59 protein-coding genes (2 of these 59 running past the window's edge) are annotated in these 57,671 nt (G+C 30.6%); 19 read left to right on the forward strand and 40 right to left on the reverse strand.

What is annotated here, in order from left to right; all coding sequences use genetic code 11:
• The 6 genes in view from N2251_RS04790 to N2251_RS04815 are tightly spaced (at most 56 nt apart) and all read left to right on the forward strand, a layout consistent with a single transcriptional unit that may run on beyond the window.
• Positions 1-1,606, forward strand: partial view of an ABC transporter ATP-binding protein gene (locus tag N2251_RS04790; RefSeq protein WP_260585576.1) — the 3' portion only. It extends 56 nt beyond the left edge of the window; only the last 1,606 of its 1,662 coding nucleotides appear in the window; the start codon falls outside the window, past its left edge; the stop codon is at positions 1,604-1,606.
• A 56-nt stretch (positions 1,607-1,662) separates the two neighbouring features.
• Positions 1,663-2,679 (forward strand): sugar phosphate nucleotidyltransferase, encoded by a 1,017-nt coding sequence (locus tag N2251_RS04795; protein ID WP_260585577.1) that lies wholly within the window; start codon positions 1,663-1,665, stop codon positions 2,677-2,679.
• Positions 2,657-3,637, forward strand: a complete 981-nt coding sequence (locus N2251_RS04800) for a tetratricopeptide repeat protein (RefSeq protein ID WP_260585578.1) — start codon at positions 2,657-2,659, stop codon at positions 3,635-3,637. Before N2251_RS04795 ends, N2251_RS04800 begins: the two co-directional genes overlap by 23 nt.
• A gap of 23 nt (positions 3,638-3,660) precedes the next feature.
• On the forward strand, positions 3,661-4,431 hold the full coding sequence (gene lolB1 / locus N2251_RS04805) for a lipoprotein insertase outer membrane protein LolB1 (protein WP_260585579.1): 771 nt from the start codon (positions 3,661-3,663) through the stop codon (positions 4,429-4,431).
• Positions 4,431-5,645 (forward strand): murein hydrolase activator EnvC family protein, encoded by a 1,215-nt coding sequence (locus tag N2251_RS04810; protein WP_260585580.1) that lies wholly within the window; start codon positions 4,431-4,433, stop codon positions 5,643-5,645. Before lolB1 ends, N2251_RS04810 begins: the two co-directional genes overlap by 1 nt.
• Positions 5,646-5,650: 5 nt before the next feature.
• The gene (locus N2251_RS04815) at positions 5,651-6,685 is read left to right on the forward strand and encodes an AI-2E family transporter (protein ID WP_260585581.1); all 1,035 of its coding nucleotides are present in this window, start codon (positions 5,651-5,653) and stop codon (positions 6,683-6,685) included.
• A 7-nt stretch (positions 6,686-6,692) separates the two neighbouring features.
• Here the strand turns inward: N2251_RS04815 and N2251_RS04820 are convergent, their stop codons facing one another.
• Positions 6,693-7,205: an acyl-CoA thioesterase gene (locus tag N2251_RS04820; protein WP_260585582.1), complete on the reverse strand. Its 513-nt coding sequence runs from the start codon at positions 7,203-7,205 to the stop codon at positions 6,693-6,695.
• Positions 7,206-7,265: 60 nt separating this feature from the next.
• On the reverse strand, positions 7,266-8,165 hold the full coding sequence (locus N2251_RS04825; RefSeq protein WP_260585583.1) for an HU domain-containing protein: 900 nt from the start codon (positions 8,163-8,165) through the stop codon (positions 7,266-7,268).
• Positions 8,166-8,260: 95 nt separating this feature from the next.
• Here N2251_RS04825 and dprA point away from each other — a divergent pair, with 95 nt between their 5' ends.
• Positions 8,261-9,364: a DNA-processing protein DprA gene (gene dprA / locus N2251_RS04830; RefSeq protein WP_260585584.1), complete on the forward strand. Its 1,104-nt coding sequence runs from the start codon at positions 8,261-8,263 to the stop codon at positions 9,362-9,364.
• A 12-nt stretch (positions 9,365-9,376) separates the two neighbouring features.
• Entirely contained in the window at positions 9,377-10,462 is a 1,086-nt protein-coding gene (locus N2251_RS04835; protein WP_260585585.1) for a hypothetical protein, read from the forward strand.
• A 140-nt stretch (positions 10,463-10,602) separates the two neighbouring features.
• On the opposite strand, the gene N2251_RS04840 is transcribed toward N2251_RS04835, so the two are convergent.
• The 3 genes from N2251_RS04840 to mfd form a co-directional block, all read right to left on the reverse strand.
• Positions 10,603-11,460 carry a DMT family transporter gene (locus N2251_RS04840; protein WP_260585586.1) on the reverse strand — a complete coding sequence of 286 codons (858 nt, stop codon included), beginning with the start codon at positions 11,458-11,460 and terminating at the stop codon, positions 10,603-10,605.
• 3 nt (positions 11,461-11,463) lie between these two features.
• Complete coding sequence (locus N2251_RS04845; RefSeq protein WP_260585587.1) at positions 11,464-12,000, reverse strand: metal-dependent hydrolase; 537 nt, start codon at positions 11,998-12,000, stop codon at positions 11,464-11,466.
• Between the two features lie 207 nt (positions 12,001-12,207).
• Entirely contained in the window at positions 12,208-15,579 is a 3,372-nt protein-coding gene (mfd, locus tag N2251_RS04850; protein WP_260585588.1) for a transcription-repair coupling factor, read from the reverse strand.
• A gap of 212 nt (positions 15,580-15,791) precedes the next feature.
• On the opposite strand from mfd, the gene N2251_RS04855 reads away from it, so the two are divergent.
• Positions 15,792-16,667: an ion transporter gene (locus N2251_RS04855; protein WP_260585589.1), complete on the forward strand. Its 876-nt coding sequence runs from the start codon at positions 15,792-15,794 to the stop codon at positions 16,665-16,667.
• Positions 16,668-16,724: 57 nt separating this feature from the next.
• On the opposite strand, the gene N2251_RS04860 is transcribed toward N2251_RS04855, so the two are convergent.
• Together N2251_RS04860 and N2251_RS04865 are read right to left on the reverse strand one after the other, a co-directional pair.
• On the reverse strand, positions 16,725-20,378 hold the full coding sequence (locus N2251_RS04860) for an AAA family ATPase (RefSeq protein WP_260585590.1): 3,654 nt from the start codon (positions 20,376-20,378) through the stop codon (positions 16,725-16,727).
• A 12-nt stretch (positions 20,379-20,390) separates the two neighbouring features.
• Positions 20,391-21,593, reverse strand: coding sequence for an exonuclease SbcCD subunit D C-terminal domain-containing protein (locus N2251_RS04865; protein WP_260585591.1), 1,203 nt, complete (start codon positions 21,591-21,593; stop codon positions 20,391-20,393).
• A gap of 461 nt (positions 21,594-22,054) precedes the next feature.
• On the opposite strand from N2251_RS04865, the gene N2251_RS04870 reads away from it, so the two are divergent.
• Together N2251_RS04870 and N2251_RS04875 are read left to right on the forward strand one after the other, a co-directional pair.
• Positions 22,055-22,489, forward strand: coding sequence for a tellurite resistance TerB family protein (locus N2251_RS04870; RefSeq protein WP_260585592.1), 435 nt, complete (start codon positions 22,055-22,057; stop codon positions 22,487-22,489).
• Positions 22,490-22,588: 99 nt separating this feature from the next.
• Complete coding sequence (locus N2251_RS04875) at positions 22,589-23,137, forward strand: hypothetical protein (RefSeq protein WP_260585593.1); 549 nt, start codon at positions 22,589-22,591, stop codon at positions 23,135-23,137.
• An 80-nt stretch (positions 23,138-23,217) separates the two neighbouring features.
• Here N2251_RS04875 and N2251_RS04880 read toward each other — a convergent pair whose 3' ends face one another.
• From N2251_RS04880 to N2251_RS04890, 3 genes are read right to left on the reverse strand one after another with little or no spacing between them, the layout of a single operon-like run.
• Positions 23,218-23,709 (reverse strand): hypothetical protein, encoded by a 492-nt coding sequence (locus tag N2251_RS04880; RefSeq protein WP_260585594.1) that lies wholly within the window; start codon positions 23,707-23,709, stop codon positions 23,218-23,220.
• A gap of 12 nt (positions 23,710-23,721) precedes the next feature.
• A complete protein-coding gene (locus N2251_RS04885; RefSeq protein ID WP_260585595.1) occupies positions 23,722-24,636 on the reverse strand; it encodes a hypothetical protein in 915 nt (304 codons plus the stop codon).
• Positions 24,636-25,724 carry a Clp protease ClpP gene (locus tag N2251_RS04890; protein WP_260585596.1) on the reverse strand — a complete coding sequence of 363 codons (1,089 nt, stop codon included), beginning with the start codon at positions 25,722-25,724 and terminating at the stop codon, positions 24,636-24,638. Before N2251_RS04890 ends, N2251_RS04885 begins: the two co-directional genes overlap by 1 nt.
• A 139-nt stretch (positions 25,725-25,863) precedes the next feature.
• Between N2251_RS04890 and N2251_RS04895 the strand changes: the two genes are divergently transcribed.
• The 7 genes from N2251_RS04895 to N2251_RS04925 all read left to right on the forward strand — a co-directional run bounded on the left by N2251_RS04895 (position 25,864) and on the right by N2251_RS04925 (position 34,036).
• Positions 25,864-26,310, forward strand: a complete 447-nt coding sequence (locus tag N2251_RS04895; protein ID WP_260585597.1) for a hypothetical protein — start codon at positions 25,864-25,866, stop codon at positions 26,308-26,310.
• Positions 26,311-27,894: a hypothetical protein gene (locus tag N2251_RS04900; protein ID WP_260585598.1), complete on the forward strand. Its 1,584-nt coding sequence runs from the start codon at positions 26,311-26,313 to the stop codon at positions 27,892-27,894.
• The gene (locus N2251_RS04905) at positions 27,894-28,316 is read left to right on the forward strand and encodes a phage protein Gp36 family protein (RefSeq protein ID WP_260585599.1); all 423 of its coding nucleotides are present in this window, start codon (positions 27,894-27,896) and stop codon (positions 28,314-28,316) included. Before N2251_RS04900 ends, N2251_RS04905 begins: the two co-directional genes overlap by 1 nt.
• A gap of 42 nt (positions 28,317-28,358) precedes the next feature.
• Positions 28,359-30,893, forward strand: a complete 2,535-nt coding sequence (locus N2251_RS04910) for a phage portal protein family protein (protein ID WP_260585600.1) — start codon at positions 28,359-28,361, stop codon at positions 30,891-30,893.
• 97 nt (positions 30,894-30,990) lie between these two features.
• Positions 30,991-33,006, forward strand: a complete 2,016-nt coding sequence (locus N2251_RS04915) for a phage tail tape measure protein (RefSeq protein WP_260585601.1) — start codon at positions 30,991-30,993, stop codon at positions 33,004-33,006.
• 2 nt (positions 33,007-33,008) lie between these two features.
• Positions 33,009-33,515 carry a phage virion morphogenesis family protein gene (locus N2251_RS04920; RefSeq protein ID WP_260585602.1) on the forward strand — a complete coding sequence of 169 codons (507 nt, stop codon included), beginning with the start codon at positions 33,009-33,011 and terminating at the stop codon, positions 33,513-33,515.
• Entirely contained in the window at positions 33,512-34,036 is a 525-nt protein-coding gene (locus N2251_RS04925; RefSeq protein ID WP_260585603.1) for a hypothetical protein, read from the forward strand. The genes N2251_RS04920 and N2251_RS04925 overlap by 4 nt, the downstream gene beginning before the upstream one ends.
• On the opposite strand, the gene N2251_RS04930 is transcribed toward N2251_RS04925, so the two are convergent.
• The 18 genes from N2251_RS04930 to N2251_RS05015 all read right to left on the reverse strand — a co-directional run bounded on the left by N2251_RS04930 (position 34,025) and on the right by N2251_RS05015 (position 44,705).
• A complete protein-coding gene (locus N2251_RS04930; RefSeq protein ID WP_260585604.1) occupies positions 34,025-34,339 on the reverse strand; it encodes a hypothetical protein in 315 nt (104 codons plus the stop codon). The two genes, N2251_RS04925 and N2251_RS04930, sit on opposite strands and share 12 nt — an antisense overlap.
• Entirely contained in the window at positions 34,340-34,747 is a 408-nt protein-coding gene (locus tag N2251_RS04935; RefSeq protein WP_260585605.1) for a DUF2511 domain-containing protein, read from the reverse strand.
• Positions 34,748-34,805: 58 nt separating this feature from the next.
• Positions 34,806-34,994 (reverse strand): hypothetical protein, encoded by a 189-nt coding sequence (locus tag N2251_RS04940; RefSeq protein ID WP_260585606.1) that lies wholly within the window; start codon positions 34,992-34,994, stop codon positions 34,806-34,808.
• Positions 34,981-36,036 carry a nucleoid-associated protein gene (locus tag N2251_RS04945; protein ID WP_260585607.1) on the reverse strand — a complete coding sequence of 352 codons (1,056 nt, stop codon included), beginning with the start codon at positions 36,034-36,036 and terminating at the stop codon, positions 34,981-34,983. The genes N2251_RS04940 and N2251_RS04945 overlap by 14 nt, the downstream gene beginning before the upstream one ends.
• Before the next feature lie 186 nt (positions 36,037-36,222).
• Complete coding sequence (locus tag N2251_RS04950; RefSeq protein ID WP_260585608.1) at positions 36,223-36,432, reverse strand: hypothetical protein; 210 nt, start codon at positions 36,430-36,432, stop codon at positions 36,223-36,225.
• Positions 36,433-36,491: 59 nt separating this feature from the next.
• Positions 36,492-36,752, reverse strand: coding sequence for a hypothetical protein (locus N2251_RS04955; RefSeq protein ID WP_260585609.1), 261 nt, complete (start codon positions 36,750-36,752; stop codon positions 36,492-36,494).
• 62 nt (positions 36,753-36,814) lie between these two features.
• Complete coding sequence (locus N2251_RS04960) at positions 36,815-37,510, reverse strand: hypothetical protein (RefSeq protein ID WP_260585610.1); 696 nt, start codon at positions 37,508-37,510, stop codon at positions 36,815-36,817.
• A 28-nt stretch (positions 37,511-37,538) separates the two neighbouring features.
• Positions 37,539-38,078 (reverse strand): hypothetical protein, encoded by a 540-nt coding sequence (locus N2251_RS04965; RefSeq protein WP_260585611.1) that lies wholly within the window; start codon positions 38,076-38,078, stop codon positions 37,539-37,541.
• 40 nt (positions 38,079-38,118) lie between these two features.
• Complete coding sequence (locus N2251_RS04970; RefSeq protein WP_260585612.1) at positions 38,119-38,253, reverse strand: hypothetical protein; 135 nt, start codon at positions 38,251-38,253, stop codon at positions 38,119-38,121.
• Positions 38,250-38,822 (reverse strand): N-acetylmuramidase family protein, encoded by a 573-nt coding sequence (locus N2251_RS04975; protein WP_260585613.1) that lies wholly within the window; start codon positions 38,820-38,822, stop codon positions 38,250-38,252. The genes N2251_RS04970 and N2251_RS04975 overlap by 4 nt, the downstream gene beginning before the upstream one ends.
• Entirely contained in the window at positions 38,822-39,076 is a 255-nt protein-coding gene (locus tag N2251_RS04980; RefSeq protein WP_260585614.1) for a hypothetical protein, read from the reverse strand. Before N2251_RS04980 ends, N2251_RS04975 begins: the two co-directional genes overlap by 1 nt.
• Before the next feature lie 71 nt (positions 39,077-39,147).
• Positions 39,148-39,618, reverse strand: a complete 471-nt coding sequence (locus N2251_RS04985; protein WP_260585615.1) for a hypothetical protein — start codon at positions 39,616-39,618, stop codon at positions 39,148-39,150.
• Positions 39,619-39,696: 78 nt separating this feature from the next.
• Positions 39,697-40,398, reverse strand: coding sequence for a DUF3164 family protein (locus N2251_RS04990; RefSeq protein WP_260585616.1), 702 nt, complete (start codon positions 40,396-40,398; stop codon positions 39,697-39,699).
• Between the two features lie 99 nt (positions 40,399-40,497).
• Positions 40,498-40,824, reverse strand: a complete 327-nt coding sequence (locus N2251_RS04995; RefSeq protein ID WP_260585617.1) for a hypothetical protein — start codon at positions 40,822-40,824, stop codon at positions 40,498-40,500.
• 1 nt (position 40,825) lies between these two features.
• A complete protein-coding gene (locus N2251_RS05000) occupies positions 40,826-41,470 on the reverse strand; it encodes an AAA family ATPase (RefSeq protein ID WP_260585618.1) in 645 nt (214 codons plus the stop codon).
• A complete protein-coding gene (locus tag N2251_RS05005; protein WP_260585619.1) occupies positions 41,470-42,336 on the reverse strand; it encodes an AAA family ATPase in 867 nt (288 codons plus the stop codon). Before N2251_RS05005 ends, N2251_RS05000 begins: the two co-directional genes overlap by 1 nt.
• A gap of 7 nt (positions 42,337-42,343) precedes the next feature.
• On the reverse strand, positions 42,344-44,392 hold the full coding sequence (locus N2251_RS05010) for a hypothetical protein (protein WP_260585620.1): 2,049 nt from the start codon (positions 44,390-44,392) through the stop codon (positions 42,344-42,346).
• A gap of 103 nt (positions 44,393-44,495) precedes the next feature.
• Positions 44,496-44,705: a hypothetical protein gene (locus N2251_RS05015; protein ID WP_260585621.1), complete on the reverse strand. Its 210-nt coding sequence runs from the start codon at positions 44,703-44,705 to the stop codon at positions 44,496-44,498.
• 63 nt (positions 44,706-44,768) lie between these two features.
• Between N2251_RS05015 and N2251_RS05020 the strand changes: the two genes are divergently transcribed.
• On the forward strand, positions 44,769-45,431 hold the full coding sequence (locus tag N2251_RS05020; protein ID WP_260585622.1) for an XRE family transcriptional regulator: 663 nt from the start codon (positions 44,769-44,771) through the stop codon (positions 45,429-45,431).
• A gap of 1,000 nt (positions 45,432-46,431) precedes the next feature.
• On the opposite strand, the gene N2251_RS05025 is transcribed toward N2251_RS05020, so the two are convergent.
• The 12 genes from N2251_RS05025 to N2251_RS05080 form a co-directional block, all read right to left on the reverse strand.
• The gene (locus tag N2251_RS05025; RefSeq protein WP_260585623.1) at positions 46,432-46,644 is read right to left on the reverse strand and encodes a cysteine peptidase family C39 domain-containing protein; all 213 of its coding nucleotides are present in this window, start codon (positions 46,642-46,644) and stop codon (positions 46,432-46,434) included.
• Positions 46,645-47,322: 678 nt separating this feature from the next.
• The gene (locus N2251_RS05030; RefSeq protein WP_260585624.1) at positions 47,323-47,565 is read right to left on the reverse strand and encodes a carboxypeptidase-like regulatory domain-containing protein; all 243 of its coding nucleotides are present in this window, start codon (positions 47,563-47,565) and stop codon (positions 47,323-47,325) included.
• Positions 47,566-47,714: 149 nt separating this feature from the next.
• A complete protein-coding gene (locus N2251_RS05035) occupies positions 47,715-48,206 on the reverse strand; it encodes a hypothetical protein (RefSeq protein WP_260585625.1) in 492 nt (163 codons plus the stop codon).
• A 2-nt stretch (positions 48,207-48,208) separates the two neighbouring features.
• Positions 48,209-49,672, reverse strand: a complete 1,464-nt coding sequence (locus tag N2251_RS05040; protein ID WP_260585626.1) for a hypothetical protein — start codon at positions 49,670-49,672, stop codon at positions 48,209-48,211.
• Between the two features lie 69 nt (positions 49,673-49,741).
• A complete protein-coding gene (locus tag N2251_RS05045; RefSeq protein WP_260585627.1) occupies positions 49,742-49,888 on the reverse strand; it encodes a hypothetical protein in 147 nt (48 codons plus the stop codon).
• A gap of 126 nt (positions 49,889-50,014) precedes the next feature.
• A complete protein-coding gene (locus N2251_RS05050) occupies positions 50,015-50,635 on the reverse strand; it encodes a hypothetical protein (RefSeq protein ID WP_260585628.1) in 621 nt (206 codons plus the stop codon).
• Between the two features lie 448 nt (positions 50,636-51,083).
• Positions 51,084-51,719, reverse strand: a complete 636-nt coding sequence (locus tag N2251_RS05055) for a carbonic anhydrase family protein (RefSeq protein WP_260585629.1) — start codon at positions 51,717-51,719, stop codon at positions 51,084-51,086.
• A 14-nt stretch (positions 51,720-51,733) separates the two neighbouring features.
• Positions 51,734-53,596: a SulP family inorganic anion transporter gene (locus tag N2251_RS05060; RefSeq protein WP_260585630.1), complete on the reverse strand. Its 1,863-nt coding sequence runs from the start codon at positions 53,594-53,596 to the stop codon at positions 51,734-51,736.
• A 280-nt stretch (positions 53,597-53,876) separates the two neighbouring features.
• Entirely contained in the window at positions 53,877-55,457 is a 1,581-nt protein-coding gene (locus N2251_RS05065; RefSeq protein ID WP_260585631.1) for a SulP family inorganic anion transporter, read from the reverse strand.
• A gap of 81 nt (positions 55,458-55,538) precedes the next feature.
• Positions 55,539-55,832, reverse strand: a complete 294-nt coding sequence (locus N2251_RS05070) for a hypothetical protein (RefSeq protein ID WP_260585632.1) — start codon at positions 55,830-55,832, stop codon at positions 55,539-55,541.
• A 64-nt stretch (positions 55,833-55,896) separates the two neighbouring features.
• A complete protein-coding gene (locus N2251_RS05075) occupies positions 55,897-56,658 on the reverse strand; it encodes a tetratricopeptide repeat protein (RefSeq protein ID WP_260585633.1) in 762 nt (253 codons plus the stop codon).
• Positions 56,658-57,671, reverse strand: partial view of a BatD family protein gene (locus N2251_RS05080; protein ID WP_260585634.1) — the 3' portion only. Its footprint extends 750 nt past the window's final position; the window shows 1,014 of its 1,764 coding nt (coding positions 751-1,764); its start codon lies off the right edge, out of view; its stop codon occupies positions 56,658-56,660. The genes N2251_RS05075 and N2251_RS05080 overlap by 1 nt, the downstream gene beginning before the upstream one ends.

A 57,671-nucleotide genomic window follows, 5' to 3' on the forward strand; every position in this document is an offset into this window, starting at 1 on the left:
AAATGTTTCTTTTAATTTATTACAAAACGAAACCGTAGGGATTGTTGGAGAAAGTGGAAGTGGAAAATCGATTACTTCTTTAGCTATTTTAGGTTTACTACCAAAATTTGCCACTATAAAAGGGCAAATATTATTTGAAGAGCAAGATTTGTTAACATACAATAATGATCAATTTCAAAAAATTAGAGGTAGTAAAATAGCCATGGTTTTTCAAGAACCGATGAGTTCTTTAAATCCTACCTTAACTTGCGGTATACAAGTTGCAGAAATTTTACAGCAGCACACTAATTTATCAAATCAAGAAATAAAAAAAGAGGTTATTAACTTATTCGAAAAGGTTAAACTTCCAAGACCTGAAGCCATTTACAACTCATATCCACATCAAATAAGTGGCGGACAAAAACAACGGGTTGTTATAGCCATGGCAATTGCCTGTAAGCCAAAACTTTTAATTGCTGATGAACCTACAACTGCGTTGGATGTTACCGTGCAAAAAGAAATAATTTTACTTTTAAAAGAATTACAAGAGGAATATAAAATGGGAATTATTTTTATCTCTCATGATTTAGCCTTGGTTTCAGAAATTGCAGATAATGTGGTGGTAATGCATAAAGGTAAAATTATAGAGCAAGGTAAAGCTGATGAGGTTTTCATGAATCCGACAGAAAACTATACTAAGGCGCTTATAAACTCAAAACCGAATACTAAAAAACGTTTTAAAATATTACCAACCGTAAACGATTTTATTAATAATACGGTAAATAAAACTATATATTCTGATGAAGAACGTACCAAATTTCATCAAAAAATATATAATCAACCACCATTATTAGAAATAAAAAACTTACACAAAAATTTTATATCTAATGCTTCTTGGTTTGCTAAACCTACCATTGTAAAAGCAGTAAATGAAGTGTCTTTTAAAATTTATGAAGGAGAAACTTTAGGACTAGTAGGAGAGAGCGGCTGTGGAAAAACGACCTTAAGCAGAACTATTTTACGGTTAGAAAAGGCAACATCAGGACAAATAATTTATAACGGAATAGATATTACAAAACTTTCAAAATCAGCATTTAAAAAACTACGGAAAGAGATTCAAATTATATTTCAAGATCCGTTTTCGTCTTTAAACCCACGAATTACTATTGGTAACGCCATTCTTGAACCGATGAAAGTCCATAATATTTTAAATTCTACTAAAGATCGAAAAGAATATGTGTATAATTTATTAGAAAAAGTTGGGTTAGACAAAGAACATTTTCATAGATATCCGCATGAATTTTCTGGCGGACAGCGACAACGAATTGGTATTGCTCGTACCATTGCTTTGCAACCAAAATTAATTATTTGTGACGAGTCCGTTTCGGCGTTAGATGTATCGGTACAAGCACAAGTTTTAAATTTATTAAATCAATTAAAAGCTGAATTTAACTTTACTTATATTTTTATATCTCATGATTTATCTGTGGTAAAATACATGGCCGACCAACTGGTGGTGATGAATAAAGGTAAAATAGAAGAAATTGCAGATGCTGATGAAATTTACAGCAATCCAAAAACCAATTATACCAAAACATTAATAGCGGCAATACCAGAAGGTTTGTAACTTTTTTCAATGCTTTATTAATGGTATATTGCACCGTTAAAAATCGAAAAGAAAATATGAAGATAATAGTTCCAATGGCAGGAATTGGGTCTCGTTTAAGACCTCATACACTAACAACTCCAAAACCTTTAACAGTTATAGCTGGTAAACCAATTGTACAACGTTTAGTAGAAGATATTACTTCGGTTGTAAACCAACCAATAGAAGAAATTGCTTTTATAATTGGTACTGCTGCAAAAGGTTTTCCTGCGGATACTAAAGATAAATTAATTGCAATTGCCGAAAGTTTAGGAGCAAAAGGCTCAGTATACGTTCAGGAAGAAGCCTTAGGAACTGCACACGCTATTTATTGCGCTAAAGAATCTTTAACAGGTTCGTGCGTTGTTGCTTTTGCTGACACTTTATTTAAAGCTGATTTCACCTTAGATGCAAATGCAGATGGTGCTATTTGGGTAAAACAAGTTGAAGACCCAAGTGCCTTTGGTGTTGTAAAACTAAAGGATGGTGTTATTACTGATTTTGTTGAAAAGCCAAAAGAATTTGTCTCTGATTTAGCAATTATCGGTATTTATTACTTTAAAGATGGTGATAAACTTCGCGAAGAAATAAAACATTTAATAGATAATGATATAAGACCTACTGGTGAATTTCAATTAACTGAAGTTTTAGAATCTTTAAAACAACAAGGGGCTAAATTTATTCCTGGTAAAGTAGATGCTTGGATGGATTGCGGTAAAAAAGATCCAACGGTTGATACCAACAAACAAGTTTTAGGTTTCGAACAAGCCGATGGCAACAATTTAGTAGCTACTGACGTTGTATTAGAAAACTCAGAAATTATTCAACCTTGTTTTGTGGGTAAGAATGTAGTTTTAAAGAACACCAAAATCGGTCCTTTTGTTTCTATTGGTGAGAATAGTGTTGTTGAAAATTCAACAATCGTAAATTCATTAATTCAAACAAATGTTCAAATATCTAATGCAAAATTAGACAATGCAATGATTGGTAATCATGCAAAATACAATGCTAATTATACATCAGTAAGTATAGGTGATTACACAGATCTTACATAAAAAAAAACAGCATCAAGCATCAAGAATTAAGGTATTTTTATCTTTTTTCTTGATGCTTTGTTCTCTATTTATCTACTCTCAAGATAGTATTCCTGCTGCAGAAGCTCTCACCGAAAAAAAGGACATCTTATTTCAAGAAAGTTTCTTTAAAGCACTCTCGCAAAAAGCAATATTCAATTACAAAAAAGCTATTGAATATTTAGAAAACTGTAATCAATTAGTACCAAACAACAAATCGGTATTATTTGAACTTTCTAAAAACTATTTAAAACTAGGAAGAAATATTGAAGCTATAGAGTATATCAACTTAGCACTAAATAAAGAACCCGATAACCTGTGGATGCTAACTCATAAAGTAACTATTTTAAGGAGAGTTGCTCATTTCGATGAAGCCATAATTACCCAAGAAAAAATTGCAGAAAAACATCCAAAGAAAAAACAATTATTGGTTTTTTTACATTTACAAAACAGAAATGTTGTTGCTGCAAAAAAAGTATTAAATGAGCTAAAGGAAGCCAAATTATTAAATTCGAGATTACGAAGAATTCAAGAAAGGATAAACAACTCGCAACATAAAATTAAAAGTCATAGCGTTAAAGCAGTAAACACCAATTTTAGAGCCGTTTTTGAAAAAGAAAAAACATATAAAAGCTTACAATCCTTATTAAAAGAACTAACAATAAGAAAAAGTTACAGCGATTTATTAAAATACAGCGAACAAGGTTTAACCTTGTTTCCTGCGCAGCCATTTGTTTATTTAATGAATGGTAAAGCTCTTAATAACAACAAACAACATAAAAAAGCATTGCTAACTTTACAAAACGGCATTGATTTTGTAATAGATAACAACAAAATTGAAGCAAAATTTTATTTAGAAATGGCTACAGCTTATAAAGGTTTACATGATAACCAAAGGGCTAAAAATTTTAAAAATAAAGCTTCAAAAATTCTAAAATAGGTTTCTTTACTAGTATAAACTTTATGAAATATTTTACAATACTTATCATTTTATTTTTAGGATTTATTTCGTGTAAATCGAGCAAAAACGCGACTAATAATTCAGCCCCAATTAAAGAAATGTCTGCTCGAAGAGTGGCTAAAAAACACATTGCTGCTAATTTTGATAAAAAAACAATTGACGCACGTTTAAAAGTTAATTATAAAAACGCCAAAGAAAAAGTCGGATTTTCTGTACGTATGAAAATTAAAAAAGATCAAGTTATTTGGTTAAAAGGAACCAAGCTTATTACTGTTTTTAAGGCTAAAATTACGCCTACAAAAGTGCAGTTTTATTCTCCTTTTTATAAAAATTATTTTGAAGGTGATTTTTCGATGCTTAAAAAATTATTAGGTACAGATATAAATTTTCAGCAATTACAAAACATGTTATTGGGACAGTCTTTATTTAATGTAAAATCGAAGCGACATGCTGTAGAAATTTCTAACAAATCATATCAGCTTTCACCAAAAAAGCAATCCGAATTATTTGATCTCTTTTTTTATGTAAATTCACTTCATTATAAATTGAACAAACAATCGGTTGTAAATAAAGAAAAAAAGCAACGTTTAGATATTTCATATCCTAAATATGCTAATAAAAAAGGTGTCTTATTTCCTGAAAAAATTAAGATCAACGCAAAACAAAATAATTCGTTTACCAATATTGATATTACAACACGTTCGATAGAATTTAACACAAAACTGAACGTTAGTTTTAAAATGCCAAGTGGCTATAAAGAAATTAAATTATAATGAAAAAAACTGTTTTATATCTCTCATTTTTATGCCTTTTCACCGTAAGTTTTTCTTCTTTTGGTCAGGAACGAAAGACCTTAGAAAAAAAACACAAAAAGCTAAAAAATGAAATTAAACAGATTAATAACTTATTATTTAAAGCTAAAAAACAAAAAGGAAATGCTTTAGATGATTTAAAAGATATAAGTCAAAAAATTGGTGCTCGTGAACGTTTAATTAAAGTAATTGAGCTAGAATCTCAAAAACTATCAAAAGAAATAACGCTAAATGAAAAGCAATTAGCCACCTATAATGAGCAGCTTAAAAAGTTAAAAAAAGAATATGCTGATATGGTTGTAAAAACTCATAAAAGTAAGTCTCAACAAAGTAAAACTATGTTTTTACTTTCGTCTGAGAGCTTTTATCAGGCTTATAAGCGCTTAAAATACATGCAGCAATACAATGAATATCGAAAAAAACAAGGAGAAGATATTATTGTAAAATCAAATGAAATTAAACACTTTAACGATTCTTTAGTGCAAAAGAAAAAAGCTAAAGAGTTATTAATTTCTGATGAAAAATCGCAGAAAAAAGAAATAGAATCTGATAAAAAAAGTCAAGAAAAATTAGTTTCTAAAATTAAAAAAGAAGAAAAAAAATACAAGCGCGATTTACAACGTAAAATAAAAGAAGAGCAACGAATAACAGCTCGTATAGATAAATTAATTAGAAATGCCATTGCCAAAGCAAATAAAGGAAAAAAGACAACTAAAAAAACATCGTCTGGTTTTGTTTTAGATGCTGCTGAAAAAAAGCTATTAGTAAATTTCGAGCAAAATAAAGGGCGTTTACCATGGCCTGTAGCCGGAATTATAACACGAAGGTATGGTATACAGCCACATCCTACATTTTCTGGAATAAAAATTAATAGCCCTGGTTTACATATTGTTACCAAAAAAAATACAGATGCTAAAAGTATTTTTAACGGTAAAGTATTAGCCTTACAATCACAATCTGGTGGTAAAAAATCGGTATTAATACAACACGGTAATTATATATCAGCATATAACAACCTAGAAAACGTATATGTAAAAAAAGGAGATAATATAAAAACTGGAGAAAGAGTAGGAAAGGTTTTTACTGATAAAATTTCAGGCAAAACAAAGCTTCTTTTTGTGCTATTTAAAAATACTTCGAAATTAAATCCAGCAAACTGGATACGTACAAACTAAGATAAATGAAAAATTCTGCAAGTTTTATCATCATTATTACTGTTATCATTGCCTTATTAGTGATTGGTAAAGGAATTTTAATACCTTTTATTTTTGCCTTAATTTTTTGGTTTTTAACACGTGAAATTCGTAAAACAATCTACAAAATACCGTTTGCTAAAAAGTTTATTCCTATTTGGTTAAGCAATGTTTTTGTGTTTACATTTATTGTTTTAAGTTTTGGTTTTGTATCAGGAATTATTACCAATAGTATTACTGATTTATCTACTTCTTATTCTAAATACGAACCGAATATTGATGCAACTATTAAAAGTTTAGATACTTATTTTCATATTGATATCATCAAATCGGTAACATCGGTCGTTGGTGATTTTAATTACGGGTCGGTTTTAGGAAATATCGCTAACGGAATTAGTAGTTTATTAGGTGATACTTTTATGATTATCATCTATGCCTTATTTATCTTCTTAGAAGAAAGTAGCTTTAAAAAGAAACTTATTAAAGTATTTGAGGGAAAAGGAGATAAGTATGCAAGCATGCAATCGATGTTAGCAAAAATTGAATATTCTATTTCAAATTACTTGCGATTAAAAACCTATGTAAGTTTACTTACCGGAATTTTAAGTTATATCGTTTTATTAATTGTAGGCGTAGACAGCGCACCGTTTTGGGCCTTTTTAATCTTTCTACTAAATTATATACCAACCATTGGTTCGTTAATCGCTACGGTTTTTCCAGCAATTTTTAGTTTGATACAATTTGGTGAGTTTACCCCCTTTTTAATTGTATTGATTGCCGTAGGTTTGGTACAAGTAATTGTAGGTAATATTATTGAGCCTAAATTATTTGGAAAATCCTTAAATTTAAGCCCTTTAGTAACTATATTATCCTTAGCTATTTGGGGTAAAATATGGGGTGTTACTGGTATGATTTTAAGTGTACCGATTACCGTGATTATGATTATTATCTTTTCTCAGTTCGACAAAACAAAATCAGTCGCTATTTTCCTATCTGAAAATGGTGATATAGATAAGGTTTAAGCCTTTTTTATCCTAAGAACAATGCTTTTAGTTCATTTGCTTCTTTAGGATCTAATTTACCCGCTAAAACCAAACTTAATTGCTTTCTACGTAAAGCCGCATCGTAACGTTTTTTCTCTAATTCAGTTTCTGGTTCAATTGGTGGAACGGGTACTGGTTTTCCTGTTTCATCAACAGCAACAAATGTATAAATACCTTCGTTTACTTTTGTTTTTTCACCAGATTGGCGATCTTCAATCCAAACATCTACATAAATTTCCATAGATGATTTAAACGCTCTAGAAACTTTTGCTTCTAAAGTTACCACACTTCCTACAGGAACAGATTTTGTAAAAGCAACATGATTTACAGAGGCAGTAACCACAATTCGTCTAGAATGACGACGTGCAGCAATACTACAAGCTCTATCCATACGAGCTAATAATTCTCCTCCAAAAAGATTATCTAAATAATTAGTTTCTCCTGGTAAAACAAGATCGGTAAGTACTGTTAATGATTCTTTAGGTGTTTGCGCTTTCATCAATTAATTTTTGATGCAAAGATATACATAAAGCTAAAAAGTAAGTAATTTAAAAGTTGATTATTTAATCAATAACCAAGCATCTGCGCTAACACTTTCTTGAATAGAAATTAACGCTTTACGAGCTTCGTCTTTAGAACTGAAACTTGAATACGTTACTTGGATTAATCCAAATTTATTTTTTCCTATTATTTTAGCATCGTAACCAAGTTGTTGTAATTCTGCTAATTTATTTTCAGCATTTTTTACTTCTTGAAAAGCACCCGCAACAATATGAAAATTAAAGTTTTTTGCTTTGGTTACATTTAAGTTAATACTAGGCAACGGATTGTCGATTACAAAAGTAGCCGATTGTATTTTTTTAGTTGCTGTTTCTTGTTGATTTGCTAAAAATTCTTTCTGCGATTGATTTTGAATACCATTCCAACCAGCATATGTTATCCCTACTAAAACTGCCGCTGCTGCCGCATATTTAAAGAATACAGGTGTATTACTTTCTTTTTCTTGACTAACTACAGGTAATGGTTTTACTTCTTGTTTATATCTTGTTACAGAAGTACTTTCAATTTCTGACAAACCAAAAGATGCTATTAAGAAATTACTAGCTACATTTGGTTCAAAAACAATTTGTGCTGCTTCATTTAAAGACAAAGTTCCTACTGATGCAACCTCAACTGAAGTAGCTGCTAATTTCTTTTTCCATTCAGCAACTTCATTTGCAATGAAAGTTGTTGCTTCTTCAAAAGAAATCTTTTTACTCGAAGCAATATAATTTGCCAACAAACCATCATTATGTTGTAAATACGAGTTAAAAGTAATTTGCTTTTTAGGCGGATAAAATGTCTGAGTAGCATCATTCATTTTAGCACCTATTTTGTTGGTTACAAAACCTCCAAAATTAGGAACAATTACGCAATCGTATCTGTATAATAAATCGTTTATGTAGTTAGCTAATGTCATAATAACAAATATAGTTTTTTTGCTGAGTTGTTTGTAGTTTTCGCATATTTTTTATCAACAGTTTTTTTGTATATTGATAATCAAATTATTGCTGCATGAAATCAACTAAAATCTTAGCTATTCTTCGATTACAAGCGACTAAAAATATTGGTGATATTTTAGCTAAAAAGTTAATTACTGCTACAGGTGATGTTGAACAGGTCTTTAAAGAAACTGCAACTTCTTTGCAAAAAATAAACGGAATCGGTGCTCATGTAACTTCTCATTTATTTGATCTAGAAAACTTAAAAAGGGCAGAGGAGGAGTTGGTTTATATTCAAAAAAACAATATTGAGTATTCTTATTTTTTAGAGGATGATTATCCACAAAATTTAAAATATTGTATTGATGGACCTATCTTATTTTTTAAAGATGGAACAATAAACCTTAACAGTAAAAAAATTATCTCGATTGTAGGAACCAGAAAAATAACCTCATATGGTCGTGATTTTTGCAATCAATTAATAGCTGATTTATCGGCATATAATCCTATAATCATAAGTGGTTTTGCCTACGGAGTAGATATTTGTGCTCATAAAGCTGCAATTAAAAATAACTTACAAACTATTGGGGTTTTGGCTCACGGATTAGAGCAAATTTATCCGAAAACTCATAAAAAATATATGAGCGAAATTCACAAAAATGGTGGGTTTATAACCGAATTTTGGCATAAAGAGCAACCACTTCGGGAAAATTTTTTAAAACGGAATCGGATTGTTGCTGGTTTATCCAAAGCCACTATTATTCTTGAATCAGCAGAAAAAGGAGGTTCGTTGGTAACTTCAGATATTGCAAATTCTTATAATCGAGATGTTTTTTCATTACCTGGCAGAACTACCGATTTATATAGCAAAGGCTGTAATAATCTTATCAAAAATAATCAAGCACATTTATTAACCTCAGCAAATGATGTTGTAAAAATGTTGAATTGGGATATTCAACAATCAAAAATAGCAACTCCTTTACAGCAACAGTTATTTATTAGCTTAAATGAAACGGAACAAAAAGTATATGATTTTTTACAACAAAAAGGCAAACAATTATTAGATGTGATTGCTTTAGAATGTGATATTCCTGTTTATAAATTATCTTCACTATTGCTTGAAATGGAGCTCAAAGGAGTTATAAAACCTTTACCTGGTAAATTGTTTGCCATTTAGTACCTTTGAAACATGTCTGAAGAAAAACTAATATCTCAAAGAAAACCTGCATATCCTGTTAATAAAAAGCTTTCGCTCTATTTAAAAAGACATAATAGAACCATTCAAATCCCTATCTTTTACGATGATTTGTTGCGTTTTCAAGGATCAATAGCTGTATATGACAAACACGATAACGATACTCTTTGGGTTCGTGTATATTACAACGAATTTGAACGCGAAGAAATAGATTTAAGCTTAAAAAAAGTGTATAACATTTTACATTCAAACGGGTCGGATGCTAGTATAAAACACTTAAATATTGATGCCGTTGATTTTTGTACGTTTGGTAATTCGCAACCATTTCGAGTAAAGGTCCGAAATATTTTAAACGATAATTACACGTATTTTTACGTTAAAAAAACAGATGCTTCCCGTATTTATGGCTTAGAATTAGAAGATATTTTATCGCCTTATAATTTAAACTTCTTAGTACATCAAGATACCTTAATTGAAGAACATATTTCTGGTATTCCGGGTGATGTTTTTATTAAAGATTATTTAGATGATTGTTTGGCTATTGAAAAAGCACAAATAGCCAAAGAATTTGTAAAGTTTAACGAGCGTTGTATGATTCGTTTATTAGGCGATATGCGTTCGTATAATTATGTTGTGGTGCCAACCCACGATTTTGAAAATGTGGTGTATAAAATTCGTCCTATAGATTTTGATCAGCAGTGTTATGAAGGGAAATTTAAGGTTTATTATCCGCAGTTTTTTAAAGAGAATTTAAAAATGGTGCAATTGGTTGCTGAGAAATTAACTTCAGAATCGGTAGAACAGTATCAATTAGAAGAACGATCTATTGTAGCAAAACGAGTTTTAGGTTCTCGTTCGCGATTAAACAGATTACTTGCCGCAATGAAATCAGACAATATTTCTATTCCTAAAAACATTGAAAAACTAAAATCGGAAATTTTCGAATTTACAGGTGATATTAATTTTAGAGATAGTGACGGAATGGGCGAAATACTAGACAATGCTTTAAGTTTTGTTCGTAGAAATTACGAAGACGTAACTATGAAAAGCATTATCCAACAACAACAAAAACTGTATTAATATAAATTTACTCTTCAATAGAAATTATTGAAGAGTAAATTTATATCGTATTCTTTTAAAAGAACAACTAAAAAAGTATTAATAAAGAAGGGCTATAAAAATTACACATCATTTTTGGTTTTTAGTAACTCTAAACAATGTTATTTTTTACTACGAATACTCTCAATAACCACCGTTACCAAAATTAAGCTTCCGCCTATAAAAGTATTCCATGTCGGAATTTCATTTAAAAAGACAAAAGCTAAAATGATTCCGAATATTGGTTGCACACTACTAATAATACTTGCCGCTGAAACTGAGAAAAATTGTAGTGAATGTACCATTAAACTATGCCCAATTGCGGTGGTTAACAATGCTAACAATAATACATACGTATATTGACTTTCAAACCCAGAAACATCCATAAAAAACAACACAGGTACTAAACATATTGTAATTATTAAGGTTTGATAAAACATTAATAATACACCGTTGTATTGCAATACATATTGTTTTAAAATTAAGATTCTAATCGAGTAGCATAGGGCAGAGAGGAGTCCGAATAATATTCCTTGAACATTCTCACTTTCTAAATTAAAATCGGGCGCTAATGTGTAAATCCCCAATAAAACCATGCAACCTAAAAGAAGATATATAGGGTTGAATTTTATTTTTAAAAACAAGGGTTCTAAAAAAGCAATCATTACCGGAAAAGTATATAAAGAGAGCATTCCGATAGCTACATTAGATCGTTTTAAAGCGTAGAAATAGGTAATCCAATGAAGTGCCATAAAAATTCCGCTTATAATAAACGGAACTACGTGTTTGGTAGATTTTATTTTGATATCAATTTTTTTAAATCGACAAAAAACATATAAAAATACCATGGCAAAAGCAGAGCGAAACCATACAATTACTTCTGATGGCATGGCTATATATTTACCTAAAACACCCGACGTACTTATAAAAAGTGTTGCTAATAATAAACCTGATATATTTTTTAGCTGATTGTTTTGCATTGATTATTTTTTGTCCCTTTTAAAATAGCTCGTAATTAACATATAGATTATACTCGGAATTCCAATCCAAATAAACTCACTCATAATCACTTTAACGCCTCTTTCTCCAAAAAAACGTTCAATTCCAATGGGAGAAACTTTAATTGGTCGCCAAGGAAAAAAATAACGACTCGTATCGAAAGGAGAAAAAAATGCAACTCCTAAACCACCAGTTGTTAAAGCATCTAAAAAAGCATGTGAAGCGGTACATATTGTAAAAAATAAAATGAGAACTGCACCTTTTTTAGTAAATATTTCTTTTCTATAAAATATTAAGGTGATTAAAAAACCTAAAATGAACGCAAATAAAAGTGAATGCGAAAAGCCGCGATGTCCCCAAAAACTCCCGTATTTAATTCCGAAACTAAAGCCTATTACATCAGCGTCTGGTAATATTGCACAACCAATACCTAATAAAAGGAACTTCCAATTTACAATAGATTTCGAAAACCCTTTTCCGAAGGCAAACGATGCTAATACGTGACCAAATATTGATGCCATTTTATGTTTTTTATTTTTCTTTATTACGAAGAGTAAAATGATGAAATAATCTTCTATTTAGATACAGATTTCTTCTGTACATCCCAATAACGTCCGTTCTCACATTTAGCAAGAATAACCATACTGCTCGTCATTACGAAGAGTGAAACGATGAAGTAATCTTATATTTAAATACAGATTGCTTCGTGCCTCGAAATGACATTCGTTTTATACTTTTTGTAATATTTTTAAAGCTGTATTTACTGAATCAATTCTGATAAAAGTGATTAATAATCGTAATCCGTTTTTGGTAGTTTTTTCTTTCATTACACAGCTTTTCGAATTTTTTTGAACATACTGCAGCATTTTTGTAAATGCTGGTGTTTGATAAAATCCGCTTTGCTGATCAGAAACAAAATAACCAATCATACGTTTTTGTTTTAAAATAACTTTCTCTAAACCAAGTTCTTTCGCCAACCATTTTATACGAACACTGTCTAATAAATCTTGAACCTGCGTTGGGTATTCTCCAAAACGATCGGTAATTTGACTTTCAAATTCTACCAATTCTTTTTCTTCGGTTAAGGTTCCTAATTTGTTGTATAAACTCAATCTTTCGGTTACAGAATTTACATAATCATCAGGAAAAAGAATTTCAAAATCGGTATCAATTTGTACTTCTTTTACATATTCTTTCGGTACATTTTCGTCTACTGGATACAGTTCTTTAAACTCGTTTTCTTTCAACTCAACAATAGCTTCTTGTAATATTTTCTGGTAGGTATCAAAACCAATATCATTAATAAACCCGCTTTGTTCACCACCTAATAAATCTCCTGCACCACGAATTTCTAAATCCTTCATGGCAATATTTAATCCGCTTCCTAAATCAGAAAATAACACCAATGCTTCAATACGTTTACGCGCATCATCTGTCATCATATGAAAAGGCGGCGTAATAAAATTACAAAATGCCTTTTTGTTCGATCGCCCAACACGGCCACGCATTTGATGCAAGTCCGACAATCCGAAGTTATTGGCATTATTGATAAAAATAGTATTGGCATTTGGTACATCTAATCCGCTTTCGATAATCGTGGTAGACACTAAAACATCAAACTCGTTATTCATAAAACCAAGCATCAATTCCTCTAACTTTTTACCTTCCATTTGTCCGTGCCCAATTCCGATTTTAGCATTCGGTACCAACCGTTGTAACAAACCGGCAACTTCTTTAATATTTTCGATTCTGTTATGAATAAAAAATACTTGTCCACCACGAGAAATTTCATAAGAAATGGCATCTCGAATTGTTTCTTCGCTAAAGCGGATTACACTAGTTTCAATAGGATGACGATTTGGTGGCGCTGTTTTTATTACCGATAAATCTCGTGCTGCCATTAAACTAAACTGTAATGTACGCGGAATAGGGGTAGCAGTTAAGGTTAACGTATCTACATTTTCTTTAATCGTTTTTAACTTGTCTTTTACGGCAACTCCAAACTTTTGCTCTTCATCAATAATTAGTAATCCTAAATCTTTAAAATTGACTTTTTTATTGGTTAATTGATGCGTTCCTATCACAATATCTACACTTCCGTTAGTAACACCTTCTAAAACTCCATTACGCTGTTTTGTGGTTCTAAAACGGTTTAGGTAATCAATAGTAACTGGAAAGTCTTTTAAACGCTCTGAGAAGGTCTTAAAATGCTGAAAAGCCAAAATAGTTGTAGGCACTAAAATTGCCACTTGTTTTCCGTTATCTACTGCTTTAAAAGCAGCTCTAATAGCAACTTCTGTTTTACCAAAACCAACATCACCACACACCAAACGATCCATGGGTTGTGCTTTTTCCATATCGGCTTTTACATCTTGTGTTGATGTGAACTGATCTGGAGTATCTTCATAAATAAAACTTGCTTCTAACTCGTGCTGCATGTGCGTATCCGGACCGAAAGCATAACCTTTTTGTAATTTCCGCTTTGCGTATAACTGAATTAAATTAAAGGCAATGTGTTTTACTCTAGCTTTGGTTTTTTGTTTAACTTTTTTCCAAGCATCTGAACCTAACTTGTATATTTTAGGTGGTTTACCGTCTTTACCATTAAACTTAGATATTTTATGTAACGAGTGAATACTTACATATAAAATATCGCGATCGCCATAAATAAGCTTAATGGCTTCTTGTTTTCTATCTTCTACATCAATTTTTTGTAATCCTGCAAACTTTCCTATTCCATGATCGATATGCGTTACGTAATCACCTATTTCTAACTTGGTAAGTTCTTGTAAAGTGATAGATTGTTTTTTCTCATAACCATTTTTTAAACGGAATTTATAATAACGCTCAAATATTTGATGATCGGTATAACAAACAATCTTGTTTTCTAAATCTACAAATCCTTGATATAACGGAAATACAATAGTTTCATAAGATACCTCGGCTTCATTATCATCAAAAATATCGTGGAATCGTTGTGCTTGTTTGTCGTTAGAACAAAATATGTAATTGGTAAATCCTTTTGCTGAAAATTCATTGAAATTCTGAATTAACAAATCGAATTTTTTATTAAAAGAGGGCTGCGGATGGGTATCAAAAATTACGTCACACTGAACTTGTTTCAGTGTCGCATTATGTGATTCCGAAACAAGTTCGGAATGACCTGTTTTACCAAAATTAACTGTCGTAAAATCTGCTAACTGTTTTTTTATCAAAGCACCATCACAAAATAATTCTGAAGGTTTTGAGTGGTTTATATCTGTAGATAGTTCATTAAACGATAATTCTGCTTTTTTATAGAACTTATCTAAATTTTCGGTAAGAATATCGTTGTTTTTTACAAAAATTGCTGTTTTAGCAGCAATGTATTTTAAGAAGCTTTCTCTACTTTCTTGTAGTGTTTTGTTTTCTACATTCGGCATTATAGAAACTTTCTTCAGTTTTTCTTTAGAAAGTTGGGTTTCTACATCAAAAGTTCGAATACTATCTACTTCATCACCAAAAAACTCCATTCGATACGGTTCATCGTTCGAAAATGAAAACACATCGATTATTCCCCCACGCACTGAAAACTCACCAGGTTCGGTAACAAAGTCAACTCGATTAAAATTGTATTCGAACAATACTTCGTTTACAAAATCGGGCGATACATTTTCGCCAACCGTAATTTTAAGTGTATTTTTTTCTAGTTCTTTTTTAGTAACTACTTTTTCGAATAGGGCAGTAGGATAAGTTACTATTATCGCTGGTTTTTTCCGCGAATTAATTCGGTTTAAAACCTCTGATCGTAACAGTACATTGGCATTATCAGTTTCTTCTATCTGATAAGGTCTGCGATAAGATCCCGGATAAAACAATACATTTTTATCGCCTAATAATTGTTCTAAATCGTTTAAATAATACGCTGCTTCTTCCTTATCGTTAAAGATTAACAAATAGGGTTTATCAGCTTTTTTAAAACTTTCAGAAATAACAAAAGACAACGAAGAACCAACCAAATTCGCTATTTGAAAATGGTGTTGTTCTTGTTGAAGTGCATTTACAATCTGCTTTACTTTGCCCGATTGTTGGTAATGATTTACAATAGTTTGCTTACTCAACCTTAAAAAATTTACGCAAATATACGAGTATTATTTTTTTAGCTTTTTAGTTAAAATAACTCGAAATATGATGATGAATCATTTTTGGAAGTTGAAAGTTGTTACTGGGAAGTTGAAAAACTCATTTGGGAAGAAAATAATTTTATATATGTTGTTTTATAATATTTTATCCTTCTCTAAATAATATATAACTAATAATATACCATTATTTTATGTTAAAGTTAAGTAAGAAAATAAGTAATAGTAAATGGTTTCAAAATTTCGTGACAACAGCTATTTTAATAGCTGGTGTTTTAGTAGGATTAGCTACTTATGAAAAATTTTCAGTAAGACATGAAAATATTTTAGAGCTTTTGAATCAAATAATTCTTGGGATTTTTATACTAGAAATAATCATAAAAGTTTTAGCGGAAGGAAACAAACCTTGGTTGTATTTTACTGATGGGTGGAATATTTTTGATTTTATTATTGTAACCGCTGCATTTCTTCCTTTTGGTGGTAGCTCTATTGCTATATTACGATTGCTTCGTCTGTTAAGAGTTTTAAAACTTATAAAAGCATTGCCAAAACTTCAAATGTTGGTAAGAGCTCTTTTAAAGAGTTTACCTTCTATGGGGTATGTTTCTATATTACTAACCTTGTTATTTTATATTTATGCTGTTGCTGGGGTTTTCTTTTTTGGAAAAAACGATCCTATACATTTTGGTGATTTACAAACCTCTATGCTTTCGCTTTTTAGAATAGTAACCTTAGAAGACTGGACAGATATTATGTATATAAATATGTATGGCTGTGAAAATTATGGATACACTGACACTATGAATTTATGTACCAATTCTACTGCTTCTTCCGCTCTTTCTATTACCTTTTTTGTAACGTTTGTCTTAATAGGTACTATGATTTTTCTAAACCTTTTCATTGGAGTTGTGATGAATGGTATGGATGAAGCTAAAAATGAAATGTTATTAGAAGAAAGAATGGAAGAAGAAGGAAATGATATAAAAATAGAAGATGTTGAAAATAAAATTTCTGAATTAGAAGAAGTATTGTCTCTTTATAAAGTGCAACAAAAATTATCTAATAATTAAAAAAAAACAATTTTTTAAGAACATTTATACATAGTTAAAAAATTTAATACCAATACATTAAATAACATCAACAACACTTATTCCGTTGCTCTTTTTGGTGATTTGTATTTGAGTAGGAATACGTTCTTTTAAGTTTTCTACATGCGATATAATTCCAATCATTTTGCCTTGTGCTTGTAAAGTTTCTAAGGTAGAAATTACCGTTTCTAATGTATTGCTATCTAAAGTACCAAAACCTTCATCAATAAATAAAGAATCTATTTTTACATTTTTACTCGCTAAATCTGATAAACCTAAGGCCAGCGCTAAACTGATAATAAATTTTTCACCACCGCTAGAGGTATCTACCAATCTTGCCTGATCTGTTTGGTAATGGTCAATTAAATTAAAATTAAGCTCTTCTTTCGGTTTGTACGCTCCTTCCATTTTTAATGAATAACGCTTATTTAACTTATACAAATGCACATTAGCAAGGTCTAACAAATGTTTTAAGGTTAAACGCTGAACGTACACATTAAACGCATCTTTTGAATTTCCTATAACTTTAAATAATGCAGCCCAAATACCGCATACTTTTGCTTGCGCATCTATCTTTTTAGAGACTTCTTTATTTCGGTCTCTTATTTCTTGATCTTTTCTAAAAGCTTCTACTATTTTACCTTTTTCAGTTAAAAAATATTTATTTTTTATTGATAAATCTTCTAAAACCACTTTATTTTCTAGTGCCGAAATTTCAAAAGCCCGCTGTTTATTTAAAACTTCAAAAGCTTTTAAATTACTTTCTTTTTTGGTTTTAAGAGTAATCTGATTTTCTTTAATACGCTCTTTATTTTGCGTGTATTTTTCTAAATCTTCTTTAGATAATAGCGCTTTTTCTATTTCCTCTTTAGTAGTAAAATCACTCTGATTTAAATCGTTTGCTAAAATTGATTTAAAATTGGTTAAAGCGGTAATTAAATCAGCTTGTTCTTTAGCTGTATTTGTTTTTAAAGCTACTACCTCTGTTTTTGTATCGAGGTGTTTTTGTAAATTCTTTTTATGTTTATCTAATTTTTCTTTGCTTTGATTAACAACCAACTGTAATCGTTCTCTTTTATTAGCAACCGTAACATTTAATGGTAAAATAGCGAATCGTTTTGTAGTAAAATCTTTTATTTTAACATCATTTTCCTCCTTATTTTTAAAATATTCTTTGTAAATTTTATCATCTTTTTCTTGCTGATTTTTATTGTTTTTTACATTGTTATTTAAAACAGTAAGTTCTGATGTTAGTGTATTAAAAACTTGAGTTTCTTTATTGTAATTACTTATAGATGCTTCTATATTTTGAATAAAAATATCTATCGTTTCAACAGGTGGTAACAGGTAATTATATTTTGCCAGTTTTACTCTTAAATCATTTTCTAAATTACTACAAGTTGCATTTAACCGCGCTATTGATTGCTCTTTAGTTTCAATCTCGGTAGTGCTGTTTTTAATATGCTCTTTTTTGGTAGCAACCGATGTTGTTAACGTACCTAAACCTTCTTTAAAACTATTTATTTTCTCTGAAGATTCATTTTTAGCTGTTTGTAATTTTTGAGCAATTACGATGTCATTATTTAAAATCATCAACGCTTCTGAAGTTGATTTTAACGTTGTATTTATTTTATCAACATCGGTTAATTCACACTGAATATTAATTTTACTTGCTGATACTTCAAAATCTCCAAGCGCTATTACAATGGCTTTGCTTTGCTTATTTAATCCATCAATAGTAGTTATAATTTGTGCTTTTTTTACCTCTAACGTACTCTTAGATGTTGAAAGTTCTTGTAAGTTTTTTGTTCTAGAATTAAATTCTAATTCGGCATTAGAAACCTCATTTATTTTGGAATTATCCACAAACGGATGTGCTGTAGATCCGCATAAACCACAGGGTTCTCCTGCTTTTAATCGCAAGCGATCACTTTCGTAATTTGCAATGCTTTTTTCTAAATCTAAAATTTTTGAGGCATCCCTAACTGCTTTTTCTTGATTTTCAAAAGCTGTTTTCACCAATTTTAACTCTTCTTCTATTAATTTATAAGTGTTTACGAATTTATGTTGCTCAGCTTCTATTTCCGTTTGTGCAGCTTTGGTTTTGAGTGTTTGTTCAGAAATATTTTTAAACTGTTCCCAATTGTCTTTTTGTATCAGCAACTCTTCTTTTTTCTTTAAAAGCTGTTGAATATTTTTTTTGATTAATTCATCTGAAATTCGAATATATTCTTTTTCTATCGTTGCAATTTCTATTGATTTTTTAGCTAATAATTCAACATCAGTAGTTAAAAGATGCGTGTTTTTTAGAACTTCTTTCTTTTTAAACGCTACAAAGTCTACATCTTCCTTTAAAGATTGTTTACTCGATTTTAAGGTTGTTAGATCTTTTGTCCAACTAGAAATTTTATCAGCAACCTCTTTTAAAAACTTGTTTTCATTTAAAAATAAAGCTGTTTTTTCTACTTTAACCGTCGTTACTGTAATTTCTTTGAGTATGCTTTTTTCTTCTTCTTTTAAACGCTCAATTTGTTCGGCTACTACTTTGAATTGTTGTGTATTTTTTTCTTTTTGAACGGCTTCATTTTTTAATTTCCCGTCTAGTTTTGTTATGAATTCGAACTTTGGCAGCCATTCCGAAAATTCTTTATTTGCTTTTTCAAACAGTGCTGTTTCAGTGGAAACCAATTTTTCTAAACCATCAATTGTTGGTTTTAGTTGTGCTAATTGGTTTTCTATATTTTTTAATGTTGCTATTTTTTGAAGTTCTTCTTTTTCTGTTCTATTTAAATCCTGAATAAGTTCTTTAAATGGTGCTGCTTTTTCATTTAAAGCCAAAGCATCTAGTTCTGTTTGATGCTTTTTTATATAAAGATCAATGCTTTTAACAGCTTCTTCTTGTTCTTTTGCCTCTGAAGTTAGTTTGTCAAACTGAACATACCAATCTGCTATAACTTGCGTAGCTTTTAACTCTTTTTCGATAGTATTAATATCCGAAATAAGTGTTGTATCTTTTTGTTTTAGTGCTTTTTTTTCTTCTGTTGTTAAAACATCTTCTGAGTTGATTTTAGCTTGAATATCTTTTAACTTTTTGTCTTCTTTTGATTTTCTATCTAAAACACCTTGACCTATTTTTTTATAAATCTCCTCACCTGTAATTTGTTCTAGTAACTTTCCCTTATCTGGTCCTTTGGCCGATAAAAAAGATGCAAAATCACCTTGAGCCAGCATTACAGACCTTAAAAACTGATTATAATCTAACTGTGTTACCTTATGAACTTCTGTAATTAAAGCTCTTTTTTGAGTGGCAATAATAACATCGGTCGTTAAGTTTTTTAAACTTACTTCTTCTTTAGTATTCTTATATTTTTTCCCTGATTTATCAGCAATTCTAATTCCCCAAAAAGCTTCATAAATAAAATTGTTATTTTCAAAAGTAACTCTAGTAAAAGCATCATTTGCACTGTGACTTACCACATCGATCAACGAACCTTTTGTGCCACTAAAACGTGGAACATTATGATATAAGGCAATCGTAATAGCATCTAAAATTGTAGTTTTCCCTGCACCAGTAGAACCTGTAATGGCAAATAAACCAACATCTTTAAATTGCTCATTTTCAAAATCTATTACAATAGGTGTATCCGATTTTAAGGAATTAATATTTTGTAATTCTATTTTTAATATTTTCATATCAATATATAATTATTGATTTTTAACAACTTGTAATACTTCATTAAAAGCATCCCAGACTTCCGGGTTTTCCTTTAAATCAAAATCCATTTCTTCACACTTTAGTTTAAAAACTTCGGTAGGTAATAATTCTTTAATCGATTTTGTGTTTTCTAGCAACTCTTCAATTCCTTGTGTTTTTCGTTGCTTTTTTAAAGAGGTTTTTAATATTTCGAAGCAATATTTTTCGGCAGCTATTTTTAGCTCTTCTGTATTTATAGTGTTGTTTTCTTTTAAAACAATTTCTACCCAAGGTGTTAATTTATAAGAATTAGAAGTAATACTCGAAAACCCATCAATACATTCGGTCATGCTTCCTGTTAATTTATAAAACTCTCTAAAACGCGGAATTACAACATCTTCAATAGCACTTATTTCATTGTTTTTTGTAGTTAAAACAAGTACTTTTTTATCGTAATTAATTTCACTAAAGCTTAAAATATTTGGAGAACCAGAATATCGTACTTTATCATTATCACCAATTATTTGCGGCCTATGTAAATGTCCTAAAGCGATATAATTAAAATAAATAGGAAAATCTGCTGCCCCAATATGCCCTAAAGTACCCACATAAATATTTTGTTCACTATCAGAAACCGAACCGCCTGTTGCAAATAAATGCCCCATTGCAATTACGGGTGCATTGCTTGTATTTATTAACTCGCATTGTTTCGCAACTAACTGATAATGATTAATTAAAGCTGTTTTGTATTTATCTGTAAGCTCATCGAAAGATTCACCTGCCACCGCTCTTCTGATATCTCCGTCACGCAAATAGGGAACTGCACCAACGATAATTTTTTCATCATTTATATCAATTTCAAAAACTTCATCTTCAATATTTTCTGTTGCTTTACCAACCACTTTTATCGACAATGCATCTAATATATGTTTTGGAGCGTTTAAAGTTCCTGGTGAATCATGATTACCGCCTGTAATAATAATAGATTTACAACTAGTTGCTTTTAACTTTACCAAAAAGCTATAATACATTGCCAAACTTTGGTTAGAAGGTGAACCAGTATCAAATATATCTCCTGAAATTAATAATACATCTATTTTTTGATCGATAATGTAATTTTCAATCCAATTTAAAAACAAGGTCTGCTCTTCTAATTGCGATTGCTCATGTAATCTATGACCCAAATGCCAATCGGCAGTATGAAGTATTTTCATTTAAAATATTTTTAAAACTGGTATAGCAACTTATAAATTAAGGAAGTAAAAACTTAATCATTTATAAGTTATCAAAATAAAGGCTAAGAAAAAAATTGTTTTTTTTATTTTTAAAACTACACAATAATTAAGCTAAAAGCAATCGATAAAAATTTATTTTTTTGAAGGTTTCATAAATAAGATTCATTGTTATTTTTTAAAAGCTAAAACACATTTAAAGTTGTCTTAAAACTTAAATATAACCCTTATTGACACATTCGTCAACGGTTTTTTTATAATCGCTTAAAAGGTCTATTTCACACTCTTTTTTAATCACTATTATTTATTATTAAACACAAAATCATAAGAAAAAATAATATTATGTTTTCTGTAAATTTATTAACTTTAGTAAAAAGTTTTAGGTGACTTTTTTTTCATCTTTGTATCTAAAGAAAAACTATAATTATTAAAATATTAAGATCATGTCAATATCTGATTTATATTCAAGTGGAAAACACAAACAGGAAATAGGACACTTTGCAAGTGTTGTGAAAATTGCAAAAACCGATGGTGTTATTTCAGAAGGTGAGCAAAAATTATTAGATCGTGCAGCAAAAAAATTAAACATTGCTGAAACAGAATATATTGAGATCTTAAAAAATCCAGAGAAATTTCCTGTAAACCCACCTGTGAATTATGATGAACGTATTGAACGTTTATATCGCTTAACTAAAATGATATTTGCTGATGAGCATATAGATAAAAAACAAGTAACACTTATGCAAAGAACTGCGGTGGCCTTACAGTTTCCGTTAGATAACATTGAAAAAGTTTGTGATGAAGCAATTCATTTAGTAATGAATACTAATGATTTAGAGGAGTTTACAATTGCTATTAAAAAAGTAAATGCTATTTAAAACATTTATACTAAATTGCGGTTAATCAAGTTATTAAATTAAATACCCCCCTAATTAATGAAAAATAGAATTTTACTTACTATAATACTTTGTTGCTCAATGAATTTGTTTTCACAAAATTTAAACGATTCTTGGCAAATAGGAATTGGAATGGGAGTTACTATGTTTAATCAGAGTGATGTTACGTTTATTGGAGATAAATATCAATTTCAGGTACCTGTACTTAGTATAACAATGCCAATTGGTGAACGCTTGTCTATTGACGGAGCAATGTCTATAAACACAATAGACGATGTTGGGTTCATTGAAAATGTTGCTAGTTACTTTTCACTAGATGGTTCGGTTCGTTATAATTTTAATGCAGTATTAGAAAAATTTAGTCCATATGTTTTTGTAGGAGGAAGTATTGTAGATTCTGATAAAAAAATGACACCCACTATTAATTTAGGTGCTGGTGGTATTTATTGGATAACGGACAATATAGGAATAAATCCTCAACTATATTATAAACATTCTTTTGAAGCATACGAAAGTATGCGTTCTCACATTCAAGGAACTTTAAGTGTGGTATTTAAACTGAATTGGAATAATGCCGGAAGTGTGAACCGTGGAGGAAGATCTTCTTCATGTCATTACAATCAATTTTAAAAAGAAAATTAATCCAAAATAAAAACGCCGCTTTATAAAGCGGCGTKTTTTGTTTTTATGATAACTTCGCTATTGCGTTGTTATTTAGATTTAGTGTTTCCTTTTTTCTCTGCATCTTTTTCAGCTTGAGCTTCAGCATCCTTTTGGGCTTGTTCCTCAGCATCTTTTTCAGCTTGAGCTTCAGCATCCTTTTGAGCTTGTTCCTCAGCATCTTTTTCAGCTTGAGCTTCAGCATCCTTTTGGGCTTGTTCCTCAGCATCTTTTTCAGCTTGAGCTTCAGCATCCTTTTGGGCTTGTTCCTCAGCATCTTTTTCAGCTTGAGCTTCAGCATCCTTTTGAGCTTGTTCCTCAGCATCTTTTTCAGCTTGAGCTTCAGCATCCTTTTGGGCTTGTTTTTGAGAAGAACCAATTGATTTCCTCTTAACAAATTCTAAATTTTCGCCTTTCTTTAAGCTGTTATCACCCAAATACTTTTCGGTAAAGAATTCGCCTCTTGGGTTGATATAGATAAATTTCGCATGTTGAAATTTATCTAACATCTGATGGGCTTTTTTTCGTTGCTCTTTTGTCATAATTTCTAAGAATTATTCGTTAGCACTAACAATTGCACCAAATCCGTGCTCTTGCTTTTTATCACACAAACCGTAAGAATGTAAACGCAACTCACTTGTTGGGTCTGTACTTCTTGTATCAGTTTTCATTGGCTTAAACAATGTTTGCACTTGTTCAATATGATACACCGTGTTTGGTGCATAATAAAACACAGATCCTTTTTGATCTGTAGCATCAACTATTGCTCCGTTAGACTTTAATTGTCCTGCAGCATTGTAATACACAGAATCATTGTTCTCAAAGAATTTCAAATTAAAGAAACGCTCAATTGCCCCTGTTTTTGGGTTGATAATTAAATCACGATAGTTATTCGTTGCACCTCTATCATGTAATAAATCTGCTTTATGATGGTCACATAAAATCATGTACCAAGCCGATTTATCAGTAAGATTTAATGCTTCTAACATTACTAAATACTCAACTAAATCAGTATAAGTTAAACGCTTTCTACCGTTAATTACAGTACCTGTAGTTCTTAAAATTGGCATTTTACCAGCAACATGTTCTTGTGGTGCTAACTTGTGCATCGCATAATCACGAACACCTAACTTAAAAGATTCGGTATGTTTTACTCTAACAGCTGCTTGTTTATCAAAAGCCATTGCTCTTAATTCAGCATCTGTTACAGATGTAGGATCCGTATCTAACTTATCCCAGTTTACCAATCCTTTCTTACCTACCATTGCGGTTGGCGTAAACCCGTCACCTTTGTTTACATGAAAACCAACATTATTGATTAACTTGTTAAACTTGATACCATCTTTATCGATAGCTGCAGGGTTTGGTCTTTTAAGAGTTCCGATAAAATCATCGTTAAAATTTCTAAACTCTTCTAATAATTGTGGCTCTACATATTGCTCAAGCCAAATTCCGTCTACTAATGCCATTACTTATTGTATTTAGCGTTAAAAATTTGATTGTATTTAGCAGGTTCTTTTTCTGCCATTTTTTCGAATCCTTTAGGGTCTTTTTCCATCCATTGGTCAAAACCCCAATTAGCACGAGGTTCATCTTCTCCTTCTTTACCTCCTTTAATTGCACCTACAATATTTGGAGCAGTACCTTTTTTAGAAGTGCTTAACACTGTCATTAAAGCTTCAATACCAGACTTTTCTCCAATATTTTCATAAACTTCTCTTTTCTCAGGATCAAATAATTTGTTCTTTTCAGCAGTGTCTAAATAGGCTTTTACTTGTCCCTTTTTATAAGTTTCTAACTCTTTTTCAGCATCTTTACGAGCTTGAGTTTCCGTTTGCAATTGTGCTTCTACTGCTTCAACAACAGCAGTATCAGAACTCTGTGCATTAACATTTTTTAAGCCCAAAGCCGTAATCAATGGTTGTTTCATATTTGATTTGTTATTTGTGTTAGATTTATTAATTGGTTGTGTAAGTAAGGCTGCATACCTGTTAAATACTTCTTGTTTTTTTAAAGCACTAGGCTCTTCAACAGGAAGGGTTAATTCAACTTGGGATGGAATTATTTTAGAAACTAATCCCATAGCCAAACATTCTTCAGCATCAAACCAGTTATCACCAATCATTAGTTTTTCAACCTCTGATTCTGACATCCCAGTTCTGGCCATTAATTTTTTCTTAAAGTTCTTTTCAATTGACCTTAATAATTTAGCATCCTTTTCAAAATCAGCTGCAGTACCATCACGATAAGACAATGGAGCATGAATCATGACATAACCATTCTCAACTATTTCAACATTTGGTCGAGATAATATCATAACAGCCCCCATACTTGCCGCTATACCATCGATAATTATTTTTTCAATAGCTGTTGACTTATTCAGCGCATTGTACATCAAGTTTCCATCAAAAACACTACCTCCGTAGGTGTGAATACGCACTTTTATATCATCGTATTCAGCTTCTAATTTATTTAAATGTGAAACAAAATAAGCCCCATCTCCATCCCAAATAACTCCGTAAGCTGTTAATGTATTTTTATGCGTTTTTACAATCATTATAATTGGCTGTTTTACCTAATTTTTCAGCAAACATATAGCGGTAATTCTGTTTGCAAAACAATACACGTAAGGGTTGCAACTATCTTATTTTAAAGAGTTTAGTTTTTTGAATTTTGCTATAAAATGTATAATTGCTATGGCGAAAAGAACCAATAATGATGCTGTAAAATCTATCGCGAAAAGAATGTTTGTTGAGGATGGTTTAAATGCAAAAGCAATTGCTATTGCTTTAGATAAAACGGAACAAACTATTGGTAGATGGCGAAAAGGTTTTGGTGACAATCCTGTCAGCTGGGACGAAGAAAGAAAACAATTTTTAGCAACGCCTCATAACATTAAAAAACTAATATCTAATGAGCTATCACAACTTGTAGAAGGTAAAGAAGCTGAGTTAGATATGAAAGCTATTCAGGCAGCTATTAGAGCACTACATGATATAGCAGACGAAACTTCTGTAGAGGTAGTATATACCGTATTTAAAGAATTTGACAATTGGATGGCAGAACAAGATCCTGAAATTGCAATTAGCTTTTTAACATGGCATAAAAACTACTTATTATATAAAGCACAACAAAATTCTTAAATGAGCGGTACAGGATTAAATACAGCAATGGAAAAGTTGCTAAAAAAGTATGATGCTCACTGTAAATCGGTAGAGCAATCAACTTTTATAGACCTTAACCAAACTCCTGCTGAACGAAGACGAAAAATAAAAGCATTAGAAAAAGATTACATCGCTTGGTTTCAAGAAATGTTTCCTCAATATGCAAAAGTTGAGAGTGCTTGGTTTCATAAAAAGATAGCGAAACTTTTAATTGAAAATGATATTTGTAATCTATTAGCTGAAATATATAGATCGGGAGCTAAATCGGTACATCTATGTATGGGCATTCCTTTATACTTATATGTTACAAAAAAAATGAAGTTTATGCTATTGGTTGGGCAAACTGAACCAAAGGCAAAAAAACTAATTTCAGATATTCAAAGTCAATTAACTCACAACCGTAGGTTTTTACATTATTATGGTAAAAAATTTAAGTTTGGCGACTGGGCATCTGGAGACTTTACAACTACTGATGATGTAAAGTTTATTGCCATGGGTATTGGTCAATCTCCTCGTGGTTTACGTGAAGGAAATGAGCGCCCAGATTATATTGTTGTAGACGATGTTGATACTAAAGAGCGATGTTATAATGATGCAAGAAGCCAAAAAGCGGCTGAATGGGTTTGGGAAGATTTAAAAGGAACGTTTGACGAAGGTGGTAAATTTCAACGCTTTGTAGTTGCTAATAACAACTTTCATAAAAATACTGTAATTAATCAACTGAAATCAGATTTTGAACTGAACAACAAAAAAGCAAAAGAATATGGTTTTAAGAAAAAACACTTTGTAGTAACTGTAACTGCAGTTAAAGATTTAACCAGTTTTGAACCTAATTGGCCTGAAAAAACAAGTGCTAATTATTGGCGTGAAAAGTATTATTCAACACCACATCGTTCGTTTATGCGAGAATACATGCATAAACATATTGTGGAGGGTGCCATCTTTAAAAATGAATACATCAGTTACAAAAACAGGCTTAAATACAACCAATATGATGCCTTGTGTTTTTATGGCGATTTGTCTTATAAAGATGCAGGAGATTTTAAGTCGATGGTGTTTGTTGGTAAAAAAGGACGCGAATTTCATTTGTTGGATTGTTTTGTTCGGCAAACATCAAGATACAACGTAGCAAAGTGGTTATATGAAAAGGTTGAAGATGAAAACCTATTAAACTACAACATTCAGTATATGATTGAAGGATTGTTTGCTCAAGATGAATTTGTGAGTGATTTTGACGCAGTAGGAGATGAAATGGGTTGGTATGTTCCGGTTGTTGCTGACAACAAAAGTAAGAGCGGAAAATTTGATCGTGTAGAAAGTATGGCAGGATATTTTGAACGTAAAAACGTGTTTTTTAATACCAAAATAAAAGAAACTATTGATTGCCAAGAATTGCTAGATCAATTATTAGCTTTTCAAAAAGGAAGTGGTGTACATGATGATGCTCCTGATAGTTTACAATCGGCAATTGCAAAGTTAAATACATCAGCTTTTATAAATTCAACACCACCAAGAACTACCAGTAGAAAAGAATTAATTAAGCAACAAAAAAACAGGTTTTAATGTTTATTACAGATAATGATTATACCGTTTTGGTACGCGATGAAGTAAAAGGAATTTTACTAGAAGACTATTCTGACACCAAGCTAAGAGGAGCCGAGCAAATGGCTTTAGCACAAATACGTAATTATTTAGCAGGTAAATACAATGTAAACGAAATATTTAATCAGGTAGATGATCAGCGAAATAGTCACATTGTAATGATCGTGATAGATTGTGCTTTGTATCATTTATATACAAGTACTGTACCTCGTAGTATGCCCGATATTCGTTCAGCTCGTTATCAAGATGCTATTGATTGGTTAAAATTAGTAGCATCTGGAGACACCTTAGCTGATTTACCAAAAATAACAGATGAAAGTGGAGAAGAGTTGATAGGAATTAAGGTTACGTCAAAATATAGTCCTGAAAACCAACGTTGGTAACACAATTTAAAACAGCTTTAAAAGCTATTTAAAAGATAAAAAATGAAAGTATTTGGATACGATGTAAATATTAAAAAAACGAATGTTTTAGCAAAAACTGAAACAGCAAACAATTCAGGTAAAAAAAACCCTGCAATTATAAAAATTGCTCAAGGGTTTAAAGATAGCAGCCGTAAAGATATTGATAAATGGAGACAAGCATTACAATTAATGCAGCATCCCGAAGAACCTAAATTTCAAGCTTACTATGATTTAATAGATGATTTAAAAACTGATGGACATTTACAGTCGCAAATACAAATGCGAAAAATGTCAACTTCTAACACCGATTTTCATGTTGTTAACCGTAAAACTAAAGACATTAATGAAGAGCTAACATTTACAGTGCAACAACAATGGTTTTATGAGTTTTTAGATCATGCAATAGATCATATATTATACGGTACTACTTTAATTGAATTTTCTGAATTTCAAGCAGAAAAAATTAAATGCGACATTATTCCTCGTAGAAATGTAGTGAGTACTCAAAATAAAATTTTTCCAGACTTACAAAAACCTCAGTATATAGATTATGGTGACGAGATGTTTGATAGTTGGTTAATTCAGATTGGAAAAAGTGGAGATATCGGAATTTTAAACAACATCATTCCAAACCTTATTTGGTTACGTAATGTAATGCAAGCGTGGGCGGAATTTTGCGAAAAATTCGGATTACCGTTAATTACAGCAACTACTAATACTACTGATACAACTACGATTAATAATGTTCATAAAATGTTATTAGAATTAGGACAGGCAAGTGTTGGTACATTTCCTCATGGAACAGAAATAAAGTTTCAAGAAGCAAACAGAACCGATGCTTACAATACTTACTTGCAATTCATAAAAACAAATGCAGATATGGTTAGCAAGCAATTAGTAGGTTCTACCATGTTATCAGATCAAGGTTCTAACCGAAGCCAAACTGAGGTACATGAGCGCACTTTAGATAATAAAATTGCACAAGCAGACAAACGTTTAATCTCTTTTATTGTAAATGATCAGTTGTTTCCTTTATTAGAATCTCAAGGCTATAAAATCAGCCCTGAAGATATGTTTGAGTTTAAACCAGCTAAACAAGTATTGTCATTAAAAGAACTTTGGAAAGTAACAGACGGATTGCTAAAAAGTGGGCATGAAATACCTTTAGATTGGCTTTCAAAATCTTTTAATATACCTATTGACAGTAAAAAAAAAACCTTGACGCCAAATAAAGATGTAATTACATTAGCAACAAATCGGTATCCAATAAGTTGCTGCCCAAGTATAATAACCGCTGTTGGGGGTAGTATTGGTAAATTATTACAAACATTAAGAAATCAACTGATAAAAGAATTATATAATAGTTCTGATACGTCAGGTACTGTTGGAAACATAATTGTTGCTGAAGCTTTAGAGTTGTTTAGTGGTTTAAAATCAACAATACCTAATACCAGTCAATATACTGGTCCCGATTTGTTAATGCTTCAAATGATGGAGTATAACCTATTTGAATTTTCAGCAAGTAAAACCGAAGCCCGATTAGCTTCAATGACTGATTTGCTTATTGATAAAGACACTAAAAAGCTACGTGATTTCAATGAATTTCAAGCATTATGTGAAAAGGAAACAAAAGAGTTTGACACTAATTGGTTACGAACGGAATACAACTTGTCTGTAGCTGTTGGGCAAAACTCAGCAAGCTACTTACGTATGTTACAAGAAAAAGATACAGTAACCTCATTTGTAGAATACCAAACTATTGGCGATGAAAATGTAAGAAATTCGCATGAAGTGTTAGATGGTAAGGTGTTTAATTTATCAGACAAATCTGCGATGGATTTAGTAGCTCCTAATGGTTATGGATGTAGGTGTGAATTAGTACAATATATTGGTGATCCTGGAGACAAATTGATAAGTGGTAAATATGCGAAAGCTTTACTGGTAGAACAAGATCCTAAATACAGGAACTCACAATTTGAAGTTAATCGTGCCGATTTAAAACAAGTGTTTACAAAAAAACAATTTTATAGCGACATAAAAGGATTGCCTGAAAAATTAAATACCATGACTTTTGATAAGTATGGTTTAAAGCCTCATAGTAGTTTTAAAAACACTTTAAACAACCTTAAAATTGATGAAACAATAAATGGAAAGAATGTAAGTGAGCTGTTTAAAAAAGTAAAAAACAAAGACCATATGGGCTTTAAAGATTACTTAGGCAGAAAAATGATTTTGAAAGAAAGTGTATTTAAACAACACACTAAAGGAAAATACCTAAATAAACAAGAGCAACGCGATAAGTTGTTTCCGCATTTAAAAGGAATTATTAATAACCCTGATGAAGTTTGGTATAATAATCCTGATAAATTAGAAAGTCAATTTCAATCAAGGTATATCAAATTTTACAAGGATAAAGTAATAGTTATTGACTGTAAATTAGATAATAAACAAGGATTAGAAATTAAATCATGGTATCCTATAAAAAAAGAAGACCTTTTATATAGAAAAGGCCTTCTTGTTAGGGATAAGTTAAATAAAACACCCTCAATTAAATGATACCCAACGCGCTATTCTATCCCTATGAAGTGAGCCCTGTAACGTTATGGGGTCGTATAAAACTTAACACAAATATACAAAATATAAAACAAACACTATGGCAAAGGCAAAAATGACCATGCTATTAGATTTGAGTGACAAGCTTTTTGGAGGTAAACTTAAAAAGCTACAAACCAAGTTTGATAAGTTTACAACTAAAACTGGTCAGAAATTTGACAAGTTAAAATTAAAATACAAAGGTTTTATTGATGAAATACCAATATTGGGTAGAGCAATGGATTTGTTAAAAAACCCAGTTGCATTAGCTACCGTAGGTCTTGTAGGTTTAGGGCTTGCTGTTGGTGTTATAGCAGGTAAAGGCGTCGAAGCGGCAGAAAAGTTTGATACCGCTTTTTTGCCTATAAAACAGTTAAATCTTGAAAAATCTAAAGGAGAACTCGATAGTTATCGTTCTAAAATTAGGGATGCCGCTTTTGATATTGGTACTAATCTTGGCGAATCTACCACAGCAATGTATGATTTGCAATCTGCAACAGGTTTGTATGGCGATGATGCTATTGAAATTTTCAAGAAAGTAGGGCGTTACTCTCAAGCAACAGGAGCGGATTTAGGCGATTCTATGAACTCCACCACAAAGGCAATGAAAGCTTTTGGTATTGGAGTAGACGGAATAGACAAGCTTTTAGAGTCTAACGCTAAAACAGTACAAACAGGTATTACTACTTTCGATGAACTTGCAAAAGTACAAACCGAATATGCTGGCGCAACAAGTGCCGCAGGGCAATCGGTAGATGTAGGTAATAAAGTATTTGCCATGTTTACTTCTATTAGTAAAAATGCAGATATAGCCGCTAATCAAACCAAAACCTTTTTTGATGGTTTAGGAGCTCGTGGCGAAAAACTAAAAAGCGAACTAGATATTGATGTATTTGGTGTTGATGGTAAAATGAAAGATGCCGATAAAATACTACTTCAAATTAGTCAGAAATTTAAAAACATGACTGATAAAGAAATTACAAATACAATTAATAAAATTGGTGGCCCCGAAGGTTTACGTACTGCACTAGCAAAAGTTAAAACAGGAGCCGATGATATGATTAGTACCTTTAACGCTTTTGATAGTTCTGCTTTTAGCTTAGAAGCTGCCTTAGAAAATGCGGAAGGTGATTTTGGTAAAATGAAAGAAATATTTGGAAATAGGCTAGAAATGGTATTTACTAAAATAGGGGATAAAATTATACCAATACTTGCTAAACTATTGGGCAAGCTAATGACTGTTATCAATTTTTTATATAAGAATTTTAGCGCAATAGAAGCAGTATTTGAGGTGCTTATTATAGCTACAGGAACATATATTGGTTTACTAGGTGTATTAAAAGCGCAATCCTTATTAGCTGCTGCAAGCTCAGTAACATTATCTGGAGCTTTAGCTTTTGTTAAATTAGCTATCCACGCTATCAGTACAGCAATTTATGCTGTGCCACTTGTAGGTTGGATTGCTGCACTTATAACTTTAGTTATAATGGCTGTTAAGCACTTTGACTCTTGGGGAGCAACAGTTTTATATTTTTTAGGACCAATAGGTATGCTTATTAGCGCATTTGTTTTAGTACGAAAACATTGGGATAGTATTGTAAACGCTTTTAAATCTGAAGGTATTATTGGTGGATTAAAACGTATTGGTATTGTATTGTTAGATGTTTTATTACGCCCGCTAGAAAGTATTTTAAAAGTTGCCGCTATGTTACCTGATGCTATGGGCGGTAAATATGCTCAATTAGGATTAAACAAAGTGCAAGACCTACGTAAAGGTTTAAACCTAACAGCTCCTGAAGAAGCAGAAAATGAAAAAGAAACCGTTAAAAAAGACCTATACGGCAACCCTATTAAACCAGGAGGAAATAAACCAACTAAAACAAAACTAGGTGATCAAGTTAATAAAGTAGTTGGCGATGCCAAACAAGTACGAAACATTACTATTACTATTGATGCTTTAAACAAAGGCGGCATTAATTTAAAAGGCGATGCAACACAAGGTATGAGCTTACAAGATGTAGAAAACTGGTTTAACGAAACAATGATGCGAGTGATACGAAATGCAGAAACTAGCTAATTATGGGCGTAAAATTTAAAGGCGATTTTTTTGAGAAACTACAAAAAATAGATAACAAGTATTTTTTAAGCAAAACAATTAACGAAGCCGGTGTAATTGCGGTACGTTTTTCTAAAGATAGGTTTCGTAAAAAAAACTGGGTTGATAAATCACAAAAATCGTGGGCCCCTCGTAAACGTAAAACACGAGGCTCTATTTTAGTGCAATCGGGTCGTTTAAAACGCTCTATTCGTAAAATTAGTGAAGGCAAGTATTACGTACTTATTGGTACAGATGTACCGTATGCTCAAATACATAACGAAGGTGGTGTTATAAAAACAACAGCACGAGTTCGCGCACATAGTCGAACAAGAAAAGGACGTAGTAAACCTATTAAAATACGTGCACACACCCGAAAAATGAACACCAAAATACCACAACGGCAGTTTTTAGGAGAATCGGCAGTGTTAATTAGGCGCTTAGAAAACCATTTATACGAACAAGTAACTAACGAAATTTATAAAAAATGAAAGCATTTTATACTGAACTAATTAATCGTTTTAAAAACGCAACTATTAAAAACAGTTTTACAACTAAAGGATTACCGTTTGTTAAATTTATTGATTTATATGCTGGGCAAGATTATAATGAAAACGCTTTTGAAACACATTTGTTTCCTGCTATTTTTATAAAGTGGACTATTGATTATAAACCCGAAACACCAATTGCTACAATTACTTTGCGGTTGGCATACGAACAATTAAGAGACACCAGTAGTATTAGCAGAACTACTGATGAAAGTTTGCGCTTTCTAGACTTTATAGAGCAAGTAGATGTAATTGTAAAAAGTATTGAAACCGAAAACACCGGTAAACTAACACTATTATCAGAAGATTTGAATATTGAAGATACTATTGTAGATGTTTTTACACTAGTATATAACTGTACCTATTCGGGTAAAAAAAATACCCAACAAAAAGAAATTTTGCAGGGTAGTATTGATGCTCTTACGACAGAAAGTAGTTTAATTACAAAACTGTTAATAGACTAAAATCTTTATGTTTTCTATATACAAACCGTCTGTACGTTTTTTAACCTGCAGACGGTATTTTTTTAAATCGGTATAACCATTTAAACGCTTTTTAAAGAATGTTTTAACAGCGTTTTTATATTGCTTAGCTATACGAGTATCTTTAAAAGTTACCCCATACATTGTTTTGCTTACCTCAATAACACCTGTTAGTTTAACGCTTTCTGTTGGGCTAGTTGGCACACTTTTAAAAACATTGCCCTGGTGTATTTGTGCAACACTTAAAAAAGGGATGAATAACAGTATTAGTAGTAGGTGTTTCATTTAATTACACAATTCTAAACCTAAGTTAACAACAAAACCTAAATCCTTTCCATTCCAAATGTTATCATCTTTAATGTCTCCCCATTTGTTTTGCTTTGCAACCACCCTTGCTGTTCCATTTACAGCCCAGGTATTTATAGTTTGATTTTGCCACAAAATAACCTTATCTCCATCCCTACATAAAAGAGTTAAAGAATCTTTTTTAAACGGATATTTACCTTGGTATTCAGCCTTAGTAAGTAATTTAGTTGGTACTGGTTTTGAGTATTCTAAAGAATCTTCTTTATTTAAAACACTTGTTAAAAAAATAATAAAAGCAAATACAACAAACAAAGGCAAGCATCCAAACTTTAAAATTTGGATGTTTTGTTTTTTACGTTTTTTCATTTTCTCATCTAACTCTATCATAATTTATTTTTAATATCAAATATAAACAAAAAAACCGCTCTAATTAGAGCGGTTCTAGTTATTGTAAAAATGCTTTGTATATAAAATAGCCAAAACCAACACAACCAAGTATTAACAAAAAAAAAGGAAATGAAGAAGGACTATTTCCTACTCCTGTAGGATCACTTGTCATTTCGTAATAATGAATTGGATCATGTTCTTTCCAGTACTCTAATTTATCTTTGTGATTCATATTATTTCTCATCATTAAAAAATACTTTGTAATACTTCATTTTTTTATCTTCATCGTAACCGAGCTCAAGATATTCAGATGCGGCATCTGGAGCATCTACATCTATTTTAATTTGAATATTAGTATCTAGTTTAATTTCTGATTTAAACTTGCTTTTTTCCTTTTTTAATACTGCATCTGAAACTTCAAAGTTGTTACGAATTAAAACATCGTTTAGTTTTTCAAAATGCTTTTTGTAATCTTCAAAAAGGTGTTTTTGTTTGTCATCTTCAAAAACTTCATCTTTAAAATTTTGAATTTCTAAACTTTCGTTTTCTTTAAAGTAATCTACTGTATTGGCTAAAAACACACCCTGTTCTTGCTTACCTAATTCAGATTTAATAATTTCTTCAGAAAACTCTTTACACATTTCTAGATAGTTTTGTGTGTGCAAATTACGATCATCAGCAAACTGAACATTTAAGAAGTTTTTAATCCAATATTGGGCATCGTATTGGTTGTTATCTACCGATAAAACCACAGTTCCTTCAGTGTCCGAAGCGTTTAAAATTAAACAACCTTTATCTAGCTTTTTGGTTGATATTCCTTTTTGAACCGCTACATCAAAACTTTGCTCATCTTTAAATGTTTGTAAAAAATCAACTTTACTTTCAATTTTAAAAACACCGATTGCTTCGGTTAAAATATCTTTATACTCCACACCTTCAAAATAAACTACCAATACATCACCTGTTTTAATTTGTGCCGAATTTGATTGTTCAAATAAGTGATTTACAATATTTATTGAGTTTTCAATAAAGGTTGTAGTTCTATCATCTTCAAAAACAGTAGAAGCGTATTTGTTAATTTCATTTAAACGAACATCTGCATTATGCGAAAATCGATAACTTTGTGTTACCGATGCAAATGGCTTTAATAAAAAAGGCAATAGCAATTCGTAACTATCTTCATCAAATCGTACTAAATCTTCTGAAAAAGCATTGTGTCCGCTGTTGTATTTATTCGCTACTTTATGAATAATACATTTACTAATTTCTGCTCGGGTTCTTTTTATCATATTAAATTGGATTTATCTGTTATGAGGCAGATATTTTAAATTATCTGCTTTTTAGGTTATGTAGTGTTTTATATCGGTACTCCAGTCAACTATGCATAAAAGGCATTAAAACGCCTTTTCATTCTTTGGTTGTATGCCATTGAAACGGTACGCTTCGCCATACAACAAAGTGTATAGCAAATAAGCCTACTTATTCCAGTGCTTTTTATAGCCCTCAATAAATTCACTATCAAATTCACTTTTCCAACCACATTTAGGGCATTTAAACTGTTCACCATCAAATTTAGTTCTCGGCCATCTTTCAGGTGAGTACGTTGTTCTTGGTTTGCAAAGTTCGTCACCACAATACGGGCTATAACCTTGTCTTGTCATTAAATTATCTCTTACTATACTCATAGTTTCGTTCTTTTAAGTCGTAGGCTTAAATGCCATACCCTAACCGTTGACTGGAATACTTAAAAAGTTTTATGTTGATTAATTTTTATATAATTATTATCAGGACAACAAGCTAATCGTGGTGGTTCTATTTTTTCAATATTTAAAGTTCCACATCCAGTACAAACTTTTATATTATCAATTCCAACTTTATCTATTTTTGGAGCATTCTCAAATAGTCTATCCCAAAAGTCATTTATATCATCAATGCTAAATTTTTTTTGTCGTAATGTTAAATTTATGTTTGAAACACGCCTTACTATATCTCTTGTTGTTCTCATATTTCGCTTAACAGATTTAATTATTGTTATTTTGTTTTAAATTGTTTTTAAACGTTGGTTAATTACTTTTTAATTCGTGTTTTATCAATTTTCTCATTATTCTCTATTGACTGTCTTACCCTGTTATCTTGCTCTTTTAAAAAATTTTGATAATCGGGAGAATCTTTTTTTATCCAAGGAAGTTCTTTTCGCTTTTTCTTCAATAATTTCACACCTGATATAAATAGAGGTTTCTTGCTCCAGTCTGTAATTAAATCTTCAAGCATTTGCCTGTCAAAATATTCTGTTATTCTGTTTACTTGATTTATCTCTTCTTGCTGCTTCCTTGCTTTCTCCTCAATTCTCTTTCGATTCTTATAATAATTCACTGCATCTGTTGAGTTATCCATATAAGCTCCTTTTTCTTTATTTTTAAAAACCTCACGTTCTTGGGCTTTTAAATCTAAATACTGCGGTAACCAATCGCCAAATAACAAGTTAGCATCTAAGCTCTTTTTGGCTGCTCCAAATGCACCACTTCTAGCCATTTTAAAGAAAATTATTACATCTTCTAAAGTTTCGTATTCAAACTTCTCTAAGGCAGTTACTGTAAGTATATCTATTTGAGTTGGGTTTAGTTTTTGAGTAAAAGCAAAAGAGTCTAACAACCTATTAACCAAAACACTCATGGTACTAAATGCTAATGTGCCTAATTCATTACCTTTAAAAGCACTTCTAATTATTGGCTTTGTAAATACATCAGGAATCGTTAAACTCATTTCTTTTACTGATAGTTTAGCACTATTGCTAATTATTGCTACCAAATTTGAAAGCTCTTGCTGCTTCGCTATTTGCAGCTGCTTCGAATGTTCTTTCGTTACTAGTGTGTTTGTCTTGGAGCTCACTTAGTATGATATTTAATTTTGAATTAATAATTTTTAAATCTTGGTGTTTTCTGTAAAACTCTGGAACGTGTTTCCAATTATCTAAAATGAAATTCCAAACCGACAGAGCAGCAACTTCATCACCATCGTGCTCTTCTGATAAATATTTAATTATCTGTTTTAGAGCGTTACCGTCTGCTCCTGTAAATTTTGGCTTTCTACCTTTGTTTTCTTTTCTAAAAAAGGCGTACCATTCGTCCAGGAATAAAGTGTATAAAGATTTCGGTTTTACTTCTAAACTATAAGTTACTTTACCTAAGTATTCTTCTGTTTTAGTTGGAATATCCTTTTCGTAAACTGGCAACAATGCGCCTAGATGATTAATTACAAATTCATCAAATTTGCCTGATTGATGCGTTACTGTTATAATGCGTTTGTTCCGGTAAGTAACCTTCAAAGTCATATCAGACTTTATAATATGGATTAAGTATTTGTTTGTCATGCTAAAAATCCGTTTTAGGGTCAGTTATAAATTCTTTACAATCGCCACAAAGCACACGTGTAATTTCATAATTAGCAAATCCTTCAGTAACAACTAAGCTTTGTTTTTCTTTTGGGTGTGTGCAGTTGTTTATCATAGGTTATTTACATTAGATTTAATGGTTATATAAGCACGTTTTAATTTTTTGTCATAGGCATTTTTATAATAAGCACGACCATTATATCCTCTTGCAAATCCTTTCCAATCTTTACGCTGTAATTCATCATTTAAGCCCACCGATTTAATAAAATTAACAAATGCTCTTAATTGTTCCTTTTCGCCTTTATACATAGCGTTTATAAAGTCTTGTAGTGTTTTAAAGCCACATAATTTATAATTAAAACCCATGAGTTGAAATTTACCCCATGAGGCTGATTTTAATGCTGCATCACGAGATAATGCTTCCGCTTTTTGTAACCTAAAATGCTCGCGACGACCACCAATATAACCGCCAGCTCTTGGGTTAGATATAGTAGGATAGTGGTTCGAATAAACGCCTCCTGTAAACTGATGAAACTTATGGCGTTCAAATAAAATAGTAGGCTGGCCATTGCTAAAAAAACCACCAAAAGGAGCTTCTACTTCACATACAGCTTTAATAATAGCTATTTCAACATTTAAAGCATTAGCTGCTTCTTTAAAATCGGTTTCGTTTATTTTTTTCATTAGAATAAATTATATTGTTGTTTGTTTAATTGTTCTTTTAATAGTTGTTCTTTTTCTAGTAGTTTTTTAAGCTCTGACTTAGCATTTACACCTAAGTAGCTACAATAGGTTCTGTAGCATATATCGTATTGTTGATATATAAAGCCCCAGTATATTTCTTTTAAAAACAAATCTTCATTTTCTCTTTTTTTATCGAGTACTAGGTTTTGTACTTTAATTACCTTTTTATAGAAGTTTTTTTTATTGTAAGCCATACAGTATTTTATTACATTTGTATTGTTCAGGTACAAATGGGTTCTGGAGCTGTATGGCTTTGGAACTTTTTTTAGTTTACAGAAGGTTGTTTTATTCCTAAAAATTGATACCAACTTTTAGAGCCTACTTGTGTTTTGCTTTTATTAAACTTATAACGCATGCTCTTAAACTGTTTTATTAGCAGCGGAAACTCTTCAATTTCATACTGATTTAAAGGTTTTTTTAATACACTTATTTTTTTCATAAATCCATTAAAAACACTCCAGTCTCCTGTTTTATAAATACCCATTATTTGAGCATCATTTAAAATAATGGCACGTAATCTTTTCAGCTCCTGGTTCTTTTGTAAATTTTCTATTTTTTGAGTAGTAGTTTGAGGTTTTTCGTTCGGAAAAAATAAATAAAACAACCCTTGTAACTCACTATTTGTAAGCTCTTCAATAATATAAGTTCTTTTGTTACTTTGTTCAAAAACGGTGTACTCTAAACTTGAAGGAATAAATTTTGAATGCAACTTTTGAATCATATTTTCTTTTACCATAACTAAATTGTGATTAAATTACTTTTTGCTCCTGCCTTGGACCCGAACCAAGGTGTATGCCTTTCAGGAATAGGGGAACTAAATGCTAGAAAATTGTAGGTTAATTGTTTGCCAAACTCCTTTTTCGTCTTTTTTCTGAAAACGGATATAATCTTTAGAATGTGAGTAGGTGTATGATTCTTTTAACAATGAAATACCTTTTTTCCAGTTATCATCCTCAAACCTATCTTCCATAGCGTATAACTTCTGTACAGAATTAATATCTAATTCGCCTTTATTACGCTCTAATAATGTGAATATAAAATCTTGGGTATCTTTATCGCTTTGAAAGTGTTTATTAACAAAATCGATAATGTGTTTTTCAGCCTGATCTGCACGTTCATCAAAAGTTCCTTTTCCTTGACGTTGATACAAAATTTTAAAAGCATCATTCTCTACCTTAAAGCTTTTCTTTTCATCTGCTTCACGACCACTGTATTCTAATAATAATTCATAATAAGCCTGCATCGCTTCAAAAGCAGTGTTTTTAAATTCTTTTAACCTGTTATGTAACATTAAAGCGTCCTTACTTAAACAAACAATTGCTTCGTTTTTTAAGTCTAAATAGGCTTGTTTTTGGGCTTGCTTTTTTTCTTGTTTAATAGTTTCACGACGTTTCATTTCTACTTGAAAATCTTCATCTGATAATTTTGATAAATCGGTACTCATTTTTTTTGAATTTGGGTTTATTACTATTGGATTAATAACTTCTATTTCGTTTACTGGTATTGAGGTGCTCATTAGTTTAGTTGTATTTGTTGCTCTAGCTCTAGTTTATCTTTTAAAATTACTGGGTAGTTTGGGTGTGTTGGATTACACACTAACCAAAAGTTTAAGGCGTTAATTTTTTCTTGTAGTTGCATTTTCGTTTTGGTTTTTAATTTTTGAAAAACGTTTAAAAATTTCATGTGTACAATCATCATACATGCTTTTAGCTACTTCTTTTGATACGACTTCTGAGTAAGGGTTTATTTCTTTTAAAAAAATTAACTCTAATTTTAACAGCTCTTTTTTCCACCAATTAAAAAGAGGCTGGCTAGTAATAGCTTTGTGTAACGATTTAATATTTGATGTTTTTACATCGCACCAATTAAACCATAAGTTAAAAACCATCATTTGATACTCTTGTGGTGTTTGTTGTAGTAATAGTTGTACTTCTGTTTTCATACTATCCGTTTTTTAAAAGTTTTATTTCGCGTTCTTCAGCTTTCTTTTTGTTAATTATGTAAGGTTCAATTTCATCTGCACCACATCTACTTTTTTGAATATGTGCTTTAAAATCATGTACTAAAATTCTGTTTTGACAATCCCAGTACACCTCATTTGCCACAGCTCCTTTTGGCATTCCTTTACTTATGTGACTTATAAAAACAAATAATGTAGTTGAGTATGTCTCTATTAAATTGTAATAATCTTTTATTGTTTTACCTCTAAAAAAATACTGTACACTATCTATAATTATTACTTTAGATTGCCTTTTGAGTTTTAGTCTTGCAAACAATTCATTGTAATTTTCTTTTGAAAAAGTAAATTTACTTTCTACTACTTTCATGTTATTTAATCTAATAGAGCGTTGAAAACTTGCACGGATTCCTTCCTCAGCACTATTGTAATGCACTTTTTCAAATTCACATATAGCTTTAGCCATTTGTAAAGCATAGGTGGTTTTACCGTGTCCTGAATCTCCCATAATTAAAATAGCACCGCTTTGTTCCATTTCGCCCAAGTGCCTTTTCCATTCACTTTGTAGCGGTAGCATTTTAAACTTTCGTTTTTCAATATCTGCAATGCTATATGCTTTTTTTACTGCCATTAAGCTACTTGCTGTTTTTCTATTTCGTGACGTACTTTTCTTAATGATCCTTTAGAAATTCCGTATAATTTTAAAGGTGTTTTATCAGCACCATTTGCTTTAGCTATTAAGTTTATTTGGTTTAAGTGAAATTCTTTTAACGCCTCATTTCCGTCGGGAGTTACTTTTTTATAATCATTACCATATCTATCTAAAACTTCAGTAAAACCAACCTTTTTTAAATCTTTTTGGCGTGTAAACTTGTGTTTTAATCCATCAGCTCCCATCATATACCAACCGCAAGAGTAAGGTGTTGCGTTCCATAATGCTTTTAGCTCTAAAAAAGCGGTATAATCTAAATCACCAGCTTCATCTAAAATGATTAAAGGATTTTCTACTGTTCGTATATAAAAAACTAAATCCTCATATACATCTGCATATCTACCTGTGTAATCAACACCAAATTCTCTAGCTATTTTTCTTATTAACTTTTGTTTACTTTTTACCTGTGAGCAATCTATATAAACAGCATTTTTATTTTTAGCAGCATAATCAACTCCTGCTGTAGTTTTACCAACTGAAGCGATATCACAAAACATTGCAGAAATAGAACGATGTTGACAAGCTCCTAACTGGGTAGTGATATAATTAAAAGTTTCTGTCTTTACAATTATCCACGGTTTAGAATTATCTAATTTTACATTTAGTAATCTTGCTAAAGAAATCCACTTTGCATCAGAAATTACACGCTCTAATTCTCCTTTTTTAATTCTTGAATATTGCGCTTTATCTATTCCTAAAACACGAGCGTGTTTTACATCACTTCCGTGATTTGCTCTGTCATGAATTAACTTTTCTACAATTGATTTTTTAATTTGTGTGTTCATATTCTTTTTATAAATCGTTAATAGCTCTATTTCTTTCAGAAACCTCATTTAAGGCTTCAAATTGGTACTCTTCAATTTCTTCAACCGTTTCAACAACTTCTGGAGTTACATCTATAATTGGTTTGTTGCTGTTTTTTATAATAGATACTCGTTGTAGTTTTTTTGAAGTATCATTTTTTACCATTTTATCAAATTCACTAATGTATTTTGTAGCGTTTTGATACCCTAAAACATCTGCGTCTGTCCATTCTGCATTTGCTCTATTAAATGTTGGTACAGGTTTACATTCTGCTAAAAATTGATTGTTTTGGTAAATAAAAACCTCACTAACAGTATTGTTTTCTGTTGGTATATAGTAGGCTTCGACATTGTAATTGTTTGGTTGTAACAATGCTATTGTTTGCGTACTTGGTAACTGATACTTACCATATTGTACAGTTACATATTGATTACGTCTTATTGTAGTTGTTGTTTTTTCACCTATGTATTTTGCTAAATTACCTTTGTCAAATGCTGGTAAATTAGGGTTTACATGATGTAAAAAAACGTCTAATCTTGTCATACCAGGATATTGCTTTTTATTAGGGTGTAGTTGATTATTGTATTGTTGCTGCTCTTCTAATTCGTTTGCTACAATTTGTTTGTATGATGCTTTTGCTTCTTTATAATTATCATTGTGCTCATCAAAAATCTTTTGTCTAGTAACCCTGTTACTATCTAGCCTTGAATAATGCCTACCTACATTTTGGTTGTTCATTTTTTCAACACCATATTTTTTCTGCTTAATTTGATTTTCAGCATATTTTTCTTGTGAGTTTGTTGGGTTACACCAACGTACAAAAGGAAATACATTACCCGCTTTCATTAATCCTTCTGAAAAATCTTTTACTAAGTGATGCTCAACTTCCATTTGCATTGGCACACCTAAACCTTTAGAACTGGTAAACTGAAACATATTTTTAATACAGTTTAAATACAGGTCATGATCCTTTGTTTTTGAGTGTGCAATACCAATCATTGCACCGCTTAAATCATCAAAAGCATAGTATGCCATTACTTTTTTACCATCGTTTGTTTTGGTGTGCATTATATCTCTATCATCTAAAGATATTTTACTCATAGAAAAATTAGGAGCAGTACGGTTAACGTGTGGGCGATTTTTATGGCTAAAATCATACGCACCGTTTCTAAATTTCTTAATAATTAAATCGTTCTTCGGATTTTTAATGATATTCCAAACCGTACCTTCTGATATTTCAATTGGCTGTTCATTTTTATAAAAATCGTTTCTATTAAACACCTCACCAGTTTCTATACTTACCACCTCAATAGCACCTCCTAAAAACTGCAAGTATAAATCGTGTGTATTTGCCATATAAGGCTTATTTGGTAAGCAGTACAAGCTAATAATTAGGTTTTCTATAATTTCGGTAACTACTCTTGCATTGTCTGAACCTTCGCCTTTATGGATAAACAAAGCATATCTTTCGTTTAAATAAGCATTGTATCTTCTTTTTAAAGACCTTTCATTACCCGGTAGTTTGAAATACCATTTTTTAGAATTGTCTTTATTTTGTTTGTTAGCTAAATCATTAACGGCATCACTTATGTTTTGCCAAACTTTAGTTTTCTTTTTACCAAACATTTTAGCCAACGCTCCACGCTCTTTAAACACTGTTTCAATAGCATTTAAAATCATTACGTTTGTACATTTTTCGCGCTGTTTATCAAAAGATAATGAACGGCCATCAGGCTTACGGTGGCTTGCAAAAAATTTAATAGCATTATGATCAGGCATTATGTAGTTTTCTAACTGATTTTGTATTACTACTTGCTTAGGGTCTCCTAACTTAGCTTTTACAGCATTTTTTACCCACTCTTCAGCAATATCATAATAACTTACCCATGCCGTGTTTCCTTTACCTCTACCTTCTTTGGTTTTAACTAATTTACCACGAATGCACCACTTCTTATACGCATCATATGAAATAAGATCTAACTCTCTGTAGAGAATATTAGCAGGAATAGAAAGGATGTTATTGTGGTATTGGTACATAGTTATTGTATTAAAAATTACTATTGCTCCTGCCTTGGACTCGAACCAAGGTGTATGCCTCTCAGGAATGGGTGAGATACTTATTAATTAATGTGAGAAGTTTTTAGTTTAAGTCTTTTACTTTTTGCTGAAATGCTTTTTTGGTAGCATTTTCTATCTCTTTATATTCTTTAATCAATTTATCTGGCATTATACCAACACGATCGCCACGCAAAGACTTACGTATATAATCTAAAGAGTAGCCATACCTGTTTTTTAAAACATCCAAGATCTCTTCATTGAATTTGATTCTTTTTTTTGTAGATTCGTTCATTGTCTTATTTGTATTTTGTACACGACAAATATATAAACAAATGATGTTTTAAAGCAACAAATGATGAATAATTTATCAAACATAAATGAAAGAGTAGCTTATCTTATTGAAATTAAGGCAAATAACAATAAGAAAAAATTTGCTGAAATGATAGGATTTGCACCTCAAGTAGTTTCAAATATAGTTTCAGGAAGGAAAAGTAAGCCGAGTTTTGATGTTTTAAACGCAATAAAATCATCATTTGTTGATGTTTTATCAGATTGGCTTTTAACAGGAAAAGGCGAAATATTAAAGAGCGAAGTAGAATTACCTAAAATTATAAAAGACAGTAATGGTGTGCCGTTAATACCTATTGAAGCAATGGCAGGTTGGGGGCAAGGAGATGTAGCGGTAATGGATTATGAAGCAGAAACCTATAAAGTACCTGAGTTTGATAAGCTAAAGGTTGATTTTATGATAAAAGTAAAAGGTAGTAGCATGTACCCTAAATACAATAGTGGCGATACCGTGGCTTGTAGAAAAATAGAGCTTGGTAGCTTTTTTCAATGGAATAAAGTATATGTATTAGATACCAGTCAAGGTGCAATGGTTAAACGTATTAAAAAATCTACTCAAGAGGACCACGTATTATGTGTTTCAGACAATAAAAGTTACGATCCTTTTGATTTACCTATTGAGGAACTGTATTCTATAGCTTTAGTAGTTGGTGTAATTCGTTTAGAATAATATAAAAGATACAGGTATTGCGGTACCTTGTTTAAGGGTAAACAGAGGGTAAAAACGATGTTTTTAACATAATTAACTAAAAAACAGTGCTTTATCTGTTTTTTAAACTTCAAAAAGATGTCGCTACACCCCATTTATAAACGTGTTTTTATGCATTTAACAACCAAAAAAGCGCAATACACCTTAATTACAACGCTAAAAAATGCGTTTTTTTGTCCCCCTAAGTGTCCCCCTATGTGTCCCCCTAAATTAAAAAATACGTTTTATTAACCATTTTGCTGGCATTGGTAAAATGGTTTATTTATTGGTTTTATTTGGTAGTTTTTAGGCGTAAAAAAAGCCCGTAAGGGCTTGTAAATGGTGGTAATTAAAGGGTAATTACCTTTTTATAGTGGTGTGTTCTAATAAATGGTAGTTATTACTGCTTTAAATTATACTTAAATCATAGATAATTATAGTTAATGTACTTTTTGTTTTTTTTAGACATAAGCTGTATTGTTTCTTTTTAAGCAACAACCAACAATTAAAACAACAGCCGAAAGAGGTTGTTTTTATTTTGTGAGGTAAGTAGTTGTAAAAACAACAAAAACCCCACATACACCGTAAATAGTGAGGTTTTAATGATAGTTAAGTTAAGAAATAATTGCTATTAAAATAAAATAATAACGGTACTTACAGCTTCAATGTTAATTTAAATGTTAATTAGTTAAAGCCAAATTATACCTAAATGATGAAAAACCTTTTTGTACCTTTTGTTTTGTGGGTTATATAAGGCTTGTTGTATTATTTATGTAATGTATAAATAAAAACGGAATAAAAAGATTGTGAGCCTTTTATTACATAAGAAAAAAAAAGTAATTAATTTTAGATGGTGTTGGCAACTGGGTGTTGTTTGGTTATTTTGGATTAGTTGATTTTTGTTTTATATTATTCAATTTACAAATTGGATTAAGTAGTTTATAATTTATGTTATTGAAATATATAATTAGATTGATATATTTTATTTTAAAGTTAATAGTTTTATGTTTTTTTTAAAAGCTTCAATTGTAGATTCATAGCCCTTTATCTCTAATCCTATTTTATTACCACATTGCATTAAGCCAAGCATAGTTGTACCTTGCTTTGTAGTACCACTATATTCTCTTAATTTTTCTAATGAATAATTACTATTGTAATATTTTAGAATTGTGTGTGAATATTTTTTATTTTTCATAGTTACTCATACGATTTTACAGTTATGCTAAACATTGCATTATAAATTGAACGTTTTATTTTTCTATTATCATTTTTTACAGAATTAATAAACCAATCGTATTCATTTTGCCATGGACTACCATTAAAACTTCGCCAAGTATTTTTTCCTTCAAGATATTCTGTGCCTTTATAACAAAGTATATTACCGTAATTATTTACAATTTTATTATCATCAATTTTTATACCTATAACTTCTAATACTATAAAAATACCATTTAAAGGTAATTCAATGTTATAATTAGAAATATCATATTTTATATCTCCATTTTTTTCAATTGTAACTATAATATCATCATTAATTATTGGATTATTTGGTTCTTTTGTAAAAGAATTTACATCATATAGTTGTAAACGAGTAACTACCCTATTTTTTATTTTTGTTCTATAGATTGGAGTTTTGTAGGATACAATTAAGTTTTTATAAACTAAATTTTCTATATATGTTTTTGATTTATATGTATTATTAGGTATATATACAGCTATTTTTGATGCGGTTGAAAGAATACATTGTCTGTAATTTGATTTATTTTTTAGAATACCTAGTTTTTGTAACTTGTAATTTGTGTTTTTTAATTTTGAAACAATTGTAATTTCATATAAAGAAACTGGGATAGATTCGAGAAATATATTTTCATTTTTATTTAATAGTAATTTCTATTGATTTATATCCTAAAGCTGAAAAAATTAAAGTATCTGATTGTATTAATGTATGCGGAATTTCAAAATAACCATCAGTATTTGAATAAAACCCTATTTTGTTGTTTTTTTCATAAATATTTACAAAAGATAAAGGTTCAAGATTTGATTTATCTAATATTCTATTTTGACTATAAATAGTATTTGAAATAAAGACTATAATTAATATTTGTTTTAAAAACATAAACTTAAGATTGTCAGCGTGTTGGTGTATGAAAAGTAGCAGAATAAAAACACTATTATTCTCAGTTTTAAAATAAAGTTAGCAGAAAAGCATGAACTTTGTAGTTTACACTTAACTGCTATTTTTTATATACCGTGTTGTGGTTTGTATTATTTTCGGTTTACTTTAAATCCTCTTGTTCCTGAATAAGTCCAGTTAACATCATATTTCAAAATCTTATCTTCATATTTCTCTACGACAAAGGTTTTGAAATAATTATGATTTTGAGTTAAAGGCATTGGAGGTTGATTTTTTTTATTTTTCCAATACTTGTCTTCTTTTAATTTTTGTTTCCTAAATTTAAATTCTTCGTTAGATAATTCATAAGCGTTGGAAAGTTCAATTTTTTTTAGATACTTAATATTACAAGTGTCTATTTTATTAATTTTTTTAGAAAATTTAAATCTTTCTCCTTTAATATAAAAATGTATTTCTTCTTTTGATGTTGTTTTTTTATCTGTTTTAGGATTAAAAAGTATATATTTTATTGGTTTTAAATGTTTTTTCCCTCCTTTATTAAATGAAAAATACTCACTTTCTTTTTCTTGAGAATAGGATAAAATAGTAATGCCCATTAATAAAATTAAAAATATTTTTTTCATAATTAGTTGCAGTTTGAAGTTCCGTTAAAAAAATACTGATTCAATACATCAATTATTGCTTGTTGCTCAGAAGAAGTTAAATTTTGCCAAGCAACTGTACTTTGATTATTTTCTATTTCTCCTAATCCAGCCCAAGCAACTGATTCATAAGTTGAACGAGAAAGACGATTATTATCAAAATCTTGTATAATATCTGCGATTGTATTTATATAATGACTTGCCATCATATTGTGATTCCAAGTTGGTTGCCACCTTTCAACATAATAGTCATATAAGCCAGGGAAGTTGTCTTTTAATGAATTAATATAATTTTCAGCCTCTTGTTGAGTCATAGTACTGGTGTTTAGGTCACCACGCTGAGCAGCAGATAACATTTTTCTGAAAATTTCGGCATGGACTATTTCATGCGCAAGTGTTGTAGCAGCACCTAAATCTGATAAATTTAATAATCCATTTTCATTTATTTGAATTTCTGTTACATAATTTACAGGAGGCTGTGTTTCCCCATAGACTCCAGAACCTAAACTATTATTTATAGTTAGTTTTAAATGACTTACAGGAAAATCTCCATCAAAATTCTGAATCATATTTTTAAAATTAGAATTTGAAGAGTTTAATTTATTATATATACAATCTGCTTTTCCTGTTAGCTCATTAATAATCTGGTCTTCTTCTACACAATTCCCATTATTATCTAAGATATAGTTATCCCCACAACTAGGAGTATACCAATTTCCTCCGCCTCCAGTAAGGTCATTATTATTTATGTTATCATCACCACTGTTAAAATCATCGTTTAAAAAATCTATAGGTTCATACCATGAATTTCCATTGCTTCCAGAACCACCTGTTTCTATACTTGCATTTAAAGCTACACAAGGTACTAGCATGACCATAGGCTCATCACTGTTTTCTAAAAACCATTGAAGGTATTCTATATCATAACAATCATAATCACTAGATGATCTAGCTTGTGCTATATTAGGAGTTTCTTTTACAATATATTTTTCTTCTTTTTCCCCATTTTTATAGTTGTAAAACTCCGTAAGTTCACCTTCTTTAGTATGAATGAAGATTGTACCAGAAAATATTTTTGGACTATTATCATTATCATAAAGTAAGGTTATAATTCTATTATCAATTGCTCCATCTACTTTTATAGAAGCCACAAAAGATTTTGCTTTAGTAGTGTTTAATTGTATTGGAGAATAAAGTAACTCAGTATTTTCTTTATAATATTCTTCTTTAGAGTTATTCCAATCAATTCTATCCATAAAAGTGTTAGATTCTCCTCTAGCACTAAAAGAATTGTTATTGTTTAATAAAAATGTTTTTGATTCTGAAATTGTAGGTATAGATGTGCTATTTTCTATAAGATTAATATCGTTTTCACAATTTGTAAAGAGTAAGGTAATCCCTAAAAAGAATATTCGAAGTTTAATAAGGTCAATTTTTTTGTTTTTCATAGTTGTTGAATTTAAAGATTAATATTCAATTTTTGTTATTAACTAGCTGTAATCTTTTAATTAAGTTGGTTATCCACAATTTCCAACACGGTCTCTACCTGTTGGTTTAGAACCAAAGTTTATCCAAAAGCGATAACTATCGCATACTTCAATTGCATAACATGAGTTTCCTTCCCCATCTACAATTGTCTTTACCTCAAAATTTACCGCCTTCAAGGTTTTCTAGTTTGTTTACTGATAATTCTTATATAATTTTTTAGAATTTAAAGATAAAATAAAATTTCTTATTTTTATTTGAAGGATAAATACGTAAACCTTTTCTATCTAGGCCTAATTTGATAGCTAACTAAAATTCATTTCCATAACCATAGTAAATACTAACCATAATAGAATGCTTAAACCATATGTTCTTGCAGTGATTGAAAATGCTCTACTATATTTAATCTTTATAATTTTTTGTATGCCAATTGCTAACAATGTTAATATCATTAATTGTCCTAAATTTATACTTGTTAATGATAATTCAATCCAAGGTGCTGTTTTCTCATCATTTATATAATTGGCTAGATTTAATTTTTCAGAAGCAGTGTTTATAGAACCCATTGTAAATGTCCAGCTATTTAACTTTATAATAATAATTACTAAAAACTGATATATTATAACAGCTAAAAAGATAAAGACTACTAAATTTAATATATTCCTGAAACTCGTTTTAATTTTGAAATACAAAAAACCAATATTTAGGCAAATAAACATCCCTAAACTTTGTAGAAATAGAATAACAAAATTTTCAATTATATATGATTTAAATTGTTCAATCTCATTATTGATAACCTCATTTTTAACTTCAATTGTTGTGTATTGAAACATATCTTCTATATATGACGTTATTAAATAATATTGTAACCCAAAAACTGTAATAACTAGTACTAAAATCAGTATGTTTATGTGTCTTCTTTTCATTTTTTGTGTCTGTTTCTCTAGACTTGTTGCCTACTTATGATAAAAAGAAGTAGGATTTTTATTAAAATAAAATATTTTATGGTTGTAAATTTTACAATTAATATGTTATTAAGGTTTTGAAATGTTAGTTAGGAACCAAGTAATAATTATATTAGTTTTTTATTTGTTTAGTGATTAGTATTTGTACAATGAGATTTTTTTTAATGAGTATAATTATTACTTCTACAAACATACAGTTCAAACATACAGTTCAAACATACAGTGCACAATACCCAATCCCCCTATTTGTTTGTTAGGGGTGTTGGGTAGTCAAATAGGGTTAACCCTATTTTTGTTAACTTTTCTTTAACACTTGTTGTTGCGTTACTAGTAAGGTGGTAAGAAATTTATATATAAAAAAATCCGAAGTTATTAGCTTCGGATTTTTTAGTTTAAAAATTATTATAGTTTATAGTAAAGTTACTTTTCCGCTACTAATGTGGTAAACTCCACCAACAATTTTAATTTCTCCACTTTCTTCCATTTCATTTAAAATAGGACTTTTCTCTCTAATTCTCTGAATGGTTAACTGTACATTGTTTTCAATTGTTCTGTCAACAAACTCATTGTTAGAAGAGTTATGATCTCCAGAAATTTCTTCAGTAGATTTTTTTACTGCAGGCTGAATATTGTTTAACATTGATGTTATGTTTCCTAGTTCTACGTGATCACAAGCGGCTTTTACAGCTCCACAACTTTCGTGACCCAATACAAAAATTAATTTGCTTCCTGCAACTTTACATGAATACTCCATGCTTCCTAAAATATCTGTATTTTCGAAGTTTCCTGCTACACGAGCAACGAAAACATCACCAATAGTTTGATCGAAAATTAATTCGACAGGAACTCTAGAATCTATACATGAAAGCACAATTGCTTTAGGATGTTGACTATCTGTTGTTTGATCAATCAACGCTTTATGATCTATTGTGTGAACTTCATCTCTAATAAAACGAGAGTTTCCTTCAATAAAATCTTGTAACACAATCATTGGTGTTAATTTGTCTTGAGCGTCTTTTGTTATTGCTTTATTTCTGTGTGGCATAATTTAATTTTTTTTTAATTTTTATTTGATACATTTAATTTTACCCATGAAAGGCAATCGTTAAAGGTGTCGAAAATATGATCTTCAGATATTAAATCAGGAATCATATCAATACGTTCCATCATATAACGAGGTTGTTTTAATACATCTACCAATAAAACGGTTACGCCGCTTTTTTCTAAATCTACTAACATATCTTCTAAAGCATATAACCCAGATTGATCTATATACTGCATTCTTCCCATTCGAATCACTACTTTCGATGCCGTGTTAGGAATTTGTTTTGCCAATGCTTGAAAATCGCTTGTTGAACCAAAAAATAAAGGGCCTTTAATATGCTTGATAAAAACTTCTTCTTTTAATTCTTTCGGAAAGTCTTTTTCATCTGCCCAAGCTTCTTCATTTAATGATTTTACATCAGAACGTTCGGCAGTTAAATCACCAATTTTCTTCATAAACATTAACGAGGCTATTACTAAACCAATACCCACGGCGTACACTAAATTCCAAAAAGTAGATAATAGTAATACGACGATCATAATGATTACTTCTGAACTTACTTTAAAAGGTCCGATTTTAGCATCACGAGGTAAATTAGGAATTGCTTTTAAACCTTTATAATCCATTACACCAATACCTACAGTAATTAAAATACCAGCTAATACGGCAGCAGGAATTTTAGAAGCAATAGGGCCTAAGCCTAACAAAATTACTAATAACATAACACCAGCTACCATACCTGATAGTTTTGTTTTACCACCAGAATTGATGTTTACAACGGTTCTAATAGTTGCTCCTGCTCCAGGGATTCCTCCAAAGATTGCAGCAACACTGTTACCAATACCTTGCCCTATTAATTCTTTATTAGGTTTGTGCTTTGTTTTAGTCATATTATCCGCAACTACTGAGGTTAATAATGAATCAATTGCACCTAATAACGATAATGTTAATGCTGTAAAAATATAAGGCGTGATACTTGAGATACTAAAATTAGTGAAAATATCCATATTTGGAATCGGAAATCCTCCTGGAATTTCTTCGATAGGACGATAGTTTAAACTAAAACCTAAGGCGATACTTGTCATTACAACCAAGGCAACTAGTGTACTTGGTACGGCAGTGGTAACTCGTTTAAAGCCGTAAATAATAATAATAGTTCCCAGTGCTAATAATAATTCTAACCAGTTGATATTGCTTAAAGCTCTTGGTAATACTTTTAGGGCACCTAAAGCACCAGAAGCTTCTTTACCAGCTAACGTTTTACTTTCTTTTAAAATATCAGCTTGCGTAGTAGCCTCAGATCTTTTAATGGTTTCTCTAAAATCTTCTAAAACTAAAATACCTTCACCTGCTTCTTCTTTTAAGATGTTTTCTAAAATTAGCTCTTCTGCTTGCGGTTTAAACTGTTCTACAAATTGTGCGTCTTCTTTGGCGTAATAACCTACAGAAGGTAAAATTTGAGTGATCAGAATAATCAATCCAATAGCAGTCATAAAGCCTGATACTACAGGATAAGGAATGTAACGGATGTATTTTCCTAAACCTAAAATACCTAATAAAATTTGAAATAATCCTGCTAGTAAGAATACAGTTAAAATGGCAGGCATAGCTTTATTAATATCACCATCATTGGCTGCTAATATACCAGCAACAACAACCATACTTACGGCTGTCATTGGGGCAGTTGGTCCAGATATTTGCGTATCTGTACCCCCAAAAAGGGCAGCAAAAAAGGCAATAAAAATTGCACCATATAAACCAGCACTTGGCCCTAATCCTGAAGATACTCCAAAAGCTAATGCTAAGGGAAGTGCTACAATTCCGGCAGTAATACCACCAAATAAATCTCCTTTAAAATTTGAGAATAATTTTTTCATAAATAATGTTACTTTAAGTAGTTACTAATATAATTAATTATTAAAAAATAAAATGAGAAATTAGAATTTAAGTTGCTTTTACAAATGGTACTCCTCAACTTTTACGTTGTTTATTACCCCTAATGATTTAAACCATTTCATGGAATTTGCTTCGTTTTTAATTTGTAAACAACGAAACGTTTAATTTGTTAATTGCTGTTCTAATATCTGATTTAGTTAAATTTTCTTTGTTTCTGTTTCTGTGTAATAGGTGTGTTTTGTTTTTTCATAATGTTTTAAATTAGGCTGATTTAGGTCTTAGTTTGAAAAATTGAATAAAACTTGATGGATTTTCAGTAACACCTCGCTCTGAAATAAGTTTAATATCGATGTTTCTTTCTTTTGCTTTAAAAGCAAAGTCTTCTAGTATTTCAATAATATCATTGTCTAAGTACCTCGTTTTGGTTACGTCTAATTCTAATTGAGTATCTCTAGGTAGGCTATCTAATTCTTTTAATATAGCGCCTTTATTAAAAAAAGTAACTTCTTCTGCTAATGTCATTTTTATCTTATGAAGACCATTACTTTTATCTTCGATATGTAAAAAGTGAGAATTTTGATAGCTTTTTATCAATATAACTACAACTCCTACAGCTAAACCTAACGAAATACCAGTTAATAAATCGGTAAAAATAATACCAAGAACTGTTATGATAAAAGGAATAAATTGTTTCCAACCTAAGGTATACATTTGTTTAAATAAAGCTGGTTTTGCTAACTTGTAGCCAACAATAAGTAAAATAGCAGCTAATACAGATAATGGTATTTTATTTAATAAATTCGGAATTAAAATTACTGATATTAATAAAAGTAAACCATGAATAATTGCCGACATTTTAGTTCTACCACCAGATTGTATATTAGCAGAACTTCTAACAATTACTTGTGTTATAGGTAAGCCTCCAACTAATCCAGACAAGATATTTCCTGTTCCTTGAGCTAATAGTTCTCTGTTAGTTGGTGTAACATTTTTGTAAGGATCTAACTTATCCGTTGCCTCAACACAAAGTAACGTTTCTAAACTGGCCACTAGAGCTATTGTAAATGCTGTTACCCATACTGCCGGATTTGTAATGGCACTGAAGTTAGGAAGCGTAAATTGCGCTAAAAATGAAGTGACATCATCAGGAATAGGTACACTAACCAAGTGGCTGGCTTGTATTGAAAATAGTTCACTACCTTGGGTCGATACAAAATAAATAATACCAACAACTACAGTAACTAAAGGTCCTTGAATAAGTTTAAAAATCTTTCCTTTTTTACTAAGAACTTTATCCCATAATAATAAAATAGCTAAACCTATAAATCCGATAATCATTGATCCTATAGTGATGTTATCGAAAATATTTAAAATAGCAGAAAAGGTGTTTTCGCCTGATGCTTCAATAAAACTATCAACACCTTGAGGTGCAGAATCATATCCGAAAAAATGAGGAATTTGTTTTAAAATGATAATAATTCCGATACCTGTTAGCATTCCTTTAATTACTGATGAAGGAAAATAATAACCAATAATACCTGCTTTTAAGAAACCAAAAACAAGTTGAATAGCACCACCTAAAACAACCGCGACTAAAAAGTTCTCATACCCACCTAAGTCACTTATTGCGGTTAATACTATTGCAGCTAAACCTGCTGCAGGACCACTAACTCCTATTTTAGAACCACTTAAGGCTCCAACAACTGTTCCTCCTATAATTCCTGCAATTACACCAGAAAAAAGTGGGGCTCCACTTGCTAACGCAATACCTAAACATAAAGGTAGTGCGACGAAAAACACCACAATACTTGCGGGGAAATCGTTTTTAATGTTTTTAAACATATACTTTATACTCTAAATAAAAATTTAGAATCTTTTTTAAATTGAAAATGAATGATTTTTACTATAATTTTTTTTGAAAAACTACATAGTAAAATCAGGTGGAGGCGTGGTAACTTTTTGGTATTGAGAAGTGTAATTTTTTGAAAGAAAAACGATGTTTTTTCTTTTTTGAAGTTTCTTAAAGAACATGCTAGAATCAATGTTCGTATAAACTTTTAATTCTTTTGAAGTTTCTTTTGCGTGATTTTCTTCTTCTTCTGTTAAATTTAAAAAGATAGATATATCTTGATCTTGGTCAATCAAAGTAATAATCGTAGGCGCAACAATCATGCTCGTAAATAAAATAGAGAAAAAGAGTGCGATTTTTACTTTCAATGAATTGTTTTTATAATTGCCTGCAAAAATAAGAAAGGTTTTTGTCTTTTTTGTTAAATTAAAATTAAAACTTGTTTAACGATTTTAAATTTTCAGAAAGCATCCATCCTGTTTTTCCATCAGCTAATTTAATTTTATTCCATTTATCAACCGTATCTATTATTTTTACTTTTGTTCCTTCGTGTAGCGTAAATATTTCGCTAGCGTCTTTTGTTGGTTCATTTGTTATTTCAACTTCTTCAGAAAAAATAATAGCTTCTACTGTATTTTTTGATTGGTTGTATTGTGAATAGGTTATAACCAAACCAACAATCAATAGTAAAAAAGAAAAGTTACTAGTTATAAAAAAGAGTCTTTTTTTACTTGGCGTAAACGAAAAATAAAATAATAAAAATAAAGCAGTGGCTAAAAAAGAAAGTATAACAACAAGTGTAGCCCAAGTGTTGTAAGTGAATTTTTGCAAGAAATTTTCATTTATTTTTTGAAAGATAGATTGAGGTAATTCTTCAATTCTATCTAAAGTTAATCGTTTTGCGATGATTAAATTATTAAGAGCATCTTCATTTAAAGCATTTAATTGTAGTGCCTTTTCGTAGTTGTAAATTGCGGGAGCTACTTTATTTAATTTATAATATGCGTTCCCTAAATTATAATACAATTCAGACGAAACGTTTTTTGTGGTTTCTATAGCTTCATAATTTTTAATTGCTTCTAGGTATTTTCCGTCTTTATATAAAGCGTTGGCGTTTACAAATAATTCGTCAGCAGTTTGTGCTAACATAATAGTTGTGGTAAAAAACAATAGTAGTGCAATAACTTGTTTCATTATAATTGTTTGTCTAGTTGTGTTATTACTTGTTTTGCTTTTTCATATTCTTCTTTCATCTGTAAGTCGGTAATTGGCGTATATCGAGCAAAATCACAATCATTTAAAACTTCAATAAAGTTTTTTGTAGCGGTGTTGTTAACTTTTTTTTCGTGTAATAAATCAGTGATTTTATCGCTACTTATATCTAACGTTTCTATTCCTAACTTAGCTTTTAAATAGTTATGTAAAGCTCTTTCTAAAGCTTCATAAAAAGCTTCTTTATTTCCTAGCTCTTTTTCAGCTTCCGATAAATATTTTTTAGCTAAACGATCTGCCTTACGTTGTTTGTTTCCTACAACATCTCCATCACGTTCTTCTTTTTTCTTGTTGATAAAAATAGCAACAGGAATTAAAATTATAGGCAACAGCAATAAAATGTAAAATAATATAGATTTAAAAAAATCTGATTTCTCTATTGATTCAAAACTACTTGAAGTTTGGATGTACTTAAAATCGGTTCCAGTAATTTTTACATCTTGTTTGGTCGTAGAATTTGATTGCGTATTTGTAGGCAATTCTTTTCCTTCTAAAACAACAACATATAAATCATTAGTTGTAATAGTTTGGTATACTTTTTCTTTCGGATTAAAGTATGAAAAACTTGTTTTCGGAATTTTATATTTTCCTTTAAATTCAGGTACTACGGTATAAGTATCGGCAACCGAACCTCTTAATCCGCTTGCGGTAACACTTACTTTTTCTTTTCTTTCTGGTTGATAAATCTCTAGTTCTTTAGGTGTTTCTACCTTCGGAAGTTCAAATAATTTTAAATTTCCTTTACCATTAACTGTTACTTTTATTTGTGAAGATTCATTAGCCTTTAATGTTTGTTTACTTAAAGAAACATCAAAAGAAAATTCACCAACTGCACCAGTAAAATTCTCAGGTTTATTATCAAGAGGTAAAGCTTTTGCTCGAACTACTTTTTTGGCAGAAGAAAACTCTTTTCGAACTTGTTTTGTGATTACATT

Source organism: Tenacibaculum haliotis, from assembly GCF_025215075.1.
In the GTDB taxonomy this organism is placed as follows: domain Bacteria; phylum Bacteroidota; class Bacteroidia; order Flavobacteriales; family Flavobacteriaceae; genus Polaribacter; species Polaribacter haliotis_B.

Excerpts from the sequence above, each read along its gene's own strand:
- N2251_RS04795 (WP_260585577.1), top strand. The coding sequence starts at position 1,663 with ATGAAGATAATAGTTCCAATGGCAGGAATTGGGTCTCGTTTAAGACCT.
- lolB1 (WP_260585579.1), top strand. The coding sequence starts at position 3,661 with ATGAAATATTTTACAATACTTATCATTTTATTTTTAGGATTTATTTCG.
- N2251_RS04810 (WP_260585580.1), top strand. The coding sequence starts at position 4,431 with ATGAAAAAAACTGTTTTATATCTCTCATTTTTATGCCTTTTCACCGTA.
- N2251_RS04815 (WP_260585581.1), top strand. The coding sequence starts at position 5,651 with ATGAAAAATTCTGCAAGTTTTATCATCATTATTACTGTTATCATTGCC.
- N2251_RS04820 (WP_260585582.1), bottom strand. The coding sequence starts at position 7,205 with ATGAAAGCGCAAACACCTAAAGAATCATTAACAGTACTTACCGATCTT.
- N2251_RS04825 (WP_260585583.1), bottom strand. The coding sequence starts at position 8,165 with ATGACATTAGCTAACTACATAAACGATTTATTATACAGATACGATTGC.
- dprA (WP_260585584.1), top strand. The coding sequence starts at position 8,261 with ATGAAATCAACTAAAATCTTAGCTATTCTTCGATTACAAGCGACTAAA.
- N2251_RS04835 (WP_260585585.1), top strand. The coding sequence starts at position 9,377 with ATGTCTGAAGAAAAACTAATATCTCAAAGAAAACCTGCATATCCTGTT.
- N2251_RS04840 (WP_260585586.1), bottom strand. The coding sequence starts at position 11,460 with ATGCAAAACAATCAGCTAAAAAATATATCAGGTTTATTATTAGCAACA.
- N2251_RS04845 (WP_260585587.1), bottom strand. The coding sequence starts at position 12,000 with ATGGCATCAATATTTGGTCACGTATTAGCATCGTTTGCCTTCGGAAAA.
- N2251_RS04855 (WP_260585589.1), top strand. The coding sequence starts at position 15,792 with ATGTTAAAGTTAAGTAAGAAAATAAGTAATAGTAAATGGTTTCAAAAT.
- N2251_RS04860 (WP_260585590.1), bottom strand. The coding sequence starts at position 20,378 with ATGAAAATATTAAAAATAGAATTACAAAATATTAATTCCTTAAAATCG.
- N2251_RS04865 (WP_260585591.1), bottom strand. The coding sequence starts at position 21,593 with ATGAAAATACTTCATACTGCCGATTGGCATTTGGGTCATAGATTACAT.
- N2251_RS04870 (WP_260585592.1), top strand. The coding sequence starts at position 22,055 with ATGTCAATATCTGATTTATATTCAAGTGGAAAACACAAACAGGAAATA.
- N2251_RS04875 (WP_260585593.1), top strand. The coding sequence starts at position 22,589 with ATGAATTTGTTTTCACAAAATTTAAACGATTCTTGGCAAATAGGAATT.
- N2251_RS04880 (WP_260585594.1), bottom strand. The coding sequence starts at position 23,709 with ATGACAAAAGAGCAACGAAAAAAAGCCCATCAGATGTTAGATAAATTT.
- N2251_RS04885 (WP_260585595.1), bottom strand. The coding sequence starts at position 24,636 with ATGGCATTAGTAGACGGAATTTGGCTTGAGCAATATGTAGAGCCACAA.
- N2251_RS04890 (WP_260585596.1), bottom strand. The coding sequence starts at position 25,724 with ATGATTGTAAAAACGCATAAAAATACATTAACAGCTTACGGAGTTATT.
- N2251_RS04895 (WP_260585597.1), top strand. The coding sequence starts at position 25,864 with ATGGCGAAAAGAACCAATAATGATGCTGTAAAATCTATCGCGAAAAGA.
- N2251_RS04900 (WP_260585598.1), top strand. The coding sequence starts at position 26,311 with ATGAGCGGTACAGGATTAAATACAGCAATGGAAAAGTTGCTAAAAAAG.
- N2251_RS04905 (WP_260585599.1), top strand. The coding sequence starts at position 27,894 with ATGTTTATTACAGATAATGATTATACCGTTTTGGTACGCGATGAAGTA.
- N2251_RS04910 (WP_260585600.1), top strand. The coding sequence starts at position 28,359 with ATGAAAGTATTTGGATACGATGTAAATATTAAAAAAACGAATGTTTTA.
- N2251_RS04915 (WP_260585601.1), top strand. The coding sequence starts at position 30,991 with ATGGCAAAGGCAAAAATGACCATGCTATTAGATTTGAGTGACAAGCTT.
- N2251_RS04920 (WP_260585602.1), top strand. The coding sequence starts at position 33,009 with ATGGGCGTAAAATTTAAAGGCGATTTTTTTGAGAAACTACAAAAAATA.
- N2251_RS04925 (WP_260585603.1), top strand. The coding sequence starts at position 33,512 with ATGAAAGCATTTTATACTGAACTAATTAATCGTTTTAAAAACGCAACT.
- N2251_RS04930 (WP_260585604.1), bottom strand. The coding sequence starts at position 34,339 with ATGAAACACCTACTACTAATACTGTTATTCATCCCTTTTTTAAGTGTT.
- N2251_RS04935 (WP_260585605.1), bottom strand. The coding sequence starts at position 34,747 with ATGATAGAGTTAGATGAGAAAATGAAAAAACGTAAAAAACAAAACATC.
- N2251_RS04940 (WP_260585606.1), bottom strand. The coding sequence starts at position 34,994 with ATGATGAGAAATAATATGAATCACAAAGATAAATTAGAGTACTGGAAA.
- N2251_RS04945 (WP_260585607.1), bottom strand. The coding sequence starts at position 36,036 with ATGATAAAAAGAACCCGAGCAGAAATTAGTAAATGTATTATTCATAAA.
- N2251_RS04950 (WP_260585608.1), bottom strand. The coding sequence starts at position 36,432 with ATGAGTATAGTAAGAGATAATTTAATGACAAGACAAGGTTATAGCCCG.
- N2251_RS04955 (WP_260585609.1), bottom strand. The coding sequence starts at position 36,752 with ATGAGAACAACAAGAGATATAGTAAGGCGTGTTTCAAACATAAATTTA.
- N2251_RS04960 (WP_260585610.1), bottom strand. The coding sequence starts at position 37,510 with ATGAGTTTAACGATTCCTGATGTATTTACAAAGCCAATAATTAGAAGT.
- N2251_RS04965 (WP_260585611.1), bottom strand. The coding sequence starts at position 38,078 with ATGACTTTGAAGGTTACTTACCGGAACAAACGCATTATAACAGTAACG.
- N2251_RS04970 (WP_260585612.1), bottom strand. The coding sequence starts at position 38,253 with ATGATAAACAACTGCACACACCCAAAAGAAAAACAAAGCTTAGTTGTT.
- N2251_RS04975 (WP_260585613.1), bottom strand. The coding sequence starts at position 38,822 with ATGAAAAAAATAAACGAAACCGATTTTAAAGAAGCAGCTAATGCTTTA.
- N2251_RS04980 (WP_260585614.1), bottom strand. The coding sequence starts at position 39,076 with ATGGCTTACAATAAAAAAAACTTCTATAAAAAGGTAATTAAAGTACAA.
- N2251_RS04985 (WP_260585615.1), bottom strand. The coding sequence starts at position 39,618 with ATGGTAAAAGAAAATATGATTCAAAAGTTGCATTCAAAATTTATTCCT.
- N2251_RS04990 (WP_260585616.1), bottom strand. The coding sequence starts at position 40,398 with ATGAGCACCTCAATACCAGTAAACGAAATAGAAGTTATTAATCCAATA.
- N2251_RS04995 (WP_260585617.1), bottom strand. The coding sequence starts at position 40,824 with ATGAAAACAGAAGTACAACTATTACTACAACAAACACCACAAGAGTAT.
- N2251_RS05000 (WP_260585618.1), bottom strand. The coding sequence starts at position 41,470 with ATGGCAGTAAAAAAAGCATATAGCATTGCAGATATTGAAAAACGAAAG.
- N2251_RS05005 (WP_260585619.1), bottom strand. The coding sequence starts at position 42,336 with ATGAACACACAAATTAAAAAATCAATTGTAGAAAAGTTAATTCATGAC.
- N2251_RS05010 (WP_260585620.1), bottom strand. The coding sequence starts at position 44,392 with ATGTACCAATACCACAATAACATCCTTTCTATTCCTGCTAATATTCTC.
- N2251_RS05015 (WP_260585621.1), bottom strand. The coding sequence starts at position 44,705 with ATGAACGAATCTACAAAAAAAAGAATCAAATTCAATGAAGAGATCTTG.
- N2251_RS05020 (WP_260585622.1), top strand. The coding sequence starts at position 44,769 with ATGAATAATTTATCAAACATAAATGAAAGAGTAGCTTATCTTATTGAA.
- N2251_RS05025 (WP_260585623.1), bottom strand. The coding sequence starts at position 46,644 with ATGAAAAATAAAAAATATTCACACACAATTCTAAAATATTACAATAGT.
- N2251_RS05030 (WP_260585624.1), bottom strand. The coding sequence starts at position 47,565 with ATGTTTTTAAAACAAATATTAATTATAGTCTTTATTTCAAATACTATT.
- N2251_RS05035 (WP_260585625.1), bottom strand. The coding sequence starts at position 48,206 with ATGAAAAAAATATTTTTAATTTTATTAATGGGCATTACTATTTTATCC.
- N2251_RS05040 (WP_260585626.1), bottom strand. The coding sequence starts at position 49,672 with ATGAAAAACAAAAAAATTGACCTTATTAAACTTCGAATATTCTTTTTA.
- N2251_RS05050 (WP_260585628.1), bottom strand. The coding sequence starts at position 50,635 with ATGAAAAGAAGACACATAAACATACTGATTTTAGTACTAGTTATTACA.
- N2251_RS05055 (WP_260585629.1), bottom strand. The coding sequence starts at position 51,719 with ATGCCACACAGAAATAAAGCAATAACAAAAGACGCTCAAGACAAATTA.
- N2251_RS05060 (WP_260585630.1), bottom strand. The coding sequence starts at position 53,596 with ATGAAAAAATTATTCTCAAATTTTAAAGGAGATTTATTTGGTGGTATT.
- N2251_RS05065 (WP_260585631.1), bottom strand. The coding sequence starts at position 55,457 with ATGTTTAAAAACATTAAAAACGATTTCCCCGCAAGTATTGTGGTGTTT.
- N2251_RS05075 (WP_260585633.1), bottom strand. The coding sequence starts at position 56,658 with ATGAAACAAGTTATTGCACTACTATTGTTTTTTACCACAACTATTATG.